The 57,671-nt window shown below is 71.7% G+C and carries 46 protein-coding genes and 1 pseudogene (1 of these 47 running past the window's edge); 22 read left to right on the forward strand and 25 right to left on the reverse strand.

Annotated elements, in window-relative coordinates; translation table 11 throughout:
• From ACGFZS_RS15995 to ACGFZS_RS16005, 3 genes are all read right to left on the reverse strand, one after another.
• A protein-coding gene (locus ACGFZS_RS15995) for a DUF3500 domain-containing protein (RefSeq protein ID WP_393795549.1) crosses the window boundary here: on the reverse strand, positions 1-417 show its beginning. Its footprint begins 963 nt before the window's first position; the window shows 417 of its 1,380 coding nt (coding positions 1-417); its start codon is at positions 415-417; its stop codon lies off the left edge, out of view.
• A 43-nt stretch (positions 418-460) separates the two neighbouring features.
• Entirely contained in the window at positions 461-2,797 is a 2,337-nt protein-coding gene (locus ACGFZS_RS16000) for an ATP-binding cassette domain-containing protein (protein WP_393795550.1), read from the reverse strand.
• 79 nt (positions 2,798-2,876) lie between these two features.
• Positions 2,877-3,068 (reverse strand): antitoxin, encoded by a 192-nt coding sequence (locus ACGFZS_RS16005; RefSeq protein WP_393795551.1) that lies wholly within the window; start codon positions 3,066-3,068, stop codon positions 2,877-2,879.
• Between the two features lie 175 nt (positions 3,069-3,243).
• Here ACGFZS_RS16005 and ACGFZS_RS16010 point away from each other — a divergent pair, with 175 nt between their 5' ends.
• Positions 3,244-5,715 (forward strand): ATP-dependent Clp protease ATP-binding subunit, encoded by a 2,472-nt coding sequence (locus tag ACGFZS_RS16010; protein ID WP_393795552.1) that lies wholly within the window; start codon positions 3,244-3,246, stop codon positions 5,713-5,715.
• Positions 5,716-5,757: 42 nt separating this feature from the next.
• On the opposite strand, the gene ACGFZS_RS16015 is transcribed toward ACGFZS_RS16010, so the two are convergent.
• Positions 5,758-6,756 carry an LLM class flavin-dependent oxidoreductase gene (locus ACGFZS_RS16015; protein WP_393795553.1) on the reverse strand — a complete coding sequence of 333 codons (999 nt, stop codon included), beginning with the start codon at positions 6,754-6,756 and terminating at the stop codon, positions 5,758-5,760.
• Positions 6,757-6,799: 43 nt separating this feature from the next.
• Positions 6,800-6,970 (reverse strand): 50S ribosomal protein L32, encoded by a 171-nt coding sequence (rpmF, locus tag ACGFZS_RS16020; protein WP_393795554.1) that lies wholly within the window; start codon positions 6,968-6,970, stop codon positions 6,800-6,802.
• A gap of 88 nt (positions 6,971-7,058) precedes the next feature.
• On the opposite strand from rpmF, the gene ACGFZS_RS16025 reads away from it, so the two are divergent.
• Positions 7,059-7,550 (forward strand): hypothetical protein, encoded by a 492-nt coding sequence (locus tag ACGFZS_RS16025; RefSeq protein ID WP_393795555.1) that lies wholly within the window; start codon positions 7,059-7,061, stop codon positions 7,548-7,550.
• Positions 7,551-7,581: 31 nt separating this feature from the next.
• Here ACGFZS_RS16025 and ACGFZS_RS16030 read toward each other — a convergent pair whose 3' ends face one another.
• Positions 7,582-7,797 (reverse strand): dodecin, encoded by a 216-nt coding sequence (locus ACGFZS_RS16030; protein WP_393795556.1) that lies wholly within the window; start codon positions 7,795-7,797, stop codon positions 7,582-7,584.
• 195 nt (positions 7,798-7,992) lie between these two features.
• Here ACGFZS_RS16030 and ACGFZS_RS16035 point away from each other — a divergent pair, with 195 nt between their 5' ends.
• The gene (locus tag ACGFZS_RS16035) at positions 7,993-9,252 is read left to right on the forward strand and encodes an extracellular solute-binding protein (RefSeq protein ID WP_393795557.1); all 1,260 of its coding nucleotides are present in this window, start codon (positions 7,993-7,995) and stop codon (positions 9,250-9,252) included.
• 108 nt (positions 9,253-9,360) lie between these two features.
• Here ACGFZS_RS16035 and egtD read toward each other — a convergent pair whose 3' ends face one another.
• Genes egtD through egtA form a run of 4 tightly spaced genes read right to left on the reverse strand, consistent with a single transcriptional unit; the run spans position 9,361 to position 13,761 of the window.
• Positions 9,361-10,323, reverse strand: a complete 963-nt coding sequence (egtD, locus tag ACGFZS_RS16040) for an L-histidine N(alpha)-methyltransferase (protein ID WP_393795558.1) — start codon at positions 10,321-10,323, stop codon at positions 9,361-9,363.
• A complete protein-coding gene (gene egtC / locus ACGFZS_RS16045) occupies positions 10,320-11,111 on the reverse strand; it encodes an ergothioneine biosynthesis protein EgtC (RefSeq protein ID WP_393795559.1) in 792 nt (263 codons plus the stop codon). The genes egtD and egtC overlap by 4 nt, the downstream gene beginning before the upstream one ends.
• Positions 11,111-12,436 (reverse strand): ergothioneine biosynthesis protein EgtB, encoded by a 1,326-nt coding sequence (gene egtB, locus ACGFZS_RS16050; RefSeq protein WP_393795560.1) that lies wholly within the window; start codon positions 12,434-12,436, stop codon positions 11,111-11,113. The genes egtC and egtB overlap by 1 nt, the downstream gene beginning before the upstream one ends.
• Entirely contained in the window at positions 12,433-13,761 is a 1,329-nt protein-coding gene (gene egtA, locus ACGFZS_RS16055; RefSeq protein WP_393795561.1) for an ergothioneine biosynthesis glutamate--cysteine ligase EgtA, read from the reverse strand. Before egtA ends, egtB begins: the two co-directional genes overlap by 4 nt.
• Before the next feature lie 278 nt (positions 13,762-14,039).
• Here egtA and ACGFZS_RS16060 point away from each other — a divergent pair, with 278 nt between their 5' ends.
• Positions 14,040-14,870, forward strand: coding sequence for a TIGR02452 family protein (locus ACGFZS_RS16060; RefSeq protein WP_393795562.1), 831 nt, complete (start codon positions 14,040-14,042; stop codon positions 14,868-14,870).
• 4 nt (positions 14,871-14,874) lie between these two features.
• Here ACGFZS_RS16060 and ACGFZS_RS16065 read toward each other — a convergent pair whose 3' ends face one another.
• The 4 genes from ACGFZS_RS16065 to ACGFZS_RS16080 form a co-directional block, all read right to left on the reverse strand.
• The gene (locus tag ACGFZS_RS16065; RefSeq protein WP_393534401.1) at positions 14,875-15,324 is read right to left on the reverse strand and encodes a type II toxin-antitoxin system PemK/MazF family toxin; all 450 of its coding nucleotides are present in this window, start codon (positions 15,322-15,324) and stop codon (positions 14,875-14,877) included.
• Between the two features lie 373 nt (positions 15,325-15,697).
• The gene (locus ACGFZS_RS16070; protein WP_393795563.1) at positions 15,698-17,194 is read right to left on the reverse strand and encodes an SPFH domain-containing protein; all 1,497 of its coding nucleotides are present in this window, start codon (positions 17,192-17,194) and stop codon (positions 15,698-15,700) included.
• 133 nt (positions 17,195-17,327) lie between these two features.
• Positions 17,328-17,546, reverse strand: coding sequence for a hypothetical protein (locus ACGFZS_RS16075; protein WP_393795564.1), 219 nt, complete (start codon positions 17,544-17,546; stop codon positions 17,328-17,330).
• 46 nt (positions 17,547-17,592) lie between these two features.
• Positions 17,593-19,017 carry an amidase gene (locus ACGFZS_RS16080; RefSeq protein ID WP_393795565.1) on the reverse strand — a complete coding sequence of 475 codons (1,425 nt, stop codon included), beginning with the start codon at positions 19,015-19,017 and terminating at the stop codon, positions 17,593-17,595.
• A gap of 229 nt (positions 19,018-19,246) precedes the next feature.
• Here ACGFZS_RS16080 and ACGFZS_RS16085 point away from each other — a divergent pair, with 229 nt between their 5' ends.
• Positions 19,247-20,650 (forward strand): glycoside hydrolase family 43 protein, encoded by a 1,404-nt coding sequence (locus tag ACGFZS_RS16085; RefSeq protein WP_393795566.1) that lies wholly within the window; start codon positions 19,247-19,249, stop codon positions 20,648-20,650.
• A 69-nt stretch (positions 20,651-20,719) separates the two neighbouring features.
• Positions 20,720-21,244: a hypothetical protein gene (locus ACGFZS_RS16090; protein ID WP_393795567.1), complete on the forward strand. Its 525-nt coding sequence runs from the start codon at positions 20,720-20,722 to the stop codon at positions 21,242-21,244.
• 65 nt (positions 21,245-21,309) lie between these two features.
• Here the strand turns inward: ACGFZS_RS16090 and ACGFZS_RS16095 are convergent.
• Together ACGFZS_RS16095 and ACGFZS_RS16100 are read right to left on the reverse strand one after the other, a co-directional pair.
• Positions 21,310-23,612: pseudogene (locus tag ACGFZS_RS16095) on the reverse strand (SpoIIE family protein phosphatase).
• 140 nt (positions 23,613-23,752) lie between these two features.
• Positions 23,753-24,517, reverse strand: coding sequence for an SDR family NAD(P)-dependent oxidoreductase (locus tag ACGFZS_RS16100; RefSeq protein WP_393795568.1), 765 nt, complete (start codon positions 24,515-24,517; stop codon positions 23,753-23,755).
• Positions 24,518-24,643: 126 nt separating this feature from the next.
• On the opposite strand from ACGFZS_RS16100, the gene ACGFZS_RS16105 reads away from it, so the two are divergent.
• Positions 24,644-25,225 carry a TetR/AcrR family transcriptional regulator gene (locus tag ACGFZS_RS16105; RefSeq protein WP_393795569.1) on the forward strand — a complete coding sequence of 194 codons (582 nt, stop codon included), beginning with the start codon at positions 24,644-24,646 and terminating at the stop codon, positions 25,223-25,225.
• Here the strand turns inward: ACGFZS_RS16105 and ACGFZS_RS16110 are convergent.
• Complete coding sequence (locus ACGFZS_RS16110; RefSeq protein WP_393795570.1) at positions 25,212-25,940, reverse strand: NADPH-dependent F420 reductase; 729 nt, start codon at positions 25,938-25,940, stop codon at positions 25,212-25,214. The genes ACGFZS_RS16105 and ACGFZS_RS16110 overlap by 14 nt on opposite strands.
• 116 nt (positions 25,941-26,056) lie before the next feature.
• On the opposite strand from ACGFZS_RS16110, the gene ACGFZS_RS16115 reads away from it, so the two are divergent.
• Positions 26,057-26,650, forward strand: a complete 594-nt coding sequence (locus ACGFZS_RS16115; RefSeq protein ID WP_393795571.1) for a TetR family transcriptional regulator — start codon at positions 26,057-26,059, stop codon at positions 26,648-26,650.
• Positions 26,651-26,757: 107 nt separating this feature from the next.
• Positions 26,758-27,240: a hypothetical protein gene (locus ACGFZS_RS16120; protein WP_393795572.1), complete on the forward strand. Its 483-nt coding sequence runs from the start codon at positions 26,758-26,760 to the stop codon at positions 27,238-27,240.
• 27 nt (positions 27,241-27,267) lie between these two features.
• Here the strand turns inward: ACGFZS_RS16120 and ACGFZS_RS16125 are convergent, their stop codons facing one another.
• Entirely contained in the window at positions 27,268-29,211 is a 1,944-nt protein-coding gene (locus tag ACGFZS_RS16125; RefSeq protein ID WP_393795573.1) for a Tat pathway signal sequence domain protein, read from the reverse strand.
• A 306-nt stretch (positions 29,212-29,517) separates the two neighbouring features.
• Between ACGFZS_RS16125 and ACGFZS_RS16130 the strand changes: the two genes are divergently transcribed.
• The 5 genes from ACGFZS_RS16130 (at position 29,518) to ACGFZS_RS16150 (ending at position 37,760) form a co-directional block, all read left to right on the forward strand.
• Entirely contained in the window at positions 29,518-30,450 is a 933-nt protein-coding gene (locus ACGFZS_RS16130) for a cyclase family protein (protein ID WP_393795574.1), read from the forward strand.
• A 191-nt stretch (positions 30,451-30,641) separates the two neighbouring features.
• Positions 30,642-33,962 (forward strand): SpoIIE family protein phosphatase, encoded by a 3,321-nt coding sequence (locus ACGFZS_RS16135; protein ID WP_393795575.1) that lies wholly within the window; start codon positions 30,642-30,644, stop codon positions 33,960-33,962.
• A 47-nt stretch (positions 33,963-34,009) separates the two neighbouring features.
• A complete protein-coding gene (locus ACGFZS_RS16140; RefSeq protein WP_393795576.1) occupies positions 34,010-35,548 on the forward strand; it encodes a sugar ABC transporter ATP-binding protein in 1,539 nt (512 codons plus the stop codon).
• A complete protein-coding gene (locus ACGFZS_RS16145; RefSeq protein ID WP_393795577.1) occupies positions 35,545-36,576 on the forward strand; it encodes an ABC transporter permease in 1,032 nt (343 codons plus the stop codon). Before ACGFZS_RS16140 ends, ACGFZS_RS16145 begins: the two co-directional genes overlap by 4 nt.
• Positions 36,573-37,760 carry a substrate-binding domain-containing protein gene (locus ACGFZS_RS16150; protein WP_393795578.1) on the forward strand — a complete coding sequence of 396 codons (1,188 nt, stop codon included), beginning with the start codon at positions 36,573-36,575 and terminating at the stop codon, positions 37,758-37,760. The genes ACGFZS_RS16145 and ACGFZS_RS16150 overlap by 4 nt, the downstream gene beginning before the upstream one ends.
• A 30-nt stretch (positions 37,761-37,790) precedes the next feature.
• Here ACGFZS_RS16150 and ACGFZS_RS16155 read toward each other — a convergent pair whose 3' ends face one another.
• The 5 genes from ACGFZS_RS16155 to ACGFZS_RS16175 form a co-directional block, all read right to left on the reverse strand.
• On the reverse strand, positions 37,791-38,780 hold the full coding sequence (locus ACGFZS_RS16155; protein WP_393795579.1) for a zinc-dependent alcohol dehydrogenase family protein: 990 nt from the start codon (positions 38,778-38,780) through the stop codon (positions 37,791-37,793).
• A complete protein-coding gene (locus tag ACGFZS_RS16160) occupies positions 38,777-39,625 on the reverse strand; it encodes a carbohydrate ABC transporter permease (protein WP_359212300.1) in 849 nt (282 codons plus the stop codon). The genes ACGFZS_RS16155 and ACGFZS_RS16160 overlap by 4 nt, the downstream gene beginning before the upstream one ends.
• Positions 39,622-40,581 carry a carbohydrate ABC transporter permease gene (locus ACGFZS_RS16165; RefSeq protein WP_393795580.1) on the reverse strand — a complete coding sequence of 320 codons (960 nt, stop codon included), beginning with the start codon at positions 40,579-40,581 and terminating at the stop codon, positions 39,622-39,624. The genes ACGFZS_RS16160 and ACGFZS_RS16165 overlap by 4 nt, the downstream gene beginning before the upstream one ends.
• A gap of 79 nt (positions 40,582-40,660) precedes the next feature.
• Entirely contained in the window at positions 40,661-42,016 is a 1,356-nt protein-coding gene (locus ACGFZS_RS16170; protein ID WP_393795581.1) for an ABC transporter substrate-binding protein, read from the reverse strand.
• A gap of 87 nt (positions 42,017-42,103) precedes the next feature.
• Complete coding sequence (locus ACGFZS_RS16175; protein ID WP_393795582.1) at positions 42,104-42,865, reverse strand: DeoR/GlpR family DNA-binding transcription regulator; 762 nt, start codon at positions 42,863-42,865, stop codon at positions 42,104-42,106.
• Positions 42,866-43,381: 516 nt separating this feature from the next.
• Between ACGFZS_RS16175 and ACGFZS_RS16180 the strand changes: the two genes are divergently transcribed.
• The 4 genes from ACGFZS_RS16180 (at position 43,382) to ACGFZS_RS16195 (ending at position 48,927) form a co-directional block, all read left to right on the forward strand.
• On the forward strand, positions 43,382-44,713 hold the full coding sequence (locus ACGFZS_RS16180) for an extracellular solute-binding protein (protein ID WP_393795583.1): 1,332 nt from the start codon (positions 43,382-43,384) through the stop codon (positions 44,711-44,713).
• A 95-nt stretch (positions 44,714-44,808) separates the two neighbouring features.
• Complete coding sequence (locus tag ACGFZS_RS16185; RefSeq protein WP_393796014.1) at positions 44,809-45,660, forward strand: carbohydrate ABC transporter permease; 852 nt, start codon at positions 44,809-44,811, stop codon at positions 45,658-45,660.
• Complete coding sequence (locus ACGFZS_RS16190) at positions 45,657-46,487, forward strand: carbohydrate ABC transporter permease (RefSeq protein WP_393795584.1); 831 nt, start codon at positions 45,657-45,659, stop codon at positions 46,485-46,487. Before ACGFZS_RS16185 ends, ACGFZS_RS16190 begins: the two co-directional genes overlap by 4 nt.
• 85 nt (positions 46,488-46,572) lie before the next feature.
• Positions 46,573-48,927, forward strand: a complete 2,355-nt coding sequence (locus tag ACGFZS_RS16195) for a glycoside hydrolase family 3 N-terminal domain-containing protein (protein ID WP_393795585.1) — start codon at positions 46,573-46,575, stop codon at positions 48,925-48,927.
• Positions 48,928-49,002: 75 nt separating this feature from the next.
• On the opposite strand, the gene ACGFZS_RS16200 is transcribed toward ACGFZS_RS16195, so the two are convergent.
• Positions 49,003-50,031, reverse strand: coding sequence for a LacI family DNA-binding transcriptional regulator (locus ACGFZS_RS16200; RefSeq protein ID WP_393795586.1), 1,029 nt, complete (start codon positions 50,029-50,031; stop codon positions 49,003-49,005).
• Positions 50,032-50,120: 89 nt separating this feature from the next.
• Entirely contained in the window at positions 50,121-52,256 is a 2,136-nt protein-coding gene (locus tag ACGFZS_RS16205; RefSeq protein WP_393796015.1) for an RICIN domain-containing protein, read from the reverse strand.
• A gap of 349 nt (positions 52,257-52,605) precedes the next feature.
• Between ACGFZS_RS16205 and ACGFZS_RS16210 the strand changes: the two genes are divergently transcribed.
• The 4 genes from ACGFZS_RS16210 to ACGFZS_RS16225 all read left to right on the forward strand — a co-directional run bounded on the left by ACGFZS_RS16210 (position 52,606) and on the right by ACGFZS_RS16225 (position 57,616).
• Positions 52,606-53,478: an alpha/beta fold hydrolase gene (locus ACGFZS_RS16210; RefSeq protein WP_393795587.1), complete on the forward strand. Its 873-nt coding sequence runs from the start codon at positions 52,606-52,608 to the stop codon at positions 53,476-53,478.
• A gap of 212 nt (positions 53,479-53,690) precedes the next feature.
• The gene (locus ACGFZS_RS16215; protein WP_393795588.1) at positions 53,691-54,743 is read left to right on the forward strand and encodes a DUF3500 domain-containing protein; all 1,053 of its coding nucleotides are present in this window, start codon (positions 53,691-53,693) and stop codon (positions 54,741-54,743) included.
• Positions 54,743-56,110 (forward strand): HupE/UreJ family protein, encoded by a 1,368-nt coding sequence (locus ACGFZS_RS16220; protein ID WP_393795589.1) that lies wholly within the window; start codon positions 54,743-54,745, stop codon positions 56,108-56,110. The genes ACGFZS_RS16215 and ACGFZS_RS16220 overlap by 1 nt, the downstream gene beginning before the upstream one ends.
• A gap of 87 nt (positions 56,111-56,197) precedes the next feature.
• Positions 56,198-57,616, forward strand: coding sequence for a lamin tail domain-containing protein (locus tag ACGFZS_RS16225; protein WP_393795590.1), 1,419 nt, complete (start codon positions 56,198-56,200; stop codon positions 57,614-57,616).
• Positions 57,617-57,671 lie beyond the last annotated feature (55 nt).

Below are 57,671 nucleotides of genomic sequence, written 5' to 3' on the forward strand. Positions count from 1 at the left end.
GACGTTGCTCCAGGCCAGCCACTCGTCGTCGTCCACGTCGAAGGTGCAGGAGGTGCGCTCCTTCTGGCTGAGGCCGTCCAGGAACGCCTGCGCGGCCTGGACGACCTTGTCCGTGGAGACGTCGGTGGAGTGGATCGCGTACAGGTCGTCGACGACCTTGCCGTCCGTGGTGAGGCCCACGAAGTCCTTGTACTTGACCTCGCTCTGGCCGGGGCCCATGCCGCCGGCTCCGCCGGGGCCGCCCGAGGGCATGGAGCCGCTCGGGGCGCCGGAGGGCGAACCGGACGCGTTCGAGGAGCCGTCGGAGCAGCCGGTCATGGTCGCCAGCGCGGCGATCCCGCCGGTCAGCAGCGCCTTGTTCATGAACCAGCGGCGGGAGCGCTCGGCTTCGGGGGTGCGGGGGTGGTGTCCGTGCATACCCCCAAACTTCCGAAGCAACCTGAAGCGATCCTGAAGATCGTCAGGGCAGGGAACGGGCCAGATAGGGCGCCGTGACGCTGTCCGCCGCCCGGGCCACCACGGCCGGCGGGCCCGCCGCCACGATCCGGCCGCCCCGGTCCCCGCCGCCCGGACCCAGGTCGATCACCCAGTCCGCGCCCGCCACCACGGTCATGTCGTGCTCGACGACCACGACCGTGTGCCCGGCGTCCACCAGCCCGTGCAGCTGCCGCATCAGCACCTCGACGTCGGCCGGATGCAGTCCCGTCGTCGGCTCGTCCAGGACGTAGAGGGTGTGGCCGCGCCGGCCGCGCTGCAACTCGCTCGCCAGCTTGATCCGTTGGGCCTCGCCGCCGGACAACTCCGTGGCGGGCTGGCCCAGTCGCAGATAGCCGAGGCCCACGTCCAGCAGGGTGCCCAGGCTGCGCGCCGCGGCCGGGGTGTCCGCGAAGAAGGCCGCCGCGCTCTCCACGGTCAGGTCCAGCACCTCGGCGATGTTCCGTCCCCGGTACGGCACTTCGAGTGTCTCCGGGGTGTAGCGGGCCCCGCCGCAGTCCGGGCAGGGCGCGTAGGTGCTGGGCAGGAACAGCAGCTCCACGCTGACGAACCCCTCGCCCTGGCAGGTCTCACAGCGTCCGCCGGCCACGTTGAAGGAGAAACGCCCGACGCCGTACCCGCGTTCCCGCGCCTCGCCGGTGGCCGCGAACACCTTCCGTACGACGTCGAACAGGCCGGTGTAGGTGGCCAGGTTGGACCGTGGCGTGCGGCCGATCGGCCTCTGGTCGACCGACACCAGGCGGCCGACGCCGTTCAGTTCCTCGGTGATCTCGCCGATCAGCGTCGACTTGCCGGACCCGGACACCCCGGTCACGGCGGTGAGCACGCCCAGCGGGAACTCGGCGGTGACCGCGCGCAGGTTGTGCCGGGTGACCGGGCCGACCTTCAACAACCCCTTGGCGGAACGGAGTTCACGCGGGGGAGCGGGTTCCGGCGCGAACAGGCAGCGGGCCGTGGCCGACTCCGCCACCCCGGCCAGCTCCGCCACCGGTCCGCTGTGCAGCACCTCCCCGCCGTGCTCGCCGGCCCCGGGGCCGACGTCCACCAGCCAGTCGGCGCCGCGCACCACGTCCAGGTGGTGCTCCACCACGAACACCGAGTTCCCGGCCGCCTTCAGCCGGTCCAGGACGGTGAGCAGCGCCTCGGTGTCCGCCGGGTGCAGCCCGGCGGACGGCTCGTCCAGGACGTAGACGACACCGAACAGCCCGGAGCGCAACTGGGTGGCCAGGCGCAGGCGTTGCAGCTCGCCCGCCGAGAGGGTGGGGGTGGCGCGGTCGAGGCTGAGATAGCCGAGGCCCAGTTCGACGACCGGGGCGATCCGGGAGGTGAGGTCCGCGGTGAGGACGCGCGCGGCCTCCGAGCCGGGGCCGCCGTCGAGCAGTGCGGCCAGCCCGGTCAGCGGCAGCGCGGCCAGCTCGGCGATGGTACGGCCCCCGAAGGTCACCGCGAGGGCCTCCGGACGCAGCCGGCCACCGCCGCACACCGGGCAGGGCGCGCTGGTCAGGAACCGCTCCGCCCGCGCCCTGAGGGCCGGGCTCCTGGAGTCCGCGAAGGTCTTCAGCACATACCGTCGGGCGCTCATGTACGTGCCCTGGTAGGGCCGTTGGATGCGGTCGGCGTCCCGGACCGGATGCACGGTGACCACCGGCTGCTCGTCGGTGAACAGGATCCACTCCCGCTGCTCGGCGGGGAGCTCGCGCCAGGGGCGGTCGACGTCGTGGCCGAGCGCGTCCAGGATGTCCCGGAGGTTCTTGCCCTGCCAGGCCCCCGGCCAGGCGGCGATCGCGCCGTCGCGGACGGACAGCGACGGGTCGGGGACCAGCGACTCCTCGGTCGCCCGGTGCACCCGGCCCAGACCGTGGCACTCGGGGCAGGCCCCCGCCGCCGTGTTGGGGGAGAACGCGTCGGAATCGAGCCGCTCGGCGCCCGGCGGGTAGTCGCCCGCCCGCGAGAACAGCATGCGCAGCGAGTTGGACAGGTTGGTGACCGTGCCGACCGAGGAACGGGAGGTGGGCGCGGAACGGCGCTGCTGCAGCGACACCGCCGGCGGCAGCCCGCTGATCTCCCCGACCTTCGGCGCCCCGACCTGGTGGATCAGCCGGCGCGCGTACGGCGCGACCGACTCGAAGTAGCGCCGCTGGGCCTCGGCGTAGATCGTGCCGAACGCCAGCGACGACTTCCCCGAGCCGGACACACCGGTGAAGACCGCCAGCACATCCCGGGGAATGTCCACGTCGACGCCCTTGAGATTGTGCTCACGGGCGCCCCGGACACGGACGTACGGGTCGTGGGGGCTGTGCATCGGGCGGAACTCCGTGACGGGTGACTCGCGGGACCAGGGACAAACCCCGCGATCCTAGCCCGCCCCTCGTGAACCGCCGCTACTGCGGAGGGTTGCCCTGGTCGCGGGAGCGGTCGATGTAGTCGTCGGCCTGCTTCTGGGCCGCGTCGACCTGGGACTGGTACTTGTTGCCGGTCCGCTGGTCGATGGTGTCGCCGGCCTTCTCGACGCCCTTCTTGGCCTGGTCCTCGTGGCCCTTGAGCATCCCCTTGAGCTTGTCCAGCATGGACATGGCAGCCCTCCTCGTTGGTTGAGGCTTCCGCTCCCAGCGTCACCGCCCCCGGCCCGCTCCGCATCTCGGCGGTGGTCCCCGTGCGGGCCCGGCGTGCCTGTGCGAGCTTGGAAGACGCGGATTCCCGCCGACCGCAGAGCCGATCCCAGCGCCGTCCGCAGAAAGGCCCGGCCCCATGAGCACTCCCGGTTTCGGATTCGGACGCAGTCCCTTCGAAGAGTTCGACGAGCTGATGTCCCGCTTCTTCGGCGGATCCGGACCGGGCACCCCGGCCCGCCGCCCGCAGCGCGTCGACATCGGCAGCCTGCTCTCCGAGCGGGCCCGGGAGCTGGTCGCCGAGGCGCGCGACCTGGCGGCCGTCGAGGGCAGCGAGGAACTGGACGCCCGGCATCTGCTGGCCGCCGCCACCACCCACGACTCCACCCGGCGGCTGCTCGCCGAGGCGGGCGCCGACCCGGACCAGCTCCGCGAGCGGCTCACCGCCGGGCACGGCGGCGGCGAGAAGACCGAGCCCACCGCCCTGACCCCGGCCGCCAAGCGGGCCCTGCTCGACGCCTACCAGGTCTCCCGCGCCGAGGGCGCCTCCTACATCGGCCCCGAGCACCTGCTGCGCGCGCTCGCCGCGAACCCGGAGTCGACGGCCGGGCGGGCGCTCGGCGACAGCGGCTGGGAACCGACCCGGATGCCGGCCGAGGGCGCGCCGGAGCGCAAGAAGCCCAGCACCACGCCGACCGTCGACGAGTACGGCCGTGACCTCACCGAGGACGCCCGGGCCGGCCGCCTGGACCCGGTGATCGGCCGCGACGAGGAGGTCGAGCAGACCATCGAGGTGCTCTCCCGGCGCAGCAAGAACAACCCGGTGCTGATCGGCGACCCCGGCGTCGGCAAGACGGCCATCGTGGAGGGGATCGCCCAGCGGATCGTCGCCGGGGACGTGCCCAGGACCCTGGAGGGCAAGCGGCTGGTCTCCCTGGACCTGGCCGGGATGGTGGCCGGCACCAAGTACCGGGGCGAGTTCGAGGAGCGGCTGAAGAAGCTGCTCGACGAGGTCAAGGAACACGGCGACGAACTGGTGCTCTTCCTCGACGAGTTGCACACCGTGGTCGGGGCCGGCGGGGGCGGCGACGGATCGCTGGACGCCGGCAACATCCTCAAACCCGCCCTCGCCCGGGGTGAGTTGCACCTGATCGGCGCGACCACCGTCGACGAGTACCGCAAGCACATCGAGAAGGACGCGGCCCTGGAGCGCCGGTTCGCGCCCATCCTGGTCGGCGAGCCCACCGTCGACGACACCATCGAGATCCTGCGCGGACTGCGCGACCGCTACGAGGCCCACCACCAGGTCCGCATCACCGACGAGGCTGTGGTGGCGGCCGCCGAGCTGTCCGACCGGTACCTCACCTCCCGGTTCCTGCCCGACAAGGCGATCGACCTGATGGACCAGGCGGCGGCCCGGGTCCGGCTGCGGTCCAAGACCCCGCCGGCCGACACCCGGGACGTCGAGGACCGGCTCGCCGCCCTGAACCGGGAGAAGGACCAGGCCGTCGCCGACGAGGAGTACGAGCGCGCCAAGGAACTGCGCGACCGCATCAAGGCGGCCGAGGGCGAGCTGGAGCAGGCGGGCAAGGCCGAGGAACAGGCACCGAAGGTGACCGCCGAGGACATCGCCGAGGTCGTCTCCCGCACCACCGGCATCCCGGTCGCCCAGCTCACCGAGGAGGAGCGGGAGCGGCTGATGAAGCTGGAGGAGCACCTCCACGAGCGGGTCGTCGGGCAGGACGAGGCGATCACCGCCGTCGCCCGCGCGGTCCGCCGCGCCCGCGCCGGCATGAGCGACCCGAACCGCCCCGTGGGCAGCTTCCTCTTCCTCGGCCCGACCGGTGTCGGCAAGACCGAACTGGCCCGCGCCCTGGCCGCCGCCCTGTTCGGCGACGAGACCCGCATGATCCGCCTCGACATGAGCGAGTTCCAGGAACGGCACACGGTCTCCCGGCTGGTCGGCGCCCCGCCCGGATACGTCGGCCACGAGGAGGCCGGGCAGCTCACCGAGGCGGTGCGCAGGCAGCCGTACGCCGTGCTGCTCCTGGACGAGGTGGAGAAGGCGCACCCGGACGTCTTCAACACCCTGCTCCAGCTCCTCGACGACGGCCGCCTCACCGACTCCCAGGGCCGTACCGTCGACTTCAAGAACACGGTCGTCATCATGACGTCGAACATCGGCGCCGACCGCATCCTGGCCGCCGGCACGGAGGACTACACCAAGGTCCGCGAGGCGGTCATGCCGGCCCTGCAGCAGCACTTCCGCCCGGAGTTCCTCAACCGGATCGACGAGATCATCGTCTTCCGCGGTCTGGACCGCACCCAACTGCGGGAGATCGTCGACCTGTTGCTGGAGCACACCCGGCGCCGGCTGCACGCCCAGGACGTGAGCCTCGACGTCACCGACACGGCCGCCGCACTGCTCGCCAACCTCGGCCACGAGCCCGACTTCGGCGCCCGCCCGCTGCGCCGCACGATCCAGCGCGAGGTCGACGACCGCCTCGCCGACCTCCTGCTCTCCGGCCAGCTCGTCGCGGGCGACCGCGCGGTGGTGGACGCGGCCGACGGCCAGATCGTGATCCGCTCGGACAAGCCCGCGACGGTCTAGACGCTCGGGACGGTCCGGACGGCCCGGATGGTCCACACCGGTCTAGGTGCGCACGATCGAGGCGAGCCGCCGGTAGGAGTCCAGCAGGGCCGTCCGGTCGTAGGTGCTGGTGGTGACCAGCACCTCGTCGGCGGCCGTCTCCTTCAGGACCGCCTCCAGCTCGTCGGCCACCTGCTCCTCGGTGCCGGCGAGCCGGCCGGTGAGGCCGGACTCGTAGAAGCCGCGTTCCTTCGCGGTCATGGGCCGGGTCTCGACCGACTCGGCCGGGGGGAGGGGCGGGAAGGAGCCGTGGGTGCGCGAGTACGCCATCGACCAGGCCTCCGGGACGAGCAGCCGGCGGGCCGCCTCGGGGGTGTCGGCGACGGCGATCGTCCCCGAGATCACGACGTACGGCTCGGCCGCCCACGGGGAGGGGCGGAAGCGGTCGCGGTAGTGGTCGATGCCGCGCCGCATCTTCTCCCGGTCGCGCAGGTCGCCGATGACCATCGGCAGCCCGGCGCGGGCCGCGATGCCGGCGCCCTCGCCCATCGCCAGCACGAACGGCGGTACGCGCAGCCCCTCCGCCGGACGGGCCCGCACCCCGGTCGGCGAGGTGCCCTCGAACCAGCCGAGGAGCTCGCCGAGCTGTGCCGCGAAGTCCTCGGCGTCGTCCCGGTCGCGGCCCAGGGCCTTGCGCACCCCGCCGGTGAAACCCACCGACCGGCCCAGCCCCATGTCGATCCGCCCCGGGTACAGCGACTCCAGCACGCCGAACTGCTCGGCCACGACGAGGGATTGGTGGTTCGGCAGCATCACGCCGCCGGTCCCGACCCGGATGGTCCGGGTCGCGGCGGCCACGGCGGCGGCCAGCACGGTCGGCGCGGAACCGGCGACCCCGGGCACCCCGTGGTGCTCCGACACCCAGAAGCGGTGATAGCCCAGCGCCTCCAGCTCCCGCGCCAGCGCCACGGTGTCCCGCAGCGCCTCGGCGGGCGGGTGGCCCTCCCGGGTGCGGGAGCGGTCGAGGACGGAGAACCGGGTCCGGGCGGTCAGCGCGTTCACAGAGGGTTCAACACCGGGGCGGCCACAGGATTCCCGCGGGCGCTCAGCCCCCGGGCCGCAGCAGTCCGCGCTCGTACGCCCTGACCAGGTGCTGCGGGACCAGGTGCCGGACGCCGTCGACCGTCACGGGTACGAGCGGCGGGGTGCTCGCCTTCCACTGGGCGCGGCGGTGGCGGGTGTTGCTGCGGGACATCCGGCGTTTGGGGACGGCCATGGGGCTACTCCTCGGTGCTGTGAGGGGCGGGCAGACACCGGGACGTTATATGAAAATGGATCCCATTAGCAATTGATAGGGTTGCCGGGTGACCGAGAGCAGCGGACGTCCGATCGCCGTGTTCGACATCGACAACACCCTCGCCGACACCGCGCACCGGCAGCGGTTCCTGGAGCGCAAACCCCGGGACTGGGACGCGTTCTTCGCGGCGGCGCCGCACGACCCGCCGATCGCCGAGGGGGTCGCGCTGGCCGTGGCGAACGCGCAGGAGTGCGAGATCGTCTACCTGACCGGGCGGCCCGAGCGCTGCCGGCGCGACACACTGGCCTGGCTCCAGGAGCACGGGCTGCCCGAGGGGCGCGTGCGCATGCGGCGCAACGCGGACCGCAGGCCCGCCCGGCACACCAAGCTGGAGATCCTGCGCCGCCTCGCCGAACGGCGCGAGGTGCGGGTCCTCGTCGATGACGACGAGCTCGTGTGCGACGACGCGGAGCGGGCCGGGTTCACCGTCGTACGGGCCCGCTGGGCCGACCGCTCGGCGGCGCTGGAGCAGGCCCAGGAGGGTGAGGGGCGGACCTGAGGGCCGTTTCGGCGGTCCTCGGCGGTCCTCGTCAGTCCTCGTCCTCGATGCGGAAGCCCACCTTCAGGCCCACCTGGTAGTGCTCGATCCGGCCGTTCTCGATCTGGCCCCTGACCTGTGTCACCTCGAACCAGTCCAGGTTGCGCAGGGTCTGGCCCGCGCGGGTGACACCGTTGCGGATGGCCTGGTCGATGCCCTCGTGCGAGGTGCCGACGATCTCGGTGACCCGGTAGGTGTGGTTCGTCATCGGGAGTGCTCCTCTCGTCGTCACTCCACCGTGCCGCATCCGGAAGCGGAGCGCGAGGCGTCGGTTCCGGTCCGCCGGTACCCCTTGACCCTTCGCATTGGTCCATACCAAAATCCCGTACACCCGTATGAGCCCCGGTGCTCGTTCCCCCACGTCGGGCCCTTCCCTGTGCGTCGGCCAGAACAGGAACCCCTCGTGAGACGTCGTCCGCTCGCTCTCGTCTGTGTGTCCGCCGCTCTGCTGAGCGCCTGCAGCGTCCTGCCGGGCGGAGACGGCGGGCGGCACACGGTCACGGTCTGGCTGATGCAGAACAGCGCGTCCAAGGAGTTCCTGCGCCGGTTCACCGAGGACTTCGAGCGCAGCCACAAGGACATCCGGCTCGACATCCGCATCCAGCAGTGGACCGGGATCGTGGACAAGGTCCAGACCGCACTCAAGGGCGACTCCGACGACGGCCCCGATGTCATCGAGGTCGGCAACACCCAGGTCCCGCAGTACGTCGAGGACGGCCGGCTCACCGACCTCACCCTGGAGTCGATGCGCGACTGGGGCAAGGAGCACTGGCTGCCGGGTCTCGCCGAACCCGGCCGGGACGACTCCCGCCAGTACGGCATCCCCTGGTACGCCGCCAACCGGGTCGTCATCTACCGCAAGGACCTCTTCGAGAAGGCCGGCATCACCTCCCCGCCGAAGACCCGCGAGCAGTGGCTGGCCGACACCGAGAAGCTCAACTCCGGCGGCAACCAGGGGATCTACCTCGCCGGACAGGACTGGTACACCCTCTCCGGGTTCATCTGGGACGAGGGCGGTGACCTCGCCGAGCAGACGGACGCCGCCTGGAAGGGCACCCTGGACAGCCCGGCCGCGCTGCGCGGCATGGACTTCTACCGGCGGCTCCAGGCGCTCGGCAAGGGACCCGCGGACGCGGACGAGGAACACCCGCCCCAGGCCGGGGTGTTCGCGGGCGGCGACGTCGCGCAGATCATCGCGGTGCCCGGCCTCGCCCAGTCCGTCGTCCAGGCGAACCCGCGGCTCAAGGACGAGATCGGGTACTTCCCGGTGCCGGGGCTCACCGCCGCGCACCCCGGCGCCGTCTTCACCGGCGGCTCCGACCTCGTCGTACCGCAGAACACCGACCGGCCCTACGACGCGACCGCCGTCGTGGGTGCCCTCACCGGCGCCAAGTGGGACACCGAACTGGCCCGCACCATGAACTACGTGCCCAACAAGACCACCCTGGCGGGCGCGGTCGCCGGGGAGCAGGGGGTCGCCGCCATGGCGGCCGGAGCCGCGCGGGGACGGGCGACCCCGCACACCCCGGACTGGCCGGCCGTCGAGGCGGACAACCCGATCAAGGGCTGGATGACCGCGGTGCTCGGCGGAGCGGACCCCGCGACCGAGGCCCGCCGCGCCTCGCGGCGCATCACCGAACTGCTGGCACCGAACTTCGGGTGACCTGGCGCATACGGGTGGGCAGCGCCCCGCAAGGGGCGCGGGGCACTGCGCGACCAGCCACGACGGCGCCGCCGCCGACGACTCTGCGGACGAACTCTGCGGACGAACTCAGCGGGCCACACTCAGCGACAGCGCGAAGCGCCCCTCCCTGTCGGTCCACCAATGGGCCAACTCCAGCCCCGCACCCGCCAGTTCGGCGGTCACCCCGTCCCGCCGGAACTTCGCGGACACCTCGGTCCGCAGCTCCTCGCCGGCCGCGAAGTCCACCGCCAGGTCGAGCGCCGGCACCTTCACGGTCTGCGCGACCCGCGAGCGCAGCCGCATCTCGATCCACTCCTGCTCCGCGTCCCACAGGGCGACGTGGTCGAAGGCGTCCGGGTCGAAGTCGGCGTCCAGTTCACGGTCGACGACGGCCAGGACGTTCTTGTTGAACTCGGCCGTCACCCCGGCCGCGTCGTCGTACGCCCGGACCAGGACCTCCTCGTCCTTGACCAGGTCGGTGCCGAGCAGCAGCGCGTCGCCGGGGGCGAGCAGCCGGCGCATCCGGGCCAGGAACACGGCGCGCTCGGCGGGCAGCAGATTGCCGATCGTGCCGCCGAGGAACGCCAGCAGCCGGGGCCCCGGGGTCTCGGGCAGCTCCATCCGGCCGGTGAAGTCGGCGATCAGGGCGTGCACGGACAGTCCGGGCCGCTCCTCGATGAGCGCTTCCCCGGCCTGGGTGAGCGCGCTCTCGCTGACGTCGACCGGCACGTACACCTCAAGTCCGGTGAGCGCGTCGATGAGCAGCCGGGTCTTCTCGGAGGAGCCCGAGCCCAGCTCCACCAGGGTGCGGGCACCGCTCGCGGCGGCGATCTCGCCGGACCGGGCGAGCAGGATCTCCCGCTCGGCCCGGGTCGGGTAGTACTCGGGCAGTTCGGTGATCTCCTCGAAGAGCTCGCTGCCCCGGGCGTCGTAGAACCACTTCGGCGGCAGCGTCTTGGGGGAGGCCGTGAGGCCGTTCAGGACATCGGCGCGCAGCGCGGCGTCCGTGGCGTCCTCGGGGAGGGTGCGGGTGACACGGAGGGGACTCACGTACAGGGCTCCTTAGGGGATGCGGATGCCGGGTCCTCGACGCGGGCGGGCTCGATCGGGGTGAGTACGACGCCCGAGCGGCTCGCGGTGAGCAGGGTGCGGTCGGGGACCTCCCGCCAGCGCGGGTCGTCGTCGTACGGCTCGGAGGCGACGACGGTGCGGCCGGGTTCGGAGAGGTGGCAGAGGCTGTCGCCCCAGGCGGTGGCGGCGATGGTCTCGCCGTCGGTGAGGAGGAGGTTGAGGCGGGCGGCGGGGGCGGCCCCGGCCACCTGGAGAACCGTTTCGGCAAGGGCCGGGCCCGGATCCGCGCCGGACCGCAGCCGGTGCAGGACCAGCGCCCAGACGAACGCCGAGTCGGTGCGCGCCTCCATGGACAGCAGGTCGGCCGGGGGCAGCAGGGGGACCAGCGGGGCCATGGAGTGCGGCCAACCGGGAATCGCCCCGTTGTGGCTGAACAGCCAGCGGCCCGCGGCGAACGGCGCCGCCGCGGCCTCCCCGTCCGCGCCCGCCAGCGTCGCGTCCCGTACGGCGGCGAGCAGCGCGCCGGTGCGGACGACCCGGGCGAGGTCCGCGAAGGACGGGTCGCCCCAGATCGGCACCGCCCGCCGGTAGCGGGCCGGCTGCGGATCCTCCGGGGCGTACCAGCCCACCCCGAAACCGTCGGCGTTGACCGTCCCGTACCGCTGCCGCCGGGGCGCCCACGACTGCCGGTACAGGGAGTGCTCGGGGTCCACGAGGAGCCGGCCGAGCGGCTCCTCGGGTCCCAGGCAGGCCAGATGACGGCACATCAGGCGGTCTCCGCGTCACGGGCGGTGCGGAAGCCGGAGAAGATCTGCCGCCGGATCGGGTAGTCCCAGTTGCGGAACGTGCCCCGGCAGGCCACCGGGTCCACGGCGAACGAACCGCCGCGCAGCACCTTGTGCTCGGGGCCGAAGAACACCTCCGAGTACTCCTTGTACGGGAAGGCGCTGAAGCCGGGGTACGGGAGCAGGTCGCTGGAGGTCCACTCCCACACGTCGCCGATCAACTGCCGCACACCCAGCGGCGATTCACCCTCGGGATAGCTGCCCGCCGGGGCCGGGCGCAGATGCCGCTGGCCGAGGTTGGCGTGGGCCGGCGCCGGGTCGGCGTCGCCCCAGGGGTAGCGGCGCGAGCGGTTCTCGACCGGGTCGTGCCGGGCCGCCTTCTCCCACTCGGCCTCGGTGGGCAGCCGCCGCCCGGCCCAGCGGGCGTAGGCGTCCGCCTCGTACCAGCACACGTGCAGCACCGGCTCCTCGGGCGGGACGACCTCGGTGACCCCGAACCGGCGGCGCAGCCACTGGCCGCCCTCCCGGTGCCAGAACTGCGGCGCCGAGATGGCGTGCCGCCGGATGTGCGCCCAGCCCTCCGGGGTCCACCAGCGCTCCTGCTCGTAGCCGCCGTCCTCGATGAACGCCAGGTACCGGCCGTTGGTGACCGGGGTGGTGTCGATCCAGTAGGCGGCCACCTCCCGCCGGTGCGCGGGGCGTTCGTTGTCCAGCGCCCAGGGCTCGGTGGAGGTGCCCATGGTGAACGGACCGCCGGGGACCAGGACTTCGGCCGGGCCGGTGAACGGCGGCGCCGGGTCCGGGTCGGGGGCGGTCAGGGCCTGCGGGCCCGTGCGGAGCTGATGGGTGATCAGCATGGTCTCGTCGTGCTGCTGTTCGTGCTGCGCGATCATCCCGAAGGCGAAGCCCGCCTCGGTCAGCCGGGTGCCGCCGAACGCCGCGCTCTCCAGCAGGTCCAGCGCCCGGCCGCGCACCTCCGCCGCGTACTGGCGGGCCTCGGCGGGCGGCAGCAGCGGCAGCGAGGGCCGCTCGGAACGCGGGTGCTCGAAGGCGTCGTACAGCGTGTCGATCTCGGGGCGCATCGGCTCCCGGCCGCCGACGTTGCGCAGCAGCCAGAGCTCCTCCTGGTTGCCGATGTGCGCGAGGTCCCAGACCAGCGGGGACATCAGCGGGGAGTGCTGGGCGGTGAGATCGGGCTCCTCGACACAGCTGGTCAGCAGTGTGGTGCGGTCGCGTGCGGTGGTGAGGGACTTCAGCGCCCGGTCACGCAGCGTCTCGATATCGATGTCGGCCTCGGTCTCGGTCATGCGCTGATCTCCTTCCCCTGGGCGCGACCGGCGGTGCCGCGCAGTCGGTCCAGCAGGTCGTCGGCCGGGCAGCGGCCCGGCAGGACGTACCGGTCCTGGTACGCCCGTACGGCGGCCACGACCTCGGGGGCCGCGCCGAGCCGGGGCAGGGCTTCCAGCGCCGCCGCGAAACAGGCGACGGCCGCCTCGTGCAGCTCCGGGTCGCCGAGCCCGGACCGGGCCGCGTCGATCCACAGCGGGTTGTGCGGGGCGGGCAGCGACATGGCGCGCTCGGCCAGCGGCTTCACCGTCCGGTAGGCGGTCTCGGCGGCCACCGGGTCGTCGAACAGCGCCGCCGTCACCGCCAGCGGCACGATCCACCCGTCGTCCCCTGGCTGCGCGTCGATCATCCGCAGCTCCAGGTGGCCGCGCGGCCGGACCGGCGGGAACAGCGTGGTGACGTGGTAGTCGAGATCCGCCCTGGTGGGCGCCCCCGACCGGGTCCACTCCCGGAAGGTCAGGCCCTCGGGCACCTCCCAGGGGCCGTTGTCCCGCCGTACGCACATCACCGGGGAGTCCAGGACGTGCCGGGCCCAGGCGGCCCGGGGGTCCCCGTCCAGCGGGGGCGCGCCCGCGCGGCCCGCGCCGATCTCCAGCCACAGCAGCTGCCGGGTGGAGAGCCAGCCGGTGGGACGACGGCCGACCAGCGGGGAGTTGGCGAACGCGGCCACCAGCACCGGGCCCAGCTGATGGGCCAGCCACCAGCGGCGGGTGTGCCCCAGCGGGCCGGGCTCCTCGTGGCCGGCGTCCAGGCAGACCTGCACGGAGGCGGAGGCGCACATCATGTGGCGGCCCGCCGGGCCGGTGCGGTCCAGGCAGGTCTCCATCGCGTCGTAGCGCGGTTCGCGCAGGAAGCGGCGGGGGGTGTGCCAGGGATCGTGACCGACGCCCGTGAGCCCGAGGTCCTGTTCGGCGAGGACCGTACGGACGGCGTCCAGGTCGGCGGAGACGGTGCCGATGCACTCCGTGAGGGAGGCGGCGGGCGGCGAGCTGAGCTCCAGCTGGCCGCCGGGTTCGACGGTGAGCGCCGACCCCAGGGGCACCGTGCGCAGTGCGGCGTAGGCCGCTTCGAGTCGTTCGGATGTGACGGGGAGCTGCGGCCGGCGCAGCTCGTGGACCAGCCATTCCACTTCGACCCCGAGGGTGCGGGGCGGGCCGGTCTTGAAGCAGATGCCCTTGACCAGGGCCTCCACCTCGGCCTCGGTGACGGCGGTGCGGTCGTCCGAGAAGTCGGTTCGCACCGACCCGCCGGTACAGTCGCCGCTGTCGGATATTGAGTCGGACATGTCGGGATCCTCCTGAGATTCCACCATGTCGCCGGCCCGGCCGTGGAGGGGTCCGGGGCGGCATCGTCCGTCCCAGCCAAGACCTTCGCGTCGATTCGCACAAGGGTGCCCATGGGGACGTTCTAGATCGGTAACCTCTGCTTCCTTGTGTGTTTCCGACCGTTTTGGGCGCAGGAAACTCCGTTGCACGGCATCACCAGCATCGCTCAGGATGCTGGTATGAGCACGACGGGGGAGGCCGCGCGGGCCGCGGTCATGGCGTCCACGGGGGTGGCGCCATGAGTGCGCGCCTGCGCGGTATCGCCCAGCAGAACGAACAGATCGTGGCGGCGGGGCGCTATCCCGCACCCGACGGCCGGGAGGTCGTCCTGGCGGCCGGCATCGCGGCCGCGCGGGCGGGCACGCGGATGTACGGCCCGGAACCGGTGCCCGTACCGGAACCGCCCGCCGCTCCCGTGGAGCCGGTCGTCGAGGTCACCGGCGAGAGCAGCCTGGAGGCCGCCCGCCGGCTGGCCGACACCCCGGTGGCCGTCCTGAACTTCGCCTCGGCACGCAACCCGGGCGGCGGATACCTCAACGGCGCCCAGGCGCAGGAGGAGGCCCTGTGCCGCGCCTCCGCGCTCTACACCTGCCTGCGCGAGGTCCCCGAGTACTACGACCATCACCGCGCCCACCGCGACCCCTTCTACACGGACCGCGTGATCCACTCCCCGGCCGTCCCGGTCTTCCGCGACGACCGCGGCCGGCTCCTCGCCGACCCCTACCGCGCGGGCTTCCTGACGGCCGCCGCCCCCAACGCGGGGGTCGTCCGCCGTACGGCCCCGGAGCGCGCCGGTGAACTGCCAAGCGCCCTCGCCGTCCGCGCCGAGCGGGTCCTGGAGGTGGCCGCCGCGCACGGCTACCGGCGGCTGGTCCTCGGCGCCTGGGGCTGCGGGGTCTTCCAGAACGACCCCGCGCAGGTCGCCGGGGCCTTCCGGGGGCTCATCGCCCCCGGCGGACGGTTCGCGGGGACCTTCGAGCACGTGGTGTTCGGGGTCCTGGACCGTACGCCGGGATCGGCGGTCCGGGCGGCCTTCGCCGACGCGTTTCAGGCCCTGGCGGCGGGCTGACGCCTCACTTCCAGCCGTAGCGCTCGTGCAGCCGGTTGCGTACGAGGTTGAAGCGGCCCCGGTCGAGCGCGCAGGCCTCCCGGCGCATCCCGTCCTCGTGCAGCCGCAGCACGCGGTCCACGTCCACCCAGGAGTCGCGGCCGGAGCGGTCCCACGGCCCGCTGCCGATCGCCACCCACTCGCGGTCGTTGTCGTGCCGCTTGCTGGACAGCTGCACGGCCAGCAGGGTGCCGGCCGCCTCACGGGCGACGACCAGCACCGGCCGGTCCTTGCCCCGCCCGTCGTTCTCCTCGAAGGGCACCCAGGTCCAGACGATCTCGCCGGGGTCGGGGTCGCCGTCGTGGGCGGGGGAGTACTCGGTGCGCACCCTGCCGACCTCGTGCGGGTCGGCCTCGGTGGTCGCGGTGGGGCCGTAACGGCCGGGGACGCTCTCGTCGTCGGTAAACGCAGTCACGAGGGCACCCTAAGGGGCCTCGGCCTGCGAGAACAGGCGGGGTACCGGTACGGCGCGGCTCGGCCTCGATCAACTCGGCGGTGACCTCGGGGCGTTCGAGGTGCGGCAGGTGACCGGCCTCCGGAATCGGCTCGAACCGGCCCTGCGGGAAGGTTTTCGCCCAGGCGGCTCCGTACCCGGACGTGACGACACGGTCGCTCTCGCCCCGGGCAGGTCCTCGCCGAGTGCTTCGCCGGGCTGTCGGCGGGGGAGCGGGAGACGCTGCTGGGGCGGCTGAACGCCCTGGAGTGAGCGCCGGGTTGGACGGGCCGCGGGTTTTGCGCGCGCGAGTGGGCCCCCGTTCCGGACCGGAACGGGGGCCCACCGCCGTCGGTTACTCGTCGCCGTCCTGCTCCAGCGGGACCTTCTGCGACTTCGGGGCCGTGGCCCCGTTGAGGACCGGTGCGCTCCCGGCGGGTGCCGGCTGGCCGTTCTGGTTCATCGACGACAGGAGCTGGCGGGCGAGGCCGAGGCCCGTGCCGCCCATGGTGAGGGCCTTGGCGAACATCTCGGCCATGCCGTCGGCGCCGTTGAGCAACACCATGTTGTCGACGTTGCCGAAGGCGGACGCGCCGGCCTTGACGATCTCCGGCCAGTTCTCGGCGAGTTGCTGGGCGACGACCGCCTCCTGGTTCTCGGCGAGGGCGGCGGCACGGGCCTTGATCGCCTCCGCCTCCGCGAGCCCCTTGGCCTTGGTCGCCTCGGCGTCGGCGAGGCCCCTGGCCTGCGCCGCGGCCGCCTCGGCCTCACCGGTGGCCCGGGTCGCCGCCGCGCTGGCCGCACCCCGGGACTTGGTCGCCTCGGCCTCGGCACCCGCGGCCGTCTTGACCCGGGTCGCCTCGGCCACCGCCGCCAGCTCCGTCTCCTTCGCCTTGGCCTGGGCCGCCGAGATCCGCGCGTCACGCTCGGCCTCGGCCAGCGTCCGCTTCTCGTAGGCCCGGGCGTCGGCCGGCTTGCGGACGTCCGCCTGGAGCTGCTGCTCCCGCCGGTGCGCCTCCAGCTCGGCGACCCGGGTCTCCTGGACGACGACCTCCTGCCGGGCGGCCGCGTCGGCGAGCGGACCGGCCTGGCGGGCCTGGGCCGCCGCCTTGTCCCGCTCGGCCTGGTAGCCGGCCTGGAGGATCTCGCTGTCCCGGGTGGCCTCCGCCATCCGGGCGAACGACTGCTGTTCCGCCTCGGTGGCGAGCCGGTTCGCCTCCGCCTGCGCGATCCGCGCGTCCCGCTGCACGGCCGCCGCGTGCGGCATCGCCAGGTTCTGGATGTACCCGGTCGGGTCCTCGATCTCATGGATCTGCAGGGAGTCCACGATGAGCCCCAGCTTCTCCATCTCCGTGCCGCAGGCGGCCCGGGTCTGACCGGTGAGCTTGTCCCGGTCGCGGATCATGTCCTCGACCGTCAACCCGCCCACGATGGACCGCAGATGACCGGCGAACACGTTGTGCACCCGCTCGGACATCATCTTCTGCTGGTCCAGGAAACGGCGGCCCGCGTTGGCGATCGACACGAAGTCGTCGCCCACCTTGAAGATGACCACACCCCGCACCTTCAGCGGAATGCCCTGCTGGGTCACGCAGTCCACCGACAACTCGGTCTCGTTCAGGTCGAGGGACATCTTGCGCACCGCCTGCACGCCCGGCAGCACCAGCGTGCCGCGCCCCGTGACGATGCGGAACCCCATCCCCTCTTCGAGCCCCTCGGTCCGGTGCTTCGAACCGGAGATGATGAGCGCCTCGTTCGGCTCGGCCACCCGCCACATCATCTTGAACAGACCGATCAACACGAGCACGGCGACAACCGCCGCCCCCGCAACGACGCCGACAACCATCGGCATACGCCCCCTTTGCATGGTGCCCTTTCGGCACCGAACGAAGGGAGTGTGCGCCCGCGTGAGCGCCGGGTGAAGACACCGGCGAATCCTTGTTGCAGTCTTAACGCATACGCCCCTCACCTGGGGCTACACGCGCTCAACTGTCGTACGCGGGAGTGACGTAGACCGTCCTCGGCGGCAGGTACTCGACCACCATCACCACCGTGCCCCGCTCGAACCGGCCGGTGCTGTCGGCGGCGTACGCGAGGAAGTGCTCGGCGCCCCCGCGCACCCTGACCATCACCTCGCCGACGAGCCCGGGCCCGACCGTTCCGGTGACCCGCCCCATGAGCCCGACCATCGACGCATCGTCCATGGTCAGAGGGTACGGGCAGGTCAACCGGCAGGAAAGCCGCCCGCCCTCACGCGGCCGGGGAGTCCACGGGCACGGCCCGCGGCGGCCAGTGCTCGTGCCAGCGCAGCGCGGCCTCCAGCTGGGCGGCGACGGAGACCAGCAGCGGCTCGCTGTCCGCCGGTCCGAGCAGCTGGGCACCCACCGGCAGCCCGTCCCCGACGAATCCGGCGGGCACGTTGACCCCCGGCCAGCCCAGCACGTTCCACGGCCAGGCGTAGGGACAGGCGGCGATCATCGCCCGGTCGGTGGCGAACTGGCCGAGGCCCAGCAGCGCGCCGATCCGGGGCGGGGGAGCGGCGGTGGTCGGCGCGAGGACCACGTCGTACGACGCGAAGAAGCCGCCGATCCGGCGTCGCAGTCCGGCCTCCGCGCGCCGGGCGGCCCGCAGCGGGACCCCGCCGAGCAGCCGGCCCAGGCGGGCCGCCTCCAGGGTGCGCCTGTCGAGGAGCCGGGGGTGCGGTGCCTCCCGGACGCGCTCGGCGATCCCGACGGTGGCGCGCGGCATGAAGGAGAGCCCGATCTGGCCGTAGGGCGGGTCGGCCTCCTCCACCGTGTGGCCCAACGCGGCGAGTTTCTCGGCGAGTTCGAGAATCCGGGCGCGGACGTCCGGCTGCAGGCGGGCGGGCAGCGCGGTGAACGGCGGCTTCAGGGAGAGCGCGATGCGCAGCCGCCCGGGGTCGCGGCCCACCGCGTCGGCGAGGGTCAACCGGGGCGGCTGATGCGGGTCCTGGGGGTGGTTCCCGCTCGCCGCGTCGAGCAGCAGCGCGGCGTCGGCGACCGTCCGGGCCAGGGTGCCGTTGACCGTGATGCCCTGGAAGGACTCGCCGCGCGGCCAGGTGGAGATGCGGCCGCGCTGCGGTTTGATGCCGACGAGATGCGTCCAGGAGGCCGGGATGCGCACGGATCCGGCGCCGTCCGAGCCGAGCGCCGCCGGTACGAGCCCCGCCGCGACGGCGGCCGCCGACCCGCCCGAGGACCCGCCCGGGGTGTGCTGGAGCTGCCACGGATTGCGGGTGTCGCCGAAGGCCGGCCCCTCCGTGAACGGCCACTGCCCCAGCTCGCAGGTGTTGGTCTTCCCGATGATCACCGCTCCGGCCGCGCGCAGCCGTCGTACGGCCTCCCCGTCCTCGGCCACCGGCGGGAAGTCGCCCCGGCAGCCGAAGGCGGTCGGCTCGCCGGCCACGTCCATGTCGTCCTTCACCGCGACCGGCACCCCGAGCAGCGGACGGCGCACACCGGCGGCCAACTCCCGGTCGGCGGCGTCCGCTTCGGCGAGCGCGGCCGAAGTGCGCACGATCCGGAAGGCGTTGAGGGAACCCTGGGTGGCCTCGATCCGCGCCAGGCACGCCTCGACCAGCTGACGTGACGTCACCTCACCCGCCGCCAGGGCGCGTACGGACTCGGCGAGACCTGCGGAACGGTCGTACGGCATAGGGGCAACCCACCTCCGGCGGTACGGCATTTACCGGAGAGTAACGTCGATCCGGTCCCCGCAGTACAGGTTTCGCACAGCCGGCGTCCAGCTGTGCCCCAGTCCCGCTCAAAGCATTGACGTGAACCTGCCGCTCCTCTTACTTTCTGCGCGACTTCTCGAACCCAGTTCGAAATACCGGACGCGCCGCACTGTGTCCGCGTCTGCACGAGCCCCCGGGAGAGCCGCCGTGACCACACGTCCCCCCACCCCGTCCCGCCCCACGCCGTCCCGCCGCACCCTGCTCCGCGCGCTGGCCGCGCTGCCGGCCACCGCCCTGGTCCTGGGCGAACTGCCCGGACTGCTCGGCACGGCCGAGGCCGCCGCCCCCGCGAGCGGCTACGCCACCCGCTACACCATCGTCCCGTTCCTCGACAGCGACGACGGCACGGTGAACGTCTACCAGTCCGACGACGCTACGGACTTCCGCCTCCTGCAGTCCTCGGCCTACACCCCGCCCAGCAACCGCATCCGCGACGCGAGCGTCTTCAAGCACACGGACGGCTACTACTACATCACCTACACCACCCACACCTGGGAGGACGAGAGCACCACCATCGGCTTCGCCCGCAGCGCCGACCGCGTCAACTGGACGTTCCTGTACGACTACACGGTCCCGATCACCAACCTGTCCCGGGCCTGGGCGCCCGAGTGGTTCGTGGACAGCGACGGCAGCGTCAACATCATCGTGTCCTGCTCCACCACCGACGACGAGTGGATCTTCACCCCGTACCTCCTGACGGCCACCGGCTCGGCCCTCACGGCCTGGACGTCACCGGTCGCCCTCTCCGGCATCGGCTCGAACCACATCGACACGTACATCGTGAAGGTGGGCTCCACCTACCACGCCTTCACGAAGAACGAGACCGCGAAGTACATCGAGTACGGCACGGCATCCGCCCTCAAGGGCCCCTACACGATCTCCGAGACCGGCGACTGGGCGGGCTGGGGCAGCTACCGCGAGGGCCCGTCCGTCATCCAGCTCGACAACGGCGGCTGGCGCGTCTTCTTCGACGGCTACGGCGACGGCACCTACTACTACAGCGACAGCTACGACACCTTCGCCACCTGGAGCACCCCCACGGCCCTGCCGACGCTCTCCGGCACGGCCCGCCACTTCACGGTCATCAAGGAGACGGTGTCGGGCGGCCCGTCGGTGACGAAGAACGCGACCCGTTCCTTCCAGTCGGCCAACTACACCACGCGCTACTGGGAGGAACAGTCCTCCCTCCTCAACCTGCCCGTGGTGACCAGCTCCAGCGCCTCCGCCGACAAGACGGCCGCCACCTTCACGGTCGTCGCCGGCCTCGCCGACTCCAACGCGTACTCCTTCCGCGACTCCGCCGGCAACTACCTCCGCCACTACAACTTCCGCGCCCGCTTCGACACCAACGACGGCACCACCACCTTCGCCAAGGACGCCACCTTCATCGCCCGCACCGGCTCCACCAGCAGCGCCGTCCGCTTCGAGTCCTACAACTACCCCGGCTACTACCTGCGCCACTACAACTACCAACTCCGCGTGGACATCACGCCCGGCACGGACCTCTTCCGCCAGGACAGCTCGTTCGTCCCGGCGACGGCCTGGGCCTGACCTGGGGCACCGCTGAGCACAGTGAGTGCTGCGTCCATCCCTGGTGGGCGCGTACGGAGGGGGAAAGCCGTGGTGCGCTACGTTCACTATCAATGGGCGGCCGTCTTCGAGGTGGGGGTGGCCATGGCTGTCGCCGCACCCGTGGTTTTCGGCACACGTGGCCTGCCGCAGGTCGAAGGCGCCGAAGTGGCTTCCTTGCTGTGCTTGGCAGGGGCCAGTGCGTTCTTCGGCCTGCTGGCGGTTACCACGCGGTTGTCCTGGCTGGGCGGTGAGAAGGGTGATTTCGAGTGCGCAGCCCCTTTGAGCGACCTCGAGGCGATACTTCCCACGCCACGTGAGTCGCTCCTCCGCAGCTTCGATGGAGTCTTCATGGTCATCGTCGCGGTGCCGTCCCTGGTTTTCGGCCTGCTCTGGGGTCCCTGGGCCATCGGGTGGGCGGTCTTCTTCGTACCGGAGCGAATCGTCAAGGGCGTGTATGCGTTCTTCTGGGAGCGGCGCCACGGCGTACTCCTGTGGCGCGGGAAGGTCGAGGAACAACCTCTGGGCAAGGATCAGTCCCTCTATTCCTCACCGCGGACCGCGACCCCTGACTGACTTCGCCGTTCGCGTCGTCGCGCATCGGGTCGGGCCTGGGAGCGCCGTGGGCCGGTGAGGGTCGTTCACCCGGCCGAGTCGCCGATGGCCAGTTCGGCCCAGATGGTCTTGCCCGAGCCCGAGTAGCGAGTGCCCCAGGCCTGGGTGAGCTGGGCGACGAGCAGGAGTCCCCGGCCGCCCTCGTCGAAGGTGCGTGCCCGGCGCAGGTGCGGAGCGGTGCTGCTGCCGTCCGAGACCTCGCAGATGAGCCGGCGCAGCGGGGGCTCCGCAGGGGCCTTTGGAGGTTCGGAGTGGATCAGGCGGAGCTGGATCGGGGGGTCGGCGTAGCGGATGGCGTTGGTGACCAGCTCGCTGATCACCAGCTCGGCCTCGAAAGCGAGGTCCTGAAGCCCCCAGCTGGTCAGTTGAGTGGTCACGAGCCTGCGCGCCCGGGCCACGACCGACGGCTGCGCCTGCAGCTCCCAGCTGGCGACGTGGCCGGAGTCGAGGGCCCTGGTGACGGCGATCAGCAGCGCGACGTCGTCACTGTGGTGAGGTGGCAGAACGTCCAGCGCCGCGTCGCACAGTTCGTCCGGAGACGTGGTCGGCCTGTGCAGCGCCGCACGCAGCCGCGCCATGCCCGCGTCGATGTCCTGCTCACGGGACTCGATCAGGCCGTCGGTGTAGAGCACCAGCGCACTGCCCTCCGGCACAGGGAACTCCACGGCCTCGAACGGCAGGCCGCCCAGCCCCAGCGGGGGACCGGCGGGGACGTCGAGGAAGTCGACGGCGCCGCCCGGGGGCACGAGCGCGGGCGGTGGGTGTCCGGCGTTCGCCAGGACACACACCCGTGAGACCGGATCGTAGACGGCGTACAGGCAGGAGGCGCCGAAGCCGCCCGCCGTGGCCGACATCGGGTCGGGTGGCGAGGTGCCGTCGGTGTCCGCGGACAGACGGATCACCAGGTCGTCGAGATGGGTGAGCAGTTCGTCCGGTGGAAGGTCGACATCCGCGAGGGTGCGGACGGCGGTCCGCAGCCGGCCCATGGTGGCGGCGGCCTGGATGCCGTGTCCGACGACATCCCCGACGACCAGGGCCACGCGCGCACTGGACAGGGGGATCACGTCGAACCAGTCACCGCCCACCTCGCCCCGCACTCCTGCCGGGAGGTAACGGGAGGCGGCCAGCACCGCGGCGTGCCGGGGCAGCCCCTGGGGCAGCAGCGTCCGCTGCAACGCCGCCGCGGTTCCCCGCTCGTGGGTGTACCGGAAGGCGTTGTCGATGTAGAGCGCGGCCCTGGTCGTGATCTCCTGGGCCAGCAGCACGTCCTCCTGCCCGAAGGGCTCGGGACGCTGGTGTCGGACGTAGAGGGCGACACCGAGCGTGGTGCCCCTGGCCTGCAACGGTACGACCAGCACGGAGTGGACGCCGAAGGTCCGTACCACCTCCTCGCGTTGCGCGTCCTCCGTCAGCCAGCCGGAGAAGCACTCGTCGTACGCGCAGCGCAGCACGGGCAGGCCGGTGGCCAGGCACTCCGCCGTCGCCGACGTGGCGCTGTGACGATCCACCTCGCCGACCGCGACCACGGCTTCCGGAGTGCCGGACAGTACGGAGCGATGGGCCGTCCGACGCAGCCGGACCCGGGACGGCGCGGTCATCGCGCGAAGATCCTCCGGAGCGCCCAGAGGGGCGGGGCCCGGGTCCGGGAACAGGTCCACGGCGGCGAAGTCGGCGAATCGCGGTACGGCGATGTTCGTCAGCTCCTCGGCGGTGAGCGTTACGTCCAGGCTGCGCCCCATGCGGTTGTTGGCGTCGTCGAGCAACTGCAGACGCTTGCGCGCATCGGGTTCGCGAGGATCCTGGAGATCCGCAGACCGCGGATCCCCGCCTCGGGGAGACCCACGGCGTCCGTGGAGTAGGTGTTGGACCTGCGCATGCGCAGGTGTGTGTCGTAGACGGACAAGGAACAGCAGGGGGACTGTTCGAAGCCCCACAGTGCCAGCGCGTCGTCGTCCTCGTTCACTTCGCCGGTCGGGTGCGCCGCGACGAAGAACCACTCCGGAGGCGTCGGTGCCGCTGTGCGGCGGTGGGCGAGGACGTACGCGACCACGCTGCGCCCGTCGCGGTGGCGCAGCGTGAGGTGTCCCGCCCACCTGGGCAGCGCGCGTATCTCCTGGAGATCTTCCGAGCTGATCGTGGCGTCCAGCAGAACCTCGGCCGGCCTGCCCACGATGTCCTCGGGCTCGTAACCCAGGAGCGTCCGAGCCCCCGCGCTCCAGCTCGTCACGACGCCGTGGTCACCCACGGCCGCGGTGGCCGCGTCGGCCTCCTCGGCATGGTCCGTGGAGTTCCCCCGGACCCAGGTATCGGGAGCGTGCCCCTGCTCCATACGGCCTCGCCTCCAGCGTGTGCGGCAAGCCCCTGCCGCCGACCGGGCTCTCCGCTGGGCCATGGACCCATTCTGCTACGTGACCAGTGAGGTTTCATCCGAGACGGCGCCGTGTTCTCTGGCCCCCGGTGACGGGTGCGTCAGGCGATGAAGGTGATCCCGCCGTCCGCGCCGATCGCCTGGCCGTTGATGTAACCGGCCTCCTCGCTGGCCAGGAAGACCAGCAGCGGGGCGACGTCGTCGTAGGGCGTCCCGAACCGGCGCATGGGGCTGTGCGCCTCGATCTGCGCGGCTGCCGCGCGTCCCTGTTCGGTGAGGTTGAAGGCGTCGCTGCGGCCGACCGGGAGGAAGGTGTTGGTGGTGATTCCGTACTGGCCCCACTCCTGCGACGCGACGCGCGTGAGGGCCATGACGGCGCCCTTGGCCATCGCGTAGGTCGCGAATCCGGGCCGGGGGCTGACCGCCGCGCCGGACGCCGTGTTGATCACACGGCCGTAGCGCCGCTCCTTCATGTACGGCAGGCACTTCTGCATGAAGAGCATGCTCTGCAGCGGACCGGTCCGGTACGCGGTCAGGCCCTCCGCCGCAGTGGCCTCCTCAAGCAGGTGGTGCTCGTCGAGGCCGCCCTGCGCGATGTTCGCGAGGATGTCCACGGTGCCGTATTCCTGGATCGTCGCGTCGACAACGGCCTCGATCTGCTCCGGCACGGCGATGTCGCACCGCACCGCGATCGCGCGGCCGCCCTTGTCCCGGATCTCCTGGGCCACCGCCTCCACCGCGGGGCCGTTGAGGTCGGACAGGGCGAGCAGGGCACCCTCGTCGGCGAAGCGACGCGCGGCGCCTCCTCCTATGCCACCGGCGGCACCGGTGACGATGGCGACACGGCCGTCAAGACGTCCACTCATGGGTCGTTCCTCTCGAAAACCTTGTTGTTCTTGCTGCGACTCGATCCGAGGTCTCTGTGTCAACAGTGTTGACAGCTGGAGCCAACACTGTTGACAGAGGGTGTGTCAACGGTGTTGGCTCCAGTTGTGTCAGAAGTTTCCTCGGCGGTTTCGAAGTTCGACCGGGCTCCGGCGACTCCCACCCAGCGCGCGATAGCGGAACAGGCGCAACGTCTTTTCCACGAACACGGCTTCTCGGGTGCGTCGATCCGGGACATCGCTTCGGCCGCCGGTGTCGACCCGTCGATCGTGATCCGGCACTTCCACTCGAAGGCGGAGCTGTTCGCAAGGGTGATCGGCTTCGACACCTACTTCAGGCCGCAGCTCGACGGTCCGCTCGACACCATGGGCGAGCGTCTCGTCGCCTACCTCCTCGCTCCCGAGCACGCGGAGATGCGCCGCACGTTCACGGTCCTCCTGCGCGCGGCCGACCACGCCGTCCTCCGGCAGGAGCTCGTCGCGGCGATGTCGAGGCTCATGGTCGAGGAACTCGGTGCGCGCCTCGAAGGGGCCGACGCGATGACTCGCGCCTGGCTCGTCTCCGCGCAGCTGATGGGTCTGGTGCAGGCCTGGGACGCCATCGAACCCGAGTCGTCCACGGGGGACGGGCGAACCCGTCTCGTGCGACTCTACGGCTCGGCCGTGCAACAGCTGATCACTCCGAGGTAGACCGCCGTACGGCCTGCCCCACCAGGTCCCGCACCCGGGCCACCGGCACCGGCACTCCCGGCGTCTCCCAGAACCAGCGCTTCGTCTCCTCCGCGCCCAGTCCCTCGGGTCGCTCGGCCAGGTACGGCTGGACGTAGACCGGCGTGCCCGGCTCGCTGCGCCAGCTGTCGGCGAGGCTGCCGGTGTCGACGGCGTCGTAGCCGAGCACGTCCAGCAGCCGGGTCACCGCCTCCTTGGCTTCCGGATCGTCACCGGCGATCGGCAGCGCGCTGCGGTCCGGGGCGCCGGCGGGGCGGGCACTGGTGGACAGCCGCCGGAAGTCGATGTTGTTGAACGCCTTCACCACCCGCGCACCGGCCAGGTGCCGTTGGACCAGCTCGGAGGAGGTCGCCTCGGCAAGGTCCAGGGCGTCGATCCGGCCGTCGCGATCGGGGTAGTAGTTCATGGTGTCGATCACGATCCTGCCGGCCAGCGCGTCGGCCGGAAGCAGACCGTAGTTCTTCAACGGGATGGTCGCCACGACCAGCTCGGCGTCCTCGGCGGTCTCCCGCACGGTGGCCGCCCGGGCGTGCCCGCCGAGGCGGGCCACGAGGTCCGCGAGGCTCTCCGGGCCGCGGGAGTTGCTCAGTACGACGTCCCATCCGGCGGCCACTCCCAGGCCGGCCAGCCCGCCGCCGATCATCCCGCTGCCGATGAGCCCGAGGGTTCGCGTCATCGCCCGTACACCCCATCTGTTCTGGAATCCGAGATCTCTACTGAAACTGAGTGTCAGGCTAGCTACGGGGATTCATATCTGCAAGCGAAGTCCGCTCAGGGAGGTACGATTGCGCGGTGGAGGCAGCAGCACGGACGAACATCAGGGACATCGCGCGGGCCGCCGTCCGAACCGAACTCGGCCTCGTGGCCTTCGAGCTCTTCCGCCGCGACGGCTTCGACAAGGTCACCATCGACGACCTCGCCAAGGCCGCCGGGGTTTCCCGCAGCACGTTCCTGCGCTATTTCGGCACCAAGGAGGACGCCGTCCTCAGCGCCTTCGACACCCACGGCGAACGGGTCGCGAGCGCCCTGAGCGCCCGCCCCGCCGACGAGGACGACTGGACCGCGCTGCGCCGCGCTCTCGGGACGGCCATCGAGCCCTACCATCAGGACCCGAACGCCTCCCTGGCCATGGCCCGCCTGGTCCGCGACACCCCCGCACTGTGCGCACGGCAGCTGGAGAAGCAGCACGGCTGGCGGCCGGCCCTGGCCCGGGCGCTCGCCGAACGCGAAGGCTCGACCCTGCCTCCCACCGTCGGCCACTGGGTCCGCGCCTCCGCCGCCCTGGACTGCCTCAACGTCGCCGTCGACCACTGGAGCGACTCCGACGGCCGGCTGGACCTCGTCGCCCTGCTCGACGAGGCCTTCGCCGCACTCGCCCCCCGCTGATCCGCGCGTCGGCCTTCTGCTCAATCCCGGGTTCCGCCGTCACCTTGGCATACCATCGCCACGTTCATCCTGATATCCACCCTTTGGGGAGATCGGACGGTCCTACCGTGGCACCCGGAAACGGCGATGTCGGTTTCATCTACTTCGGGCGATCGGTCGGCCCCAGCGAGAAACTGACCTTCAAGTACCTCTACTCCACGAACGCGGGCAGAGGTGTGGAGAGGGCCTACAGCTCGTATCTGTCGTACATGCTGGCCGTCAATGCCGATCTCGGTAACCAGAAGTTCCTCTTCTCCGATGTCGAGTCGTTCAGCGGCGGGTTCTCCTGCCGATTGAAGATGACCGACGGGGAGTACAAGGACTACTGGCTGGACATCAGCAGCGGCGGATACCCGCAGGCGTGGGGATCCAGCAGCTGCCGCTGGAAATTCGTCGACAAGGGTCCGTACTACCAGTGGACACACGCCTCCAGCGGCAACATCGTCCGGGTCTCCGCGGAGCCGGTCAGCGACGTCACGACGAGCGTCTACCTGCGCGCCCTGTCGGGCGACCCCGGGGGCAAGGGCGAATTCAACATCAAGGTGCAATGACGGCAACTGCGGCGCGCCGTCACGCGGTCACCTGGCCGTCAGGAAGTCCCGTGCGGGCAGCGGGCGGTCGACGATGCGGATGTCGCCGACGTTGCCGTGGAAGACGATGTCGACCGCGCCCGCGTACTCGTGACCGCCCACCAGCCACGGCAGGCCCAGCGAGGTGAGGCCGACGGAGAGCCGGTTCGGGCTGTCCACCACCGGGGCGCTCTCCACGTACAGCCTGGTGCGCCGGCCGTCGTTGACCACCGCGAGGTGCCACCACCTGAGCTCGACCAGCCCGTGGCCCCAGTTGGTCGTCGGATAGGTGGTGTTGAGCGGGTAGTGGTTGAACTGGGGCTCGCGGCCGTTGTTCGAGATGGACAGCTGCAGCACGGGCTCGCCCGGGTCGGTGTTCCTGCCGTGCTTGCCGGCCGCGCCGGCGGAGCCGCGGCGACTCAGCACCGCCGCCCAGCCGTTGCGGCCGGCGTCCCAGTCCAGTGGCATCATGACGAACGTCTCGATCGTGTAGCCGGACGCGAACGTCTCGTCGTTCAGCGGGGCGTTCGCCGCGGTGGTCAGGTACGTGCCGTGCAGCGGGTTCCGGCCGCCGGTGAACTTGAGGCTGGCGTGGCCCGGTTGGTCGGGATGGTGCTCGGCGGACCAGGTCAGCGCGTCGGCCGCGGTGCCCGGCACGGTCGCCACCGTCAGGTGGTTGCCCCGGCCCGACAGGTCGGGAACCGACTCGCCCTCGGTGAGCGCGGCGCCCGGTGTCCCCAGGCCGTCGAACCGCCAGTACGCCACCGTGCCCTCGACCAGTTCCCTGCTCGCCGGACGGGCGGGCCGCACCGGGACCGGGGCGAAGCTCGAGAACCGCTCGTCGAAGTCGATCGCGATCGAGAAGTCGTCCACGGGACCGGTGATCCGGGCGTGCTGCGCGGCCAGTTCGTTGCGGGACTCCGGATCCTGGGCCAGGATCCACGGGTTGATCGTCTCCACGTCGATGGTGTTCCGGGCCAGGTCGAAGTGGTAGAGCCGGATCATGCCGCCACCGCCGAAGTAGCGGTTCTGGTAGTTGGCGATGTGCAGGTGCACGTCGTTGCCGTGGGCGTTCTTCAACGTGGTGCGCCCGGCCGGCCAGTAGTGGCCGTTGAGGGTGAGGAAGATCTGGTCGTGGTCGTCGATCAGCTCGTCCCAGACCGTCCGGCCGTGGTCGGAGAGCAGGGCGTTGTTCTCCGGGTCGCCGGACTCGTACGGGAAAACGTTGTCATCGTAGGTGGAGTACACGAGGTCGTGGGTGGTGAGGATCACCGGCATCCTCGGGTGGGCCCCGATGACGTCACGGGCCCAGGAGAAGCCCTGGTCGCTGGTGCGCCAGTCCAGCGCCAGCAGCAGCCACGAGCGGCCGGCCGCCTGGAAGACGTGCGCGGTGTTGTAGCCGGACGGGTCCGCGCCCGCGAACGTCTTCGCGTGCCGGAACCGCTGCGGGCCCAGGGTCCGCAGGTAGGGGGTGTCGCCGCGGCTGTCGTCGCCGGACACGTCGTGGTTGCCGGCCAGCACGCTGTACGCGGCACCGTGCGCGTCCAGCACCGCGAACGCCTTGTCGACCTGCTGGAAGGAGAGGGGGTCGGCGTCCTGGGTCAGGTCGCCGAGATGCGCCATGAACACGATGTTGAGGTCGGGGTTCGCGCTGTTGTCGACGATGTAGCGGAACGACGCTTCCTGGGGCGCGCGGTTCACGCTGTCCTGACTGCCCCAGTACAGGAACTGGGTGTCGGGCATGACCGCGAGCGTGAACCGGAGGGCGTCCGGGTCCGGTCTCCAGGTCCCGGTCCGGTCGCCGGGGACGGCCGCCGCGGCCACGGCCGGGGTCTCGGGAAGCAGGGTCGTGCCGGCCACGACTCCCGCGCCGGCCAGGCCCGCGCTGCGCAGGAATCCGCGTCGGCTGTGCGTGAGGTCGTCTCGGGGCGGGGTGTCACCAGGAGTACACATAGCAGCCCTTCACTGGTCCGGAGTGCACACGCGCCCGACGCTAGGGAGACGGGGTTCGCTCCAGGCGGCCGGAGGGTGACCAACGAGGATCGGGTCGCTGTCATGTCCCTGCACGGAGGGTCGGGCGCGGCCCGCCCCCACTCGGCCGGGGGCGTGCCCGGCCCCGCCCGAGTGGCCGGGCCCACCCGCGGATGTCAGCCTGGGGAGCCGGGGCGGCCCGGGGTTGCGATCGCCGGGTTCCGATCGCCGGGTTCCGATCGCCGGGTTCCGATCGCCGGGTTCCGATCGTCGGAGGGACGGAAGCGGATGGCCTCTGACCTGTCCGGCCCGGCCGTCTCCCGGCAGGAGTTCGACGCGCTGTTCGCGTCGTTGCGTACCTGGGGGCGCTGGCGGCCGGCCGACCGCGGGGCCTTCAACCGGGTGACCGCCGGGCACGCGCGCCGGGCCGCCGCCCTGGTGCGGTCCGGGACGGTCGTACCGACGGCCCTGCCCTGGAACACCCGGCCCGGACCGGACAACCCCAGGCCCGCCCTGCACCACATGACCGACCTCGGTGACGTGGAGAGCCCGGAACCGGCCACCCACAAGGACTTCCTCGCCGCCGACTACCACGGCAAGGGCGTCTCCCACCTCGACGCGCTCAGCCACGTCGCCTACCGCGGGGAGCTGTACGACGGCCGTCGCGCGCGCGACCACATCGATGCCGGGGGTGCCCGATTCGGCACGGTGTCGGCGCTCGGGCCGCTGGTCACGACGGGCGTGCTGCTCGACATCCCCGCCGTCCTCGGCGTCGACTGGCTGGAGCCGGGGCGGGCGGTACGCGCGGCGGACGTGCTCGCCGCCGAACAGGCGCTCGGCGTGACCATCGGCGAGGGCGACGCCGTGCTGCTGCGCTCCGGGCACGCCCGGCGCCGCCGGGAACTCGGTGCCTGGGACTCGGGGGCGTCCAGCGCGGGCTTCCATGTGGACGCCCTGCCGCTGCTGGCCGAGCGCGGTATCGCGCTGCTCGGCGGCGACGGCGACAGCGACGTGCGGCCCTCGCCCGTGCCCGGGGTGCACTCGCCGGTGCACGCACTGGCCGTCGCCGCGATGGGCGTGCCGCTGCTGGACAACCTCGACCTGGAGGCGCTGTCCGCCGCGACCGCCGAGGCGGGCCGGTACACGTTCATGCTGGTCGTGGCGCCCCTCGACATCCCGGGCGGGACGGGATCGCCGGTCAATCCGGTGGCCGTGCTGTGACGGCCGGCCATGACTCTCGCGGTCAATGTCCGTATTCTCTTTTATATCGGTTTCTTTACGAAATAATGATGATTCGACCATGAGTGAGGCAGGGCGTGATGCGGTCCGGCAGGCAACTGGTGCCTGTGTGGCATCGGGAGGGTGACACGGGGCCCGCTCGTTTCCGCGAGCGGTTCCTGCAGGGTGAGCCGGTGGAGAGCGGCGTGCGGGCGCCGATCAAGGACTCCTGGCTGCGCTGCCGGTCCCTGGGTCTCTCGCCGGACCGGACCGACCTGCCCTTCCGCGACGACTTCGACCCCGGCGGGCGGATCGTGCGGGCGGCGGCCCCGGTGCTCGACCGGCTGCAGGTCCGGTTCGCGGGCAGCCAGATCAACATCTCCCTCGCGGACGCGAGCGGCATCGTCCTGCTGCGCCGCTTCGGCGACCCGTCGATGCCCCGCAGCCTGCCCGCGATCCAGGTGGAGCCCGGCTTCGTCTTCGCCGAGCGGTTCGCCGGCACCAACGGCATCGGGCTCGCCCTCGCCGAGCGCGGCCTGGTCCGCGTCTACGGCGCCGAGCACTTCGCGGAACGCGCCCAGGGCAACGCCTGCATCGCCCTGCCGGTACGGGACCCGCTCAGCGGGTGGATGGAGGGCGTGCTCTGCTTCGGCTACCAGCGCAGCGCCGAGTCCCCGGTCCTCGGCGACATCATCCGCCGGGCCGCGCGGGCCGTGGAACGCCGGCTGCTGCGGCAGAGCTCCGCACGCGAGCGCGTCCTGCTCAGGGCGTACGAGTCCGCCGCCGGCCTCGGCCGCGGACTCTCCCTGGACGAACCGGCCCTGGACCTGCGTCCCGACGACCGGGCCATCCTCATGGAGAAGGCCGCCGAGCTCATCTCCCACGCCCAGCACGCCGCCGTGGGCGTCTCGCTGTCCGACGGCCGCCGGGTCACGCTCGTCAGCCGCCTGGTGACCAGTCCCTCCGGTGTGCAGGGCCTCGCGGTCGAGATGCTGCTGCCGGGGGCGGAGGCGAGTGCGGCAACGGGAGCGGGAGCGGGAGAGGGAGCGGGGTCCTCGGTGCTCGTCTCGCCGCATCGGCTGCGGCTGGGCGAGGTGCTCGGTCCCGCCGCGGGGGAGTGGCTCGGGGCGCCGGGGCGCGCGGCGCCGGGGGGCCTGCTCGGGCCCCCGGCCGGCCAGGCGGCGGGCGCCGGGGCGCCGAACCGTTCCGCCGCCCCCGGCCTTCTCGTGGGCTGCGGCGGCCCGCGGCCGCCCACCGCCCCCGACGGCGAACCGGCTGCCGCCGCCCCACCGACGAGGACGTCCGAGTCCCGGTCCACCCCCCAGCCCCGGTCCCAGCACGCCACGACCCCACCGCCGCAACCGGGACCGGGGCGGAACGCCGAAGCCCCCGTCGGCACCGGTGCCGGAACTCATACCGATGTCGAGGCGGGAGCCGAAGCGGGAGCCGATGTTGAAGCCGCAGCGGCAGCCGGAGCTGGAGCCGAAGTCGAAGTCGGTGCTGGAGCCGGAGCCGGAGCCGGAGCCGGAGCCGGAGCCGGAGCCGAAGCCGAAGTCGGTGCTGGTGCTGGTGCTGGTGCTGGAGCCGAAGCCGAAGTCGAAGTCGGAGCCGGAGCCGAAGTCGGTGCTGGTGCTGGAGCCGATGTCGAAGCCGGTGCCGGTGCCGAAGCGGGAGCGGGAGCCGGAGCCGATTTTGAAGCCGCAACGGGAGCCGAAGCTGGAGCCGAAGTCGGTGCCGGTGCCGGTGCCGGTGCCGGTGCCGGAGCCGATGTCGAAGTCGGTGTCGGTGTCGGGAGCCCCGGTGCCCCCCGTCGGCTGGTTCTCTTCGGTGAGCCGGGGGTGGGTGCGTACGCCCTTGCCGCGCGGCGCAGGCTGGAGTTGCTGTCCGAGGCCAGCGCGCGGATCGGGACCACGCTCGATGTCCGGCGCACCGCCGAGGAGCTGGCGCAGACGGCCGTGCCGAAGCTGGCCGACTTCGTGACCGTCGATCTGCCCGACGCCGTGCTGCGCGGTGAGGAGGCCGACGACCCGCTGAGCGACCTGCGCCGGACGGTGGTGCACGGGGTCCGGGACGGGCTGCCGTTCACCCCGGTCGGCAAACGGATCGACTTCGGCCCCGCCACCCCGCAGCTGCGCTGCCTGACCAACGGCCGGGCGGAGCTGGAGCCGGACCTGCAGGTCGCCGCGGGCTGGCTGGCCCAGGATCCCGAGCACACCGAGCGGCTGCTGGCGCATGTGCAGTCGCTGATCGCCGTACCGCTGGTGGCCCGGGGCGTCGTCCTGGGCATCGCCAGCTTCTACCGGGCGCTGGACTCCGCCCCCTTCGGCGACGACGACCGTTCGCTGGCCCAGGAGCTGGCCACCCGGGCCGCCCTCTCCATCGACAACGCCCGCCGCTACACCCACGAACGCTCGATGGTCCTGGCCCTCCAGCGCCGGCTGCTGCCGCACGGGCTGCCCGACCAGGACGCCGTGGAGATCGCCCACCGCTATCTGCCCGCGGAGTCGGACGTCGGCGGTGACTGGTACGACGTCATCCCGCTCCCCGGCGCCCGGATCGGGCTGCTGGTCGGCGATGTCGTGGGGCACGGCATGCTCTCCGCGGCCACCATGGGCCGGCTGCGCACCGCCGCCCGCAGCTTCGCCGAGCTGGACTTCCCGCCGGACGAGGTGCTCAGCCATCTGGACGACCTGGTCGGCCGGCTGGACCGCGACGACCCCGACGGCGAGGGCTCCGGCATCATCGGAGCGACCTGCCTGTACGTCATCTACGACCCGACCGCGCAGCGCTGCGTCATGGCCCGGGCCGGCCATCCGCCGCCCGCGCTGGTCCGCCCCGACGGCGTGGTCTCCTACCCGGACCTGCCCGCCGGACCTCCGCTCGGGCTCGGCGGGCTGCCCTTCGACGCCGTAGAGGTCGACCTGCCGGAGGACAGCCGGCTGGTCCTCTACACGGACGGACTCATCGAGGACCGCCACCGCGACGTGGACGACGTACTCGAACGGCTGCGCGTCGCGCTGGCCCACCGCCCGGAGCGCACGCCGGAGGAGACCTGCCAGGCGATCCTGGAGGGCGTGGCGCCCGACCACCCGTGCGACGACATCGCCCTGCTCGTGGTCCGCACCCACGCCCTGGCCCCCGACCGGATCGCCACCTGGGAACTGCCCGCCGACCCGGCCCTGGTCGGCGAGGTCCGCGCCGCCGCCCTCGGCAAGCTCACCGAATGGGGCCTGGACGAGCCCGCGTTCGCGATGGAGCTGATCCTGAGCGAGCTGGTCACCAACGCCATCCGGCACGGATCCGGCCCGGTCCGGGTACGGCTGCTGCACCACCGCACCCTGATCTGCGAGGTCTCCGACACCAGCAACACCGCCCCGCACCTGCGCCGGGCGGCCAGTACCGACGAGGGCGGCCGCGGCCTTTTCCTGGTCGCCCAGCTCTCCCGGGCCTGGGGCACCCGGCATCTGGCCGAGGGCAAGGTCATCTGGGCCGAATGCGGACTCGACGGCGCGTGAGACGGTCTCGGCACCCCATATCGTACGGATTGATGTAATTTCTTACCGTGCGTGACGGCCAGGATGCGGCTTCCCCCTCCGCGGCGGACCCCGTGGTCGGCATCCGCGGGCTGGTCAAGCGGTTCGGCGGGACCGTCGCACTGGACGGTGTCGACCTCGATGTCACCGCCGGCAGCGTCCTCGCCCTCCTCGGGCCCAACGGCGCCGGGAAGTCCACGCTCATCAAGGTGCTCGCCGGTGTCCACCGCCCCGACGCCGGACGGATCACCGTCGTCGGACAGCCGCTTGGCAGTCCTGCCGCGACCCGCGCGATGTCCTTCATCCACCAGGACCTGGGACTCGTGGACTGGATGACGGTCGCCGAGAACATCGCCCTGAGCACCGGCTACAGCCGCCGGGCCGGCCTGATCTCCTGGCGCCGCACCCGGGAGCGCTGCGCCGCCGCGCTCGGGACCGTCGCCGCGCACCTCGACCCCGACGCGCCGGTCGCCCGGCTCGCGCCCGCCGAACGCTCCCTGGTCGCCATCGCCCGGGCCCTCGCGGTCGACGCGCGGCTCATCGTGCTCGACGAGCCCACCGCCCGCCTCCCGGCCGCCGACTGCGCCCGGCTCTTCCACGTCCTGCACGACCTGCGCGAGCGCGGCCACGCGATCCTCTACGTCAGCCACCGCATCGACGAGGTCCACCAGGTCGCCGACACCTTCGCCGTCCTGCGCGACGGACGGCTGGTCAGCCGGGGCCCCCTCGCCGGGTACAGCCCCGCCCGCCTCGTCCACGACATCGTCGGCACGCAGCCCCCCGCCCGCCGCCCCGCCGCCCCGGCCCCCGCCGAGGGACCGGCCGTCCTCGCCCTCGACGGCCTGCGCACCAGCGGCACGGGGCCGGTGAGCCTGACGCTGAGCGCCGGTGAGGCCCTCGGCCTGGTCGGCCTCTCCGGGGCCGGGCACGTCGAGCTGGGCCGGGCCCTCGCCGGCGCCCTGCCCGTTCTCGGCGGCACCGCCACGCTCGACGGCCGGCCTTACCGCCCCCGCACGGTCGCCGACGCCGTCGCCCACGGGGTCGGCCTGGTCCCCGGCGACCGGCTGCGGGAGGGCTGCCTCCCCCGGCTCACCGTGCGCGAGAACCTCCTCGCCAACCCGCGCGCCGACGGTGTCCCGGCCCTGCGCCCGATCCGCCCGCGCCGGGAACGGGCCGAGGCCGCCTGGCTCGTCGACCGGCTCGCCGTGCGCCCGCGCGACACCGAGGCGCCCGTCGCCACGCTCTCCGGCGGCAACCAGCAGAAGGTCATGATCGGCCGCCGGCTGCGCGCGGGCCCCCGCCTGCTGATCCTGGAGGAGCCCACCGCGAGCGTCGACATCGGCGCCCGGGGCGCCATCCACCGGCTGCTCGACGAGGCGCTCGCCGGAGGCCTCGCGGTGCTGCTCGTCTCCACCGACTTCGAGGAGGTCGCGGAGGTGTGCCGGCGGGCCGTCGTGCTCGTCCGCGGATCGGTGACGGCCGAGCTGAGCGGCGCCGCCCTCACGGCCGCGGAACTCACCCGGGCGGCCTCGGCCGTGCCCCCGCCCGGAACCGGCGGCCGGCCATGACCGGCCGCCGTACGCCCCGCCCGGGCGGCCATCTGATCGGCTCCTACGGCCTGCCGGTCCTCACCCTCCTCCTCGTCCTGGTCTTCTCGCTCGCGCTGCCCCGGACCTTCCCCACCCTCGACACCGCCGACTCGATCCTGTCCACCCAGTCCATCCCGGCCCTGCTCGCGCTCGCCGCCACCGTCCCCGTCGTCACCGGCGCCTTCGACCTCTCCCTCGGCTACGGCCTCGGGCTCGCCCACGTCATGGTGATGAAGCTGATCGTCGAGGAGGGCTGGCCCTGGCCGCTCGCCTGTGCCGCCGTGGTCGTCGGCGGCGGCCTCGCCGGAGTCCTCAACGGGATCGTCGTGGAGTTCGGGCGGATCGACTCCTTCATCGCCACCCTCGGCACCGGCAGCATGATGTACGCGATCACCGGCTGGGTCACCGGCGGCGGCCGGATCGTGCCCGGACCGCAGGGCCTGCCGCCCGCCTTCACCGACCTCTACGACTCCCGGTTCCTCGGCCTGCCGGTCCCCGCCTTCTACGTCCTCGCGCTGGCCGCCGTCCTCTGGCTGGTGCTGGAGCGGCTGCCGCTCGGCCGGTATCTGTACGTCGTCGGCTCCAACCCGCGCGCGGCCGAGCTGGTCGGCATCCGCACCCGCAGCTGCACGGTGTACGCGTTCACCGCGTCGGGGCTGATCGTCGGCCTGGCCGGGGTGCTGCTCGCCGCCCAGCAGCAGCTCGGCAACCCCAGCGTCGGCCTCGACTACCTGCTGCCCGCCTTCGCCGCCGCCCTCCTCGGCTCGACGGCGATCAGGCCCGGCCGCCCCAACGTCCTCGGCACGGTCGTCGCGGTCGCCGTCCTCGCCGTGGGCCTCACCGGCATCGGCCAACTGGGCGCCGACTTCTGGACCGTCCCCCTCTTCTACGGCGGCACCCTGCTGATCGCCGTCGGCCTCGCCGGCTACGCCTCCCGGCGCCGCCTCCGCACCGACACCGGCCTCCCGCCCGAGCCACCGAGACCGGCGGAGGGGGGCGCCGAATGACCCTCCGCCCGTGGAGCGTCCGGCGCCTCGCAGGGCCCGCTGTCCGGCCGGGCCGGTTCGTCCGCCGTGCTGCCGTTCTGCTGGTCACGGCGGTGGTGCTGGCCGGCTGTGAACGTGGCTCGCCGTCGGGCGGGCCGGGGGAGTCGGCGACCGGTCCGAGCGGTTGCCCCGCCGTCTACGACACCGCTCGTGCGGCCGTCGCGCGGGCGGAGCGGACCGATGCGCCGTGGCGGGGGCCGACCACCGGGCCGCGTGCGGTGCCGGGGAAGTCCCTGGTGTACGTGGCGCAGACGATGACCAACCCGGGTGTCGCGGGCGTCGCGCAAGGGGTGAAGGAGGCGGCGCGGGTCGTCGGCTGGAACGTCCGGGTGATCGACGGCGGGGGCACCCCGGCCGGGATCCAGGCGGCGATGGGCCAGGCGGTCGCGCTCAAGCCCTCGGGGATCGTCATCGGCGGCTTCGACCCCAACTCCACCTCGCAGCAGGTGTCCCGGGCCGGCGCCGGGCACATCCCGCTGGTCGGCTGGCACGCGGTCGCCGCGCCGGGCCCCAGCCGACGGCCCCCGCTGTTCAGCAACGTCACCACGCGCGTCCAGGACGTGGCCCGGATCAGCGCCCGGTGGATCATCGGGCACTCGCGCGGCCGGGCCGGGGCGGTGGTCTTCACCGACGCGTCGATCCCGTTCGCCCGCACCAAGTCCGACCTGATCAGGAAGGAACTCGCCACCTGCCCGGGGGTACGCGTCCTCGCGTACGAGAACATCCCGATCCCGGACGCGAGCAGCCGTACCCCGCGCGAGGTCGCCTCCCTGCTGTCTCGGTTCGGCGACCGGTGGACCCACTCCGTCGCCATCAACGACCTGTACTTCGCCGACGCCGCCCCCGCCTTCCGCGCGGCCGGCGCACCGGGTGCGGGACCGCCGTACAACATCGGCGCGGGGGACGGCGACCCGTCCGCCTTCCAGCGGGTCAACAGCGGCCAGTACCAGTCCGCCACCGTCCCCGAGCCCCTCACCCAGCAGGGCTGGCAGATCGTCGACGAGTTCAACCGCGCCTTCGCCGACGACCCGGCCAGCGGATACGCGGCGCCGGTGCATGTGTCGACCGCCGACAACACCGACGGCGCCACCTCCTGGGACCCGACGGGCTACCGCGAGGCGTACCGGAAGATCTGGGGCAGATGACGGACCGTCACGCAGGAGCCGGCCGGACGGTCAGGGCAGTACGACGATCTTGCGGCCCTGACCTGCGGCGAACCGCTCCAGCGCCTGCGGGTACTCCGCGAGCGGCAGCCGGTGGCTGATGAAGACCCGGGGATCGAGGACCCCGTTGGCGAAGAGTTCCGCCGCGCGTTCGTAGCTGTGCAGGACGGCCATGGAGCCGGTGATGGTGATCTCCTGGTTGTAGATGCGGTACGGGTCGATGGTCACCCGGGTCGCGTAGTCGGCGACGCCGAACTGGAGGAAGGTGCCGGCCTTGGCCACCCGCTCCAGGCCGTCCTGGATCGCCGCCGCGTTGCCGGTGGCGTCGACCACCACGTCCCAGCCGGCCGGCCGGTCCAGCTCGTCGGCCGAGGGAGCCGTCCGCGAGGAGCCCAACTCCGCGGCCGTGGCGAGCCGTTCCGGGTTGATGTCGACGACGTCGACCGAGGCGGCGCCGGTGCGCTTGGCCAGCTCCAGCATCATCAGGCCCATGGTGCCGCTGCCGTAGATCAGCACATGGGAGCCGAGCCTGCCGCTCAGCACGTCGTAGCCGCGCACGGCGCAGGACAGCGGCTCGATGAGGGCCGCGTCCTGGACGTCCACGTGGTCCGGCAGCCGTACGCAGTTGGCGACGGGGGCCACGGCGTACTCGGCGGCGCCGCCCGCCACGGTCACCCCGATCGCCTGCCAGCGGTCGCAGAGGTTGTTGCGTCCGGCCCGGCAGTAACGGCACTCGTTGCAGTACAGCGAGGGGTCCACGGCGACCCGGTCGCCGATCGCGAGTTCGGTGACCTCGCGGCCGCGTTCCACGACCCGCCCGGCGAACTCGTGACCCGGCACGACCGGCAGGGTCGGGGCGAACTCGCCCCGCAGGATGTGCAGATCGGTCCCGCACAGTCCGCAGGCCGCCACCTCGACCACGACCTGGCGCGGCCCGGGGGTGGGATCGGGCACCGTGGTGACGGTGACCCGGCCGGGGGCTTCGACGACGGCGGCTCTCACTTGACTGCTCCTAGGGACAGGCCGCGGACCAGTTTGTCCTGGGCGGCGAAACCGGCGATCAGGACCGGGAGGGAGACCAGGGTGGCGGCGGCGCAGAGCCGGGCGAGGAAGAGGCCCTCGCTGGTGATGAAGCCGACCAGGAAGACCGGCGCCGTCGACGCGTTGGTCGCGGTGAGGTTCACGGCGAACATGAACTCGTTCCAGCTGAAGATGAAGCAGATCAGCGAGGTGGCGGCCAGCCCGGGCGCCGCGACCGGGGCGACGATCCGCCCCAGCACGGTCAGCAGGCCGGCGCCGTCGACCTCGGCGGCCTCCAGGATCTCCCTGGGCACCTCGGCGAGGAACGAGCGCATCATCCACACCGCGATCGGCAGGTTCATCGCGGTGTAGAGGACGATCAGCGTCCACACGTTGTCCAGCATCCCGGCGTCCTTGACGATCAGGTACACCGGCAGCAGGGCCGCGATGGCCGGCAGGAACTTCGTCGACAGGAAGAAGAACATCACGTCGGTCCACTTCCGGACCGGCTTGATGGACAGCGCGTAGGCCGTCGGCACCGCGAGGGCCAGCACCAGCAGGGTCGAAATGACGCTGGCCATCGCCGAGTTGAGCAGGAACGGGGTGATGTCCCGGCTGAACAGCAGCCGGTACTGGTCGAAGGTGAGCGGCGCGAAGGGCGTCGGCGGGTTGGTCGCCGCGTCCGCCTCCTGGTGGAAGGAGGTGAGCACCATCCACGCCACCGGCGCGAAGAACGCCAGCGTGGCGAGCCAGGCGACGAAGGTCCACAGCGGCGACAGCCGTGCCGCGGCCCCCTGGTCCTCCCGGGTCGTCGCGAGACCTGTCATCGGGACACCTCCTCGCGGAACAGCGACGCGATGGTGCGCAGCGCGAACGTCGCGATCACGATCGAGCCGAGCACCACGACCACTCCGGCGGCGGCCGCCTGGCCGTACTCGTACTTGCGGAACATGGTCAGGTAGATCTCGTAGGGCAGGTTCGTCGTCTGCGAGCCGGGGCCGCCCTGGGTGATCGTGTAGACCGCGTCGAAGGTCTGCACGACGTAGATCGTGCCGAGCAGGACGCCCAGCTCGATGTACTGGCGCAGATGCGGCAGGGTGATGTGGCGGAAGGTGGCCGACGCCGACGCCCCGTCCACCCGGGCCGCCTCCAGGACGTCACCGGGCTGCGCCTGCAGACCGGCCAGCAGGATCAGCATCATGAACGGCGTCCACTGCCACACCAACGACGCGACGACGGCGGGCATCGGATACGACGAGACCCAGTCGACCGTCGGGCCGTTGGCGGCGCCGAACAGCCGGTAGACGGCGTTGAGGGTGCCGTTGAGCAGGCCGTAGTCGGGGTTGTAGATGGCGTGCTTCCACAGCAGCGCCGCCGCGACCGGCATCACCAGGAACGGCGCGATCAGCATCGTCCGGGCCAGTCCCCGGCCGGCGAACCGGCGGTCCAGGAGCAGCGCCAGACCGAGGCCGAGGACCACGCTGATCAGCACCACCGACGCGGTGAGCACGACGGTGTTGAGCACCGCGGTGCGCAGCCGTTCGTCGGTGAAGACGAACGTGAAGTTGGACAGGCCGACGAAGTGCCGTTCGCCGGGCTTGAGGATGTTCCACCGGAGCGTGGAGATCACGATGGTGGCCACGAAGGGCAACTGCGTGACGACGATGGTGAAGACGAGCGCCGGGAGCAGCGGGAGGCGGCGCTTCCACTTGCCGGAGCCGCTGGATGTGCGGGCGCGGTTCGGCTGTGGTGCCGTGCGGGGTGGAGCGGTGAGCGTGGTCATGGAGAGTTCCTCTGCCGGTGACAGCCGGGGTGGGGGAGGGGCGCCCGGCCGGCCGTCGGGGCCGGCCGGGCGGTGACGGTCACCGGTAGTTCTTGGCGACGTCCTCGGCCTGCTGCTGGCCGTCGTCGAGCGCCTTTTCCACGCTTGCCTTGCCGGCGATGGCGGCGGAGATCTCCTGGGTGACCTTGGTGCCCAGGTCCTGGAACTCGGGGATGGCCACGTACTGGACGCCCACGGTCGGCCTCGGCTGGGTGCCGGGGTCGGCCGGGTCGGCCTGCTCGATCGACTTCAGGGTGATGTCACCGAACGACCCGGCGGCCTTCTGGTACGCGGGGATCGCATAGGTGCTGGCCCGCTTTCCGGCCGGGACCCGCGACCAGCCGAGCTTCTCGCCGACCAGGTTCTCGTACTTCTTGCTGGACGCCCACAGCATGAACTTCGAGGCCGCGTCGGCGTTCTTGGTGGTCTTGGGCATGGCCCACGCCCAACTCCACAGCCAGCCACTGCTCCTGGTCTCGGCGGTCGGCGCGTAGGCGTACCCGACATGACCGGCGATCTTGCTGGTGGCGGGGTCCTCCAGCGACCCGGCCGCGCTGGTCGCGTCGTACCACATCGCGACCTTCTTCTGGCTCATGGCGTTCAGGCACTCGGTGAAGCCGGACTGCGCGGCACCCGCCTCGCCGTGCTTCCTGACCAGGTCGACGTAGAAGTCGGTCGCCTTCTTGAAGGCCGGGCTGTTCACCTGGGCCTGCCAGTCCTTGGTGAACCAGGTGCCGCCGAAGGTGTTGACCACGGTCGTCAGCGTTGCCCCCAGCTCGCCCCAGCCGGCCAGGCCGCGCAGACAGATACCCCGCATCCCGGGCTCCGCGTGATCGACCTTGGCCGCGATGTCGGCGATCTGCTGCCAGGTCGGGTGCTCGGGCACCGTGACGCCCTTCGCCTTCATGACGTCCTTGTTGTACATGAGGAAGGACGACTCCCCGTAGAACGGCAGGGCGTAGAGCTTGCCGTCCGAGCCGGACAGCGCGGTGACCATCGGCTTGAGCAGGTCGGCCGTGTCGAACGCGGTGTCCTGGTCGGCGTAGGAGCTGAGCTCGTGCAGCCAGCCGTTCTTCTGCCAGATCGGTACCTCGTAGGCGCCGATGGTGGCGACGTCGTACTGGCCGGCCTGGGTGGCGACGTCCTGGGTGACCTTGTCGCGCAGTTCGTTCTCGGGGAGGATCGTGAAGTTGACCTTGATGCCGGTGTCCTTGGTGAACGTGGACTTGGTCAGCTTCTGGATGTCCTCCATCTGCGGGTTGCCGACCATCAGCACGTTGATGCTCTTGCCGCCGCCCCCGGAGGCGGAGGTGCCGCCCGCTCCGCTGCAGGCGACCAGCAGCGAGCCCGCGGCGGTGGCCGTGAGCAGGACGTGGACCATTCTTCGTGTGCGCATGACTGACTCCAACGAGAGTGTTCGAGGGCGTGCGGAACCAGGGCCCCGGCCTTACGGGGACGGAAAGGGAGGAAGGGGAAGTGCGGCTCAGGCCTGGATGACCTGGGGACCCAGCAGGGCGTAGCGGCGGGCCTCGGAGGAGTGCAGCCCGGTGTCGGTGACGATGGCCTCGAAGTCCGTGACGTTCGCGAACCGGCAGAAGCTCACGGCGCCGAACTTGGTGTGGACGCCGGAGAACACCCGGCGCTTGGCGATCCGCATGACCTCGGCCTTCACCTCGCCGACCCCGGGATCGGGGGTGGTGAGTCCCCACTGGCGGGAGATGCCGTTGGCGCCGACGTACGCCAGGTCGATGACGAAGTCGGACAGCATGCGCCGCGCCCAGTGGTCGACCGTGGCCAGCGTCCCGCCCCGCACCCGGCCGCCGAGCAGCAGCACGGTGATGTTCTCGGCCGAGGCCAGGTCACCCGCCGTGGCCAGCGAGGAGGTGACCACGGTCAGCGGCCGGTCGCGGGGGAGGGCGGCCGCGATGAGCTGCGGGGTGTAGCCCTCGTCGATGTAGACGGTCTCGGCGTCCCCGACCAGCGCGGCCGCGGCGGCCGCGATCCGGGACTTCTCGGGGATGTGCTCGGTGGTGCGGAAGGCGAGCGTGGTCTCGAAGCCCGCGCTCTCCACGGGGTGCGCGCCGCCGTGGGTGCGGCGGACCAGCCCGTGGTTCTCCAGGAGGTTCAGATCGCGCCGCACGGTCTCCTTGGAGACCCCGAGATCGGCGGCGAGCTTCCCGACGTCGACGGAACCCGAACGGCGCGCCGTCGCCAGGATCCCGCGTCTTCGTTCCTCGGCGTCCACGTCGACACCTCCGTTCCCCGGCTCCGCGCAGGACGCCCGCGCCGGCTCGGCACCCGGAGTCCGGCCCGCCCGGGCTCCGGTGGCCAAATTTGTACAAGGCGAGCGCGGGCGTTGACCAGGTGCGCCGTAGGCCGGTTGCTGACCGAATGTGCCCGCTTCCCGGAGCACGGAGGCGCTGGACGCCGGGGTGCGGGGCCCCGCGGACCGGGGGCCGGATGCCCGCTCCGCGGCGGACGGGTGCCCGTTCGCCGCCCGTATGTCCCGGCGGGACCGGCGGGACATACGGATCCGGTCCGGAACCGAGCGGCCGGGCGCGGGCCGGGCAGGTCACGGCCTCGAAGCCGAAAGAGTTTCGTAACCGAGCGATTTCCCCTTCTTGTCCCTGCCATGAACGGCATGCCAGTGTCCCGGTCCAGCAGGCAGACCACCGTGTGGTGGGGCACCGCGAAAGCATTTCGCTGCGGAGCCCTTCTGCCTTGGCACCCATACGGCATGCCGAAAGAAGAGAGGCAGAGCATGCGCGGAATTCCCGCAGTTTCACAGCCCGGCACCCTGGGGGCGCCGAGACGCCGACGCGCGGCCGTGGCGGCGGTCACCGTGATGGCGGCCCTCGGCCTCGCCGCCTGCGGGAGCTCCGGCCCTTCGGCGGCCTCGTCGGCCAAGGGACTGACGATGTGGGCGCTCAACGACCAGACGATCCTCAAGCAGTCCGTCGACGCCTACAACAAGGACCACCCGGACGCGAAGATCACCCTGCGGCTGTTCGCGAACGACGACTACAAGCAGAAGCTGCGGGTGGCCTTCGGCGCGAACCAGGCCCCGGACATCTTCTTCAGCTGGGGCGGCGGGGCCCTCGACGACTACGTCAAGGCCGGCAAGGTCGACACCCTGACCGACGCCCAGGTGGACCTGCTCCGGTTCACGCCGAGCGTCCTGAAGAGCGCCACCTTCGACGGCCAGGTCTACGGCGTCCCCGCCAACGGTCTCGCCCCGGTGGTCCTCTACTACAACAAGAAGGTCTTCAAGGACGCGGGCGTCCAGCCCCCGAAGACCTACGCCGACCTGCTGACCGACGTGAAGAAGATCAAGAGCGCCGGCGTCACCCCGATATCCCTCGCCGCCAACTCCAAGTGGCCGACGCTGATGTACCTGGAGTACCTGCTGGACCGCGAGGGCGGATCCCAGGTGTTCGACCGGATCGCCGCCGGGTCCGCCGCCGGCTGGGAGGACGCCCCGGTCACCGCGGCCAACACCCGCCTCCAGGAACTCGCCAAGGCGGGGGCCTTCGGCGACAACGCCTCCTCCGTCAGCTACGACCAGGGCGCCTCCACCGCCCTGCTCTACACCGGCAAGGCCGGCATGGAGCTGATGGGCACCTGGGAGTACGCCAACATCGTCAAGGCCGCCCCGGACTTCGCGAAGAAGGACCTCGGCTATGTCGCCTTCCCGTCCCTGTCCGACGGCAAGGGCGACCCGAAGGACATCGTCGGCAACCCGTCGAACTTCCTCTCGCTGAACTCGAAGAGCAAGAACAAGTCGGCGGCGCTCACCTACCTCAAGGACTACGTCCTCGACGACTCCCAGGTCGACGCCTACCTGGCGGCCGGCAGCGTGCCCCCGGTCAACAACCTGGACGCCAGGCTGGCGGCGGTGTCGTCGGCCGACGACAAGAAGTGGCTGACCTTCGTGTACGACCTGGTGCAGAACTCGCCGAACTTCCAGCTCTCCTGGGACCAGGCGCTCCCCTCCGACCAGGCCGACCCGCTGCTGACCACCGTGGACAAGTCGTTCCTGGGGCAGATCACGCCCGAGGAGTTCGGCACGAACATGAGCAAGGCGGCGCAGTAGTGACCACCGTGGTTCGTACCCCGCGGCCGGTCGCGTCCCACAGGGCGCGCCCGGCCACGGGCCGCTCCGGGCGCCGCCGCCGCGGCGGTCTGCTGATGGCCGCGCCCGCCCTGCTCCTGTTCGGTCTGTTCGGCCTGGTCCCGCTGGCCGGTGTGCTGGTGCTGAGCCTCTCCCGCTGGGACGGCCTCGGCCCGATCGGCTGGTCCGGCTTCGCCAACTGGACCGGCGTCCTCACCGACGACGCCACCTGGCAGGCCCTGTGGCTCACCCTCAAGGTGATGGTGGTCAGCTGGCTGGTCCAGACGCCCGTCTCACTGGCGCTCGGCCTCTTCCAGGCACCCCGGGGCCGGCTGCGGGCGTTCTTCGCCGTGGTGTGGTTCCTGCCGCTGCTGCTCTCCGCGGTCGCGATCGGACTCACCTGGCAGGCCCTGCTCGACCCGTCCTTCGGCATCGGCGCCGCCCCCGGACTGCACTGGCTCGCCCAGCCCCTGCTCGGCTCGCCCGATCTCGCCCTCTACACGGTGATCTCCGTGATCGCCTGGCAGTTCGTGCCCTTCCACGCCCTGCTCTACCAGGCGGGCGTGCGGCAGATCCCGGTGTCGCTGTACGAGGCCGCCGCCATCGACGGCGCCGGCCCCGTCACCCGCCTGCTGCGGATCACCCTGCCGCAGCTGAAGTACACCTTCGTCACGTCGAGCACCCTCATGCTGGTGGGCTCGCTGACCTACTTCGACCTGATCTACGTCCTGTCCGGCGGCACCGGAGGTCCGGGCACCGCGACCCGGGTGCTGCCGCTGGCCATGTACATCACCGGCTTCCAGACCCACGACATGGGCCGGGCCAGCGCGCTGGCCACACTTCTGGTGGTCTTCGGCCTCGCGCTGTCGCTGCTGACCACCCGCCTGTCCGGCTTCACCCGGATGGACAGCCAGCAGGAGGGCATGTGAGCACCGTCGTCGCGAACCTGCGCCGTACCGCCGCCGGCGGCGCCACGCTGCTGTGGACCGCGCTGGTCGTCGTCCCCCTGTACTGGGTGGTCGTCACCAGCCTCCGCGGCCAGGCCGACTTCACCACCGGCAACCCGCTGGCGCCGCCCGCCCACCCGAGCCTCGCCAACTACCGGACCGTCCTCACCGGCGACTTCACGACCTACCTGGTCAACAGCGTGATCGTCACCGCCGCCACGGTCGCGATCGTCATCGTCGTCGCCCTGATGGCCGCGTTCTCGATCGTCCGCCACACCAACCGCTGGTCCCGCCTGACCTTCCGCCTCTACCTCCTGGGCCTGGCGATCCCCCTCCAAGCGGTGATCATCCCGGTCTACCTGCTGATCATCCGTATGCACCTGTACGACAGCCTGCTCGCGATCGTGCTGCCCTCGGCGGCGTTCGCGCTGCCGGTCACCGTGATGATCCTGGTCAGCTTCCTGCGGGACATCCCGCGCTCGCTGTTCGAGGCGATGGTCGTGGACGGTGCCGGCGACTGGCGGATGCTGTTCTCGCTCGCCGCGCCGATGGCCAGGCCCGCACTGGTGACGGTCGCCGTGTACGACGGCCTCCAGGTCTGGAACGGCTTCCTCTTCCCGCTGATCCTCACCCAGAGCGGCGACAAGGCCGTACTGCCCCTCGCCCTCACCCTCTACAAGGGCGAGTTCGGCATCGACGTGCCCGCCACCATGGCCGCGGTGGTCCTCTCCACCCTGCCCATGCTGGTCGTCTTCGTCCTGGCCAGAAGGCAGTTGGTCGCCGGACTGACCGCCGGATTCTCCAAGTAACGCATACCACGCGGGAGTCGGCCGGTGCCGTGACGCGCCGGCCGCCCTCGGCATGCCCCGAAACAACCCCCACGAGGAGTCGTGCATGACGACCACCACGCCGGACCACTCCGCGCTCTCCCCGGCGGGTGACGAGCGCCCCTGGGCCGACCCGGACCGCCCGGCCGACGAACGCGTCGAGGCACTGCTCGCCCGGCTCACCCTGGAGGAGAAGGTCGCCCAGCTGAGCAGCGCCTGGGAGGACGTGGAGCCGGCCGGCCCCGAGGTCGCCCCCGGCACCAACCTGTTCGGCCGGGTCGGCGACCTCGACGAGACCGCCCGGCACGGCCTCGGCCAGCTCACCCGGCCCTACGGCACCCTGCCCCGGACCGCTCTGGAGCACGCCCGCCTGCTGGCCGAGCGCCAGCGGCAGATCACGGCACACAGCCGCTTCGGCATCCCGGCCATGGCCCACGACGAGTGCCTCACCGGCTTCACCGCCTACGGCGCCACGATCTACCCCACCTCCCTCGCCATGGCCGCCACCTTCGACCCGGCCCTGATCCGGCGGGTCGGCGCGGCCATCGGCGCCGACATGGCCGCGGCCGGGGTCCACCAGGGCCTGGCCCCCGTCGTGGACGTCGTCCGCGACTACCGCTGGGGGCGCTGCGAGGAGACGTACGGCGAAGACCCGTACCTCGTCGGCGAGATGGGCGAGGCGTATGTGCTGGGGCTGCAGAGCGCGGGGGTGTACGCCACCCTCAAGCACTTCGCCGGGTACTCCGCCTCCATGGGCGGCCGCAACCACGCCCCGGTCGGCATCGGCCGCCGCGAACTGAACGACGTCATCCTGCCGCCCTTCGAACGGATCGTCGCCGCCGGAGTCGGGTCCGTCATGAACTCCTACGCCGAGATCGACGGCGAGGCCCCCGCCGCGAGCCGTCGGCTGCTGACCGGGGTGCTGCGCGAGGCGTGGGGCTTCGAGGGCACGGTCGTCTCCGACTACTGGTCGCTGCCGTTCCTGGTGAACGCGCACCGGGTGGCGGCCGACCTGGCCGGGGCCGGGGCACTGGCCCTCACCGCCGGGATGGACGTCGAACTGCCCGACCAGCGCGGCTTCGGCGCCGTGCTGGTCGCCGCCGTGCGCGCCGGTGCGGCCGACGAGGCCGACGTCGACCGGGCGGTGCGCCGGGTACTGCGGCAGAAGGTCGCACTCGGTCTCCTGGACCCCGACTGGACCCCGGTACCGCCCGCCCTGCGCGCGGGCGAACTCGACCTGGACAAGCCGGAGAACCGCCGGCTCGCCCACGCGGTCGCGCGGTCCAGCGCCGTCCTGCTGTCGAACGACGGGGCCCTGCCCCTCCCGTCCACCGGCCGGATCGCCCTGATCGGCCCGTGCGCGGACGACGTGCGCACGATGTTCGGCTGCTACAGCTTCCCCAACCACGTGCTCTCCGACCGCGACGACCTCGGCAACGGTGTCGAGGCGGTGTCGCTGCGCACCGCGCTCGGCGTCGAACTCCCGGATGTGACATGGGAGTTCACCCAGGGCTGCCCGATCAGGGACGAGGACCGGGCCGGGATCCCGGAGGCGATCGCCGTGGCCGCGGGCGTGGACCTCGCCGTGCTGGTCGTCGGCGACAAGGCGGGCATGTTCGGCATCGGCACCTCCGGCGAGGGGTGTGACGTCGAGGACCTGCGGCTGCCCGGGGTGCAGGAGGAGCTGGTGGAGGCCGTGCTGGCGACGGGGACACCGGTCGTGCTGGTGGTCAGCAGCGGACGGCCGTACGCCGTGGGCCGGTTCGCGTCCCGTGCGGCGGCCCTGGTGCAGGTGTTCCTGCCGGGCGAGGAGGGCGGTCGCGCGGTCGCCGAACTCCTCTCCGGTGCCGCGAACTTCAGCGGCAAGCTGCCGGTGCAGATCCCCGACTCGCCCGCCGGGCAGCCGTACACCTATCTCCATCCGCCGCTGGGCGACCGGCAGAGCTGGCTGTCCAACCTCGACCCGACGCCCGCGTTCCCCTTCGGGCACGGTCTGTCGTACACGGCCTTCGAGATCGACGGGCTGGCCGTGGACCGCGAACAGGTGCTGGTGGACGGGGAGTTCACCGTCCGGGTGCGGGTGCGCAACACCGGCGCGGTGGCCGGCGCGGAGACCGTGCAGCTGTACTTCACCGATCCCGTCGCCCAGGTCACCCGCCCGGTGCGCGCGCTGCTGGCGTTCGCCAAGGTCGGGCTCGAACCCGGAGAGGAGGCGACGGTCCGCTTCGACGTGCACACCGACCGGCTGGCCTTCACGGGTCTGGCGGGGGAGCGGATCGTCGAGCCCGGCGAGATCGTGCTGTACGCGGGTGCGTCGAGCGGCGACACCCCGGCCGAGGCGCGCGTCGAGCTGGTGGGCGGCGAGCGGGACGCGGCGGTGCTGCGCCGGCACGGTGTGCCGGTGCGGGTGGAGCGCGGCTGAGGGGAATGACGGAGAGGGGCGGACGGCTGCTGCTGTCCGCCCCTGTTCCGCTGTTCGGACGCTAGGTAGGGATGTTCAGGCGCGAGGTACGGACGTGGAGGTCCGCAGGACCAGTTCCGTCGCCAGTTCGATGCGCGGGGAGGCCGGCGGGCGGCCCTCGGACAGCTGGAGCAGGACCCGGGTCGCCTCGTGGCCCAGCTCCTCGAACGGCTGGCGCACCGCGCTCAGCGGCGGGCAGGCCATGGCCGCCACCAGGGTGTCGTCGAACGACATGACCGCGAGATCGTCGGGGACCCGCAGCCCCTGCTGCCGGGCGGCCTCCAGCACGCCGAGCGCCTGCGAGTCGCTGGCCGCGAACACGGCCGTCGGCCGCCGCTCGGCGCGCAGCAGCTGCAGGGTGGCGGTGAGCGCCTCGTCGTAGTCGAAGTCGGTGGAGCGCACGATCGCCGGGTCGTAGCCGATGCCCGCCTCCTCCAGCGCCGCCCGGTAGCCGTGCAGCCGGGCCGCGCCCGCCAGCGAGTGCGAGCGGCCCGCGACCATGCCGATCCGGGTGTGGCCGAGACCGAGGAGATGGTTGACCGCGTCCCGGGCACCGCTCCAGTTGGTGACGCCGATGCTCGGGATGTCCGAGGAGGGCGCGCTGAGCGGGTCCACCAGCACCACCGGCAGCTGCCGCTCGACGATCCGCCGCTGGTCGTCCTCGGACAGCATCGAGATCACGATGATCAGCCCTACGGCGCCGAGCGCCACGCACTCCTGGAGCCACTGGGAGATGGACCGCCGGCCGGTGGTCCCGGTGACCACGTCGACGCCGAGTTCGCCGGCCGCGTCCACGATCCCGCGGACCACCTCCAGCGTGTACGGGCCGGACAGGTCCCGGAACACCGTGATGATCTGGCGCGGCGGCGGCACCTCGCGCTCCCACGGGCGCACGTACCCGTGCCGTGCCAGCAGCTCCTCGACCCGGTCGCGCGTCCTCGCGCCCACGTCACGGCGCCGGTGCACCACTTTGGACACGGTGCTGAGTGACAGGCCCGCCTCCTGGGCGATGCTCGTCAGCAGACCGTACTGCGCGTCCAGCTGTCCCTTGTCCTGAACGGTCACTCCACGTCCGTTTTCCCGCTCGAATTCCCGCCGCAAGCCAACAGCACCGGGCGCCGGCAGACAAGACCGCGGCGCCCGGTGCTGTGCGACTATGCCCTGCTCCAGACCTGGTTCGTGGTGCCCAGGCCGGTCCACAGCTCGACCTTCGAGCCGTTCGCGGTGCCCGCGTTCGTGACGTCGAGCACGAGACCGTCGGAACGGTTCACCACGGTCCCGTCGACCCGGAACGCCCACTGCTGGCTGGTCTTGCCGTTGCAGGCCCAGAGGATGACCTGGGTCCCGGCCGTGGTGCCGTCGCCGTTCGCGGCCAGGCACTTGCCGGAGACCCGCAGCTCGCCCGCGGTGGTCCGGGTGATCGTCTGGTTGGCGTTCCCGGAGCAGGTGTAGATCTGCACCTGGACGCCGGTCGCGCCGTTCGGCACGTCCAGGCACTTGCCGGAGCCGCTGCCCTTCAGCGTGAACGTGGCGTCGGTCGGCAGCGGGTCCTGGACCAGCTGCCACTCCTGGGAACCGTCGCTGGTGGCCGCCTGCACGGTGACGGCGCCGCCCGCGGTGGCCCCCGTCATGTACAGGCTGGTGTTCTTCACGGACTGGAGCTTGTAGTAGCCGTTCGTCGTGGAGACGAGCGTCCACTGCTTGTCGGTGCCGCCGTCGTCCACCCACTGGGCCAGCTGCTGCCCGGCCGTGGCCGTGCCGGTCCAGATGCCGGCCGCGCGCCCGCCGGTCTTGTCGAGCAGCGTGACGTTGCCGCCCTTGGTGGTGACGTGCCAGCGCTGGGAGGCGTCGGTGGAGCTGACGGCGCCGGTCACGATGTCGGCGACGTCGCCCGTGAGGTTCGCGTCCTGCGTCTTGCCGCTGCCGGGGCTCAGCGCCTGCCCGGTCAGCCGGTTGACGAGGCTGTAGTAGGCGCCGTCGGACTGCCCGAGGTCGACCTCGGCGTACTTCACCGGACCGACGCTCGTGCCGCTCCAGGACGCCTGGAGGATCAGGACGCGTCCGGTGCCGTCGACGTACTGGAGGGCGCGGCTGTATCCGGAGGCGATCGGCGTCTGGTACTGCTTCCAGGTGCCGGTGCTCCTGCCGGACTCGTTGACCCAGACGCTGCCGCTGCCGGCCGCGTTGTAGACGATCCGCCCGTCGGGCAGCGAGGTCAGCACCGGGCTGCCGCCGGTCGCGAGCGCGGCCCCGCCGGACGGCACGGGCAGTGCGGTGACCGCCCCGTCGGTGCCCGCGTAGAACTTCGTCGGGTCGTCCGCGATCCGGTACCGGGTGTTGGTGCCACCGCCCCAGTACTCGTACGTCATCAGCCACTTGCCGTCGGTCGTCGGGACGACCGTCGTCATGCCGGGCCGGCCGCCGCCGATCTCCGTCTTCCCGCTGCCCATGCTCACGGTGGAGCCGGGGACGTCGACGACCGGGCTGCTCCAGGACGTGCTGGTGCCGTCCCAGGTGCGGTGCATGAGGACCTGGCCGCCGGAGTCCGTCGCCGTGGCGTTGTCCGGGTCGAGGGTCGGGGCACCGGTGGCGGTGTCGTAGCCGGTGTAGTCGTTCTCGTCGGAGTAGTAGGCGATCAACTGCCCGTTGTGGGCCAGCAGATGGGGTTCCCAGACCGGGTCGACCTGCTTGTTCGTGTTGGCGGTCGAGGTGCGGCCGATGCTGCCCGCGCTGCCGCCCTGCCAGCTGCCGGCGGCGATGATGTTCTTGAAGCTCCAGGTCGCGCCGTCATCGGTGCTCGCGTACAGGGCCAGCGCCACGTCCTTGCGGTCGCCGTCGCCGGTCGGCGTCCAGCCGGAGTTCGCCGCCTTCTGCTCCTCGTAGTAGTAGTCGTCGCCCGAGACGATGCTCGCGAGCAGCAGCGTGCCGGCGCTGAGACCGCCGACGGCCTGCGGGAGCACGTAGAGATACGGGTTCGTCCAGTTGCTCGTGTACTTCGCGTACTGGGAGTCGCCGGACAGATAGGCCGGCGCCTTCACGTCGGCGAGTTTCGCCCAGGTCGTGCCGTCGTCGTCGCTCTTGTACACGGGCGTCGTCTGCCCGACCGGAGCGGACTCGCTGTCCTCGAAGGTGGCCACGACGCGCCCGCTCGGCAGCTGTGCCGACTTCGGGTAGAGCACGCACGGGCTCTTGTTGCAGGCGGCGGTGCTGGTCGCCGTGTACAGGTCGGCCGGGCTCGGCTGGTAGGCCGAGGCGTTCGACGCGGAGGCGATGGCCAGTGCCACGCCCATGGCTGTGGCCGTCGCCGCAGCGAGAGCCTTTCTCACCCATGTCTTCATGAATACCGAAACCCTTTCGCGCCCCACCGACTCAGGGAATACGAATGCGGCTCACCGGGCCCTGAGTGGATGGGAGTCAGTATTGGGACGCGATACCGCCGTGTCACCGGCACGTTTCCGAAACTCTTTCGTATGTGGCCGTCACCGGGTGTTGACGCCGAGGGCGGAGGTGAGGTGGCGGGCCGGCTGTGGCCGGGTCACCCGAACGCCCCACCTAACCAGCAAAGGCGAATTGACAGGTTAGCCGCAGTGTGCTCGACTGGATGGGTAACCACTGAAGCGCGACAGAAGGGTTAGGGGCATGACTCCCGTAGTCCATCACCGCACTGCCACCGTCGACGGCCTGGACGTCTTCTACCGGGAGGCCGGCGACCCGGAGGCGCCCGTCGTGGTGCTCCTGCACGGTTTCCCGACCAGCTCGCACATGTTCCGCAACCTGATCCCGGCGCTCGCCGACCGCTACCGCGTGATCGCCCCCGACCACATCGGGTTCGGTCAGTCCGCGATGCCGAGCCCCGAGGACTTCCCGTACACCTTCGACGCCCTCACCGACATCACCGCCGGCCTGCTCGACCGGCTGGGCGTCGACCGGTTCGCGATGTACGTGCAGGACTACGGCGCCCCCATCGGCTGGCGCCTCGCGCTGCGCACCCCGGACCGCGTCACGGCGATCATCACCCAGAACGGCAACGCCTATGAGGAGGGCTTCGTCAAGCCCTTCTGGGACGGCGTCTTCGCCTACACCGACAACCCCGGGCCGGACACCGAGGCGGCCATGCGCGGCGCCCTCACCCTGGAGTCGACCCGCTGGCAGTACCTGAACGGCGTCGCCGACCCCAGCCTGGTCAGCCCGGACAACTGGGTGCAGGACCAGGCGCTGCTGGACCGTCCCGGCAACGCCGAGATCCAGCTCGGGCTCTTCCGCGACTACCCGACCAACGTCGAGCTCTACCCGCGGGTCCACCAGTACTTCAAGGACTCCCAGGTGCCGCTGCTGGCGGTCTGGGGCGCGAACGACGAGATCTTCGGCCCCGACGGCGCGCGGGCCTTCGCCCGGGACCTGCCCGACGCGCGGATCCACCTCGTCGACTCGGGGCACTTCGCCCTGGAGAGCCACCTGGAGGTCATCGCCGCGCACATCCGCGACTTCCTCGCCGAAACTGAAATTCTTTGACGTCCGGCACAGCAAGGCATAGGTGAGTCCGAGTACCGCTCGATGGCATCCATAGCGGCGGCTGGTGGGATTTATCCCGTCCACACAACGGGCGGGACAATCCGGGAACAGGCTCGTTTCCGGAATTCCCGCACTTCTCTCTCGGAGGGACCGTAAAGGTGCCTGAGAACAACACTCACCGCAGGTTAAAGAGCAAGTGGAAGCGCGCCGGCGTGGCCTTTGCCGCGGGCACGGCCCTGCTTTTCGGGGCGGTGTACGTCAACGCGAACGCCGCGACCGGCGATTCCACGGCCACGTCCACGGCTACGACCGCCACCTCGTCCGGTGTCTCGGACGTGGTCGACGCGGCCAACGCCTTCCTGGACACCCTCGACAGCGACCAGCAGGCGGACGTGCTCCTCGACTTCACGGAGGCGAACGCCACCGCCTGGTCGAACCTCCCGTGCGGTGCGACCTGCCGGGTCGGTATCGAGTTCAGCTCCCTCAGCGACACCCAGCTGACCGCGGCCAAGGCGGTGATCGAGGCGGCGACCGGCACCGGCAGCGACACCGGGTACGACCAGGTCTCCCAGATCCTCGAGGCCGACGACTACCTCGGCGAGACCGCCAGCGGCTACGGCAGCGGCAACTACTACCTGGCCTTCCTCGGCACCCCGAGCACCAGCGGCACCTGGCAGCTGCACTTCGGCGGCCACCACCTCGCGCTCAACCTGACCTACAAGGACGGCGCGGTCGAGGGCACCACCCCGTACTTCGTCGGCGTGGAGCCGACCAGCTGGACCGGCGACGACGGCACCTCGTACGCCCCCCTGTCCGGGATGTACGACGGGATGAAGGCCATGGTCGACAGCCTGACCACCGACGAGCTGACGGAGGCGAAGCTCTCCGAGTCCTTCAGCGACGTGCTGCTCGGCCCGGACGACGACGGCGCCTTCCCGTCGACCAAGGAGGGCCTCTCGGTCGGCGATCTCACCGACGACCAGCAGGCACTGGTCCTCGCCGCGATGAAGCCCTGGGTCGACGTGGCGGACGACGACACCGCCGCGTCCGTGCTGAGCACCTACAAGTCGGAGCTCGACGACACCTACATCGCGTACTCCGGCAGCACCGACCTGAGCGCCCAGGGCGACTACGTGCGCATCGACGGGCCGGGCGTGTGGATCGAGTTCGTCTGCCAGGACGGCGTGGTCTATTCGAGCCAGATCCACTACCACACCGTCTACCGCGACCACAGCACCGACTACGGGGGAGAGTTCTCGTTCTGATGAGCCGCCTGCCGATCTCACTGTCGCATGCGCTGCGCATGCTGGCCGGGATCGCGACGGCGGTGACGGCGGCGCTGCTCCTGGCAGCGCCGCCCGCGGTCGCGCATCCCATGCCGCACTCCGTGCTCCTGCTCGACGTGCACGAGACGTCGGTGGCCGCCGAACTGGAGCTGCCGATCGGCGACTTCTCCCGGGCGAGCGGCATCGACCTGGACGACGACACCACGGCGAAGCAGCTGTCGGCGCGCAAGGCCGCGGTCCGCCGCTACCTGGCCGCCCATGTGCACCCCACCACTCGCGGGGGCAGGGCCTGGACCGTCACGTTCGGTGCCATGGCACTGGGCCGGACCGAGCAGACCTCCACCGGTCGCTACCGCGAACTGACCGTCCGGGCCACGCTCACCCCGCCCGCCGGCGGGGACCCGCGCCGGTTCGTCCTCGGCTACGACGCCGTCGTCCACCAGGTCGTCACCCACACCGTCCTGGTCTCCGTCCGCGAGGACTGGGCCACCGGAAAGGTGGCGGGCGCGGGCTCGGACGGCGCGACCCAGGTCGGGGTCATCCGCACCGACACCCGCACCATGACCGTCGCCCCGCTCGACGTCGACCTGGAGAGCGGAAGCGTCTGGAGCGGGACCTACGCCATGTTCCGGCTCGGCGCCCACCACATTCTCGAAGGCACCGACCATCTGCTGTTCCTGCTCGTCCTGCTGCTGCCCGCGCCGCTGCGGGCGGCCGGAAAACGCTGGAGCGGGCTGACGGACACCCGGACCGCCCTCGGGCGAATCGGCCGTACCACGCTCGCTTTCACCGCCGGGCATTCCGTCGCGCTCGCCGTGAGCGCCTTCGGCCGTCTCGACATTCCGGCGCAACCGGTCGAGGTGTTCATCGCCTTCAGCATTCTCGTCGGAGCCGTCCACGCGATACGTCCGCTCTTTCCCGGACGGGAGGCCGTGGTCGCCGGTTTCTTCGGCCTCGGACACGGGCTCGCCTTTTCCCTCACACTCGCCGAGATGCACCTTTCCACCGGACAATTGGCGCTCAGCCTCGCGGGATTCAATCTCGGCATCGAATGCGTGCAGCTGCTGCTGGTGCTGCTCGCCCTGCCGGGCCTGATCTGCCTCACCCGGCTGCCCGGGCACGTGGCCCTGCGCACGGCCTGCGCGGCACTGACCGCCGTCGCCGCCCTCGGCTGGCTGCTGGACCGGGTCGGCCTGCCCAACCCCGTGGCCCGCGCGGCGGACAGTGCGGGGAGCCACACGTCCGGGCTCCTCCTGGTGCTCGTCACCACCGCCCTCCTGGCCGGCGCCAGGTTGGCCGGCACCGGCCGGCCGTGGCGATCTTGGCGGTTCGCTCATCGTTCATAACCCCCTCACCTGGGCGAAGGCGGGAGTTCGGGCCGTGTCGGAAAGGTCCTCGCGGCCTGTCAGAACGCATCCCCAGGGACGGATTTCGTGACCGATTCACGCGCTCGCCGGTGGCGCCGCAGCCTCCGTCTGTTCCTTGTCGCCGTCGCCGGACCGACGCTCGCCGTCGGTGCCCTGACGGCGTCCCCCGCCCACGCGGCGGCGGCCGACGACATCCGGATCAACGAGGTGGTGACCACCGGCAGCGTCAACGACTCGGTGGAGCTCTACAACAAGGGCACCGCCGCGGTGGACCTCTCCGGCTGGATCCTCAAGGACGACAACAACAGCTCGAAGTACGCGATAGCCTCCGGGACCACGCTCGCCGCCGGCGGCTTCGTGGCCTTCGACGTGCACAACGCCTTCGGTCTGGGCTCCTCCGACCAGGCGCGGCTCTACCTCGCGGACGGCACCACCCTGGTCGACAGCTTCAGCTGGACCTCGCACTCCGACCCGTCGTGGTCGCGCTGCCCCGACGGCACCGGCTCCTTCGGCTCGGCCGCCCTGACCCTGGGCGCCGCCAACGACTGCGACACCAGCGGCCTGTCGGCGACCACCTGGCCGGGCGGCAGCTCGGTCGCCACCGCCGACACCAAGAACGCCTTCGGCTCCGACATGAGCGGCCTCTACCAGGAGGGGAGCGTGCTGTGGGCGGCGCAGAACAGCGGGAAGCTGTGGCGCCTGGTGCCGGACGGCACGACCGCCTGGAAGGCCGACACCGGCAACGGCTGGACCTCCGGCAAGACCCTGAAGTTCCCCGGCGGTTCCGGCACCCCTGACGACGAGGGCGTCACCCTGACGGGCGCCGGCTCCAGCGGGGGCGTGTACGTGGCGAGCGAGCGCAACGCGGACTCCTCCGGCACCAGCCGGCTGTCCGTCCTCAAGTACGACGTGAGCGGCACCAGCACCACGATCAGCGCCTCCACCGAGTGGAACCTGACCTCCGACCTGCCGTCCGTGGGCTCCAACCTCGGCCTGGAGGCCATCACCTGGGTCCCGGACGCCACCCTGACCGCCGCGGGCTTCAAGGACGCCTCGACCGGCGCGGCCTACGCTCCCAGCGGCTACGGCTCGCACACCGGCGGGGTCTTCTTCGTCGGCGTCGAGGGCACCGGCATGATCTACGGCTACGTGCTCAAGGACGACGGCACGTACACCCGCGTCGCGTCCGTCAGCAGCGGCATGGACGGCGTCATGGAGCTCCAGTGGGAGCCGCAGGCCTCCCGCCTGTGGGTGGTCTGCGACGACACCTGCTCCGGCCAGCACCGCACCATGGCGATCAACTCGTCCGGCGTCCTCGCCGCCACGGCGATCTACAACCGTCCGACCGGCATGAGCAACTACAACAACGAGGGCTTCGCCGTCTCCGGTTCCGACGCGTGCAGCAGCGGCACCAAGCCCGTGTGGTGGTCCGACGACAGCAACGACAGCGGACACGCGCTGCGCCGGGGCACGATCACCTGCTGAGCCCCTGCCGCCGCGCCGACAGCGCGCTGTATCGTACCCGCGGCACCACCCGCAC

Source organism: Streptomyces sp. NPDC048288, from assembly GCF_043201555.1.
Taxonomy (GTDB): domain Bacteria; phylum Actinomycetota; class Actinomycetes; order Streptomycetales; family Streptomycetaceae; genus Streptomyces.

What these genes read in the sequence shown, in the direction of transcription:
- ACGFZS_RS16000 (WP_393795550.1), bottom strand. Translation starts at nt 2,797, where the DNA reads ATGCACAGCCCCCACGACCCGTACGTCCGTGTCCGGGGCGCCCGTGAG.
- ACGFZS_RS16005 (WP_393795551.1), bottom strand. Translation starts at nt 3,068, where the DNA reads ATGTCCATGCTGGACAAGCTCAAGGGGATGCTCAAGGGCCACGAGGAC.
- ACGFZS_RS16010 (WP_393795552.1), top strand. Translation starts at nt 3,244, where the DNA reads ATGAGCACTCCCGGTTTCGGATTCGGACGCAGTCCCTTCGAAGAGTTC.
- rpmF (WP_393795554.1), bottom strand. Translation starts at nt 6,970, where the DNA reads ATGGCCGTCCCCAAACGCCGGATGTCCCGCAGCAACACCCGCCACCGC.
- ACGFZS_RS16030 (WP_393795556.1), bottom strand. Translation starts at nt 7,797, where the DNA reads ATGACGAACCACACCTACCGGGTCACCGAGATCGTCGGCACCTCGCAC.
- egtC (WP_393795559.1), bottom strand. Translation starts at nt 11,111, where the DNA reads ATGTGCCGTCATCTGGCCTGCCTGGGACCCGAGGAGCCGCTCGGCCGG.
- egtB (WP_393795560.1), bottom strand. Translation starts at nt 12,436, where the DNA reads ATGACCGAGACCGAGGCCGACATCGATATCGAGACGCTGCGTGACCGG.
- egtA (WP_393795561.1), bottom strand. Translation starts at nt 13,761, where the DNA reads ATGTCCGACTCAATATCCGACAGCGGCGACTGTACCGGCGGGTCGGTG.
- ACGFZS_RS16060 (WP_393795562.1), top strand. Translation starts at nt 14,040, where the DNA reads ATGAGTGCGCGCCTGCGCGGTATCGCCCAGCAGAACGAACAGATCGTG.
- ACGFZS_RS16070 (WP_393795563.1), bottom strand. Translation starts at nt 17,194, where the DNA reads ATGCCGATGGTTGTCGGCGTCGTTGCGGGGGCGGCGGTTGTCGCCGTG.
- ACGFZS_RS16075 (WP_393795564.1), bottom strand. Translation starts at nt 17,546, where the DNA reads ATGGACGATGCGTCGATGGTCGGGCTCATGGGGCGGGTCACCGGAACG.
- ACGFZS_RS16080 (WP_393795565.1), bottom strand. Translation starts at nt 19,017, where the DNA reads ATGCCGTACGACCGTTCCGCAGGTCTCGCCGAGTCCGTACGCGCCCTG.
- ACGFZS_RS16100 (WP_393795568.1), bottom strand. Translation starts at nt 24,517, where the DNA reads ATGAGTGGACGTCTTGACGGCCGTGTCGCCATCGTCACCGGTGCCGCC.
- ACGFZS_RS16110 (WP_393795570.1), bottom strand. Translation starts at nt 25,940, where the DNA reads ATGACGCGAACCCTCGGGCTCATCGGCAGCGGGATGATCGGCGGCGGG.
- ACGFZS_RS16125 (WP_393795573.1), bottom strand. Translation starts at nt 29,211, where the DNA reads ATGTGTACTCCTGGTGACACCCCGCCCCGAGACGACCTCACGCACAGC.
- ACGFZS_RS16130 (WP_393795574.1), top strand. Translation starts at nt 29,518, where the DNA reads ATGGCCTCTGACCTGTCCGGCCCGGCCGTCTCCCGGCAGGAGTTCGAC.
- ACGFZS_RS16145 (WP_393795577.1), top strand. Translation starts at nt 35,545, where the DNA reads ATGACCGGCCGCCGTACGCCCCGCCCGGGCGGCCATCTGATCGGCTCC.
- ACGFZS_RS16150 (WP_393795578.1), top strand. Translation starts at nt 36,573, where the DNA reads ATGACCCTCCGCCCGTGGAGCGTCCGGCGCCTCGCAGGGCCCGCTGTC.
- ACGFZS_RS16160 (WP_359212300.1), bottom strand. Translation starts at nt 39,625, where the DNA reads ATGACAGGTCTCGCGACGACCCGGGAGGACCAGGGGGCCGCGGCACGG.
- ACGFZS_RS16165 (WP_393795580.1), bottom strand. Translation starts at nt 40,581, where the DNA reads ATGACCACGCTCACCGCTCCACCCCGCACGGCACCACAGCCGAACCGC.
- ACGFZS_RS16170 (WP_393795581.1), bottom strand. Translation starts at nt 42,016, where the DNA reads ATGCGCACACGAAGAATGGTCCACGTCCTGCTCACGGCCACCGCCGCG.
- ACGFZS_RS16180 (WP_393795583.1), top strand. Translation starts at nt 43,382, where the DNA reads ATGCGCGGAATTCCCGCAGTTTCACAGCCCGGCACCCTGGGGGCGCCG.
- ACGFZS_RS16185 (WP_393796014.1), top strand. Translation starts at nt 44,809, where the DNA reads ATGGCCGCGCCCGCCCTGCTCCTGTTCGGTCTGTTCGGCCTGGTCCCG.
- ACGFZS_RS16195 (WP_393795585.1), top strand. Translation starts at nt 46,573, where the DNA reads ATGACGACCACCACGCCGGACCACTCCGCGCTCTCCCCGGCGGGTGAC.
- ACGFZS_RS16205 (WP_393796015.1), bottom strand. Translation starts at nt 52,256, where the DNA reads ATGGGCGTGGCACTGGCCATCGCCTCCGCGTCGAACGCCTCGGCCTAC.
- ACGFZS_RS16210 (WP_393795587.1), top strand. Translation starts at nt 52,606, where the DNA reads ATGACTCCCGTAGTCCATCACCGCACTGCCACCGTCGACGGCCTGGAC.
- ACGFZS_RS16220 (WP_393795589.1), top strand. Translation starts at nt 54,743, where the DNA reads ATGAGCCGCCTGCCGATCTCACTGTCGCATGCGCTGCGCATGCTGGCC.